The organism is Kitasatospora sp. NPDC002522, from assembly GCF_053595195.1.
Window position 1 is genome coordinate 57,324 of the sequence record NZ_JBSFXE010000028.1, and the last position, 48,859, is coordinate 106,182.

Annotated in this window: 36 protein-coding genes and 2 pseudogenes (1 of these 38 running past the window's edge); 21 read left to right on the plus strand and 17 right to left on the minus strand. The window is 72.6% G+C overall.

Features of this window, described 5'->3' with window-relative positions:
• From ACWD4U_RS23110 to ACWD4U_RS23130, 5 genes and pseudogenes are all read right to left on the minus strand, one after another.
• A protein-coding gene (locus tag ACWD4U_RS23110; protein ID WP_363455743.1) for a zf-HC2 domain-containing protein crosses the window boundary here: on the minus strand, window positions 1-398 show its 5' end (the start). 520 nt of this gene lie to the left of the window's left edge; only the first 398 of its 918 coding nucleotides appear in the window; the start codon lies at window positions 396-398; its stop codon lies beyond the left edge, outside the window.
• Window positions 399-619: 221 nt separating this feature from the next.
• Window positions 620-1,258: pseudogene (gene sigM / locus ACWD4U_RS23115) on the minus strand (RNA polymerase sigma factor SigM); the annotation flags it as partial.
• A gap of 124 nt (window positions 1,259-1,382) precedes the next feature.
• Complete coding sequence (locus ACWD4U_RS23120) at window positions 1,383-3,491, minus strand: serine/threonine protein kinase (protein ID WP_363455741.1); 2,109 nt, start codon at window positions 3,489-3,491, stop codon at window positions 1,383-1,385.
• A 241-nt stretch (window positions 3,492-3,732) separates the two neighbouring features.
• A complete protein-coding gene (murJ, locus tag ACWD4U_RS23125; RefSeq protein ID WP_363455738.1) occupies window positions 3,733-5,997 on the minus strand; it encodes a murein biosynthesis integral membrane protein MurJ in 2,265 nt (754 codons plus the stop codon).
• Window positions 5,998-6,044: 47 nt separating this feature from the next.
• Window positions 6,045-8,390 (minus strand): DUF6049 family protein, encoded by a 2,346-nt coding sequence (locus tag ACWD4U_RS23130; protein ID WP_363455734.1) that lies wholly within the window; start codon window positions 8,388-8,390, stop codon window positions 6,045-6,047.
• A 252-nt stretch (window positions 8,391-8,642) separates the two neighbouring features.
• Between ACWD4U_RS23130 and ACWD4U_RS23135 the strand changes: the two genes are divergently transcribed.
• On the plus strand, window positions 8,643-10,079 hold the full coding sequence (locus tag ACWD4U_RS23135) for a CCA tRNA nucleotidyltransferase (RefSeq protein ID WP_449787285.1): 1,437 nt from the start codon (window positions 8,643-8,645) through the stop codon (window positions 10,077-10,079).
• A gap of 24 nt (window positions 10,080-10,103) precedes the next feature.
• On the opposite strand, the gene ACWD4U_RS23140 is transcribed toward ACWD4U_RS23135, so the two are convergent.
• Complete coding sequence (locus ACWD4U_RS23140) at window positions 10,104-10,475, minus strand: LppU/SCO3897 family protein (protein ID WP_363455732.1); 372 nt, start codon at window positions 10,473-10,475, stop codon at window positions 10,104-10,106.
• 98 nt (window positions 10,476-10,573) lie between these two features.
• Window positions 10,574-11,866: an MFS transporter gene (locus ACWD4U_RS23145; RefSeq protein WP_363455730.1), complete on the minus strand. Its 1,293-nt coding sequence runs from the start codon at window positions 11,864-11,866 to the stop codon at window positions 10,574-10,576.
• Between the two features lie 165 nt (window positions 11,867-12,031).
• Here ACWD4U_RS23145 and ACWD4U_RS23150 point away from each other — a divergent pair, with 165 nt between their 5' ends.
• Window positions 12,032-13,654 (plus strand): peptidoglycan-binding domain-containing protein, encoded by a 1,623-nt coding sequence (locus ACWD4U_RS23150; RefSeq protein ID WP_363455727.1) that lies wholly within the window; start codon window positions 12,032-12,034, stop codon window positions 13,652-13,654.
• Between the two features lie 85 nt (window positions 13,655-13,739).
• On the opposite strand, the gene ACWD4U_RS23155 is transcribed toward ACWD4U_RS23150, so the two are convergent.
• Both ACWD4U_RS23155 and ACWD4U_RS23160 read right to left on the minus strand, forming a co-directional pair.
• Window positions 13,740-14,822, minus strand: a complete 1,083-nt coding sequence (locus ACWD4U_RS23155; protein ID WP_363455725.1) for an inositol-3-phosphate synthase — start codon at window positions 14,820-14,822, stop codon at window positions 13,740-13,742.
• 143 nt (window positions 14,823-14,965) lie between these two features.
• The gene (locus tag ACWD4U_RS23160) at window positions 14,966-15,628 is read right to left on the minus strand and encodes a PadR family transcriptional regulator (protein ID WP_363455723.1); all 663 of its coding nucleotides are present in this window, start codon (window positions 15,626-15,628) and stop codon (window positions 14,966-14,968) included.
• 487 nt (window positions 15,629-16,115) lie between these two features.
• Between ACWD4U_RS23160 and ACWD4U_RS23165 the strand changes: the two genes are divergently transcribed.
• Entirely contained in the window at window positions 16,116-18,512 is a 2,397-nt protein-coding gene (locus tag ACWD4U_RS23165; RefSeq protein ID WP_449787281.1) for a transglycosylase domain-containing protein, read from the plus strand.
• Between the two features lie 93 nt (window positions 18,513-18,605).
• Window positions 18,606-20,189, plus strand: a complete 1,584-nt coding sequence (locus ACWD4U_RS23170) for a glycosyltransferase family 87 protein (RefSeq protein ID WP_363455717.1) — start codon at window positions 18,606-18,608, stop codon at window positions 20,187-20,189.
• A gap of 1 nt (window position 20,190) precedes the next feature.
• Here the strand turns inward: ACWD4U_RS23170 and ACWD4U_RS23175 are convergent, their stop codons facing one another.
• The 3 genes from ACWD4U_RS23175 to ACWD4U_RS23185 all read right to left on the minus strand — a co-directional run bounded on the left by ACWD4U_RS23175 (window position 20,191) and on the right by ACWD4U_RS23185 (window position 22,875).
• Window positions 20,191-21,222: an alanine racemase gene (locus tag ACWD4U_RS23175; RefSeq protein WP_363455714.1), complete on the minus strand. Its 1,032-nt coding sequence runs from the start codon at window positions 21,220-21,222 to the stop codon at window positions 20,191-20,193.
• 32 nt (window positions 21,223-21,254) lie between these two features.
• On the minus strand, window positions 21,255-22,373 hold the full coding sequence (locus ACWD4U_RS23180) for a lipid II:glycine glycyltransferase FemX (protein WP_363455712.1): 1,119 nt from the start codon (window positions 22,371-22,373) through the stop codon (window positions 21,255-21,257).
• Window positions 22,374-22,569: 196 nt separating this feature from the next.
• A complete protein-coding gene (locus tag ACWD4U_RS23185; RefSeq protein WP_363455709.1) occupies window positions 22,570-22,875 on the minus strand; it encodes a hypothetical protein in 306 nt (101 codons plus the stop codon).
• A 235-nt stretch (window positions 22,876-23,110) separates the two neighbouring features.
• Here ACWD4U_RS23185 and rpsF point away from each other — a divergent pair, with 235 nt between their 5' ends.
• From rpsF to rplI, 4 genes are all read left to right on the plus strand, one after another.
• Window positions 23,111-23,401 carry a 30S ribosomal protein S6 gene (rpsF, locus tag ACWD4U_RS23190; protein WP_363455706.1) on the plus strand — a complete coding sequence of 97 codons (291 nt, stop codon included), beginning with the start codon at window positions 23,111-23,113 and terminating at the stop codon, window positions 23,399-23,401.
• A 100-nt stretch (window positions 23,402-23,501) separates the two neighbouring features.
• Window positions 23,502-24,092, plus strand: a complete 591-nt coding sequence (locus ACWD4U_RS23195; protein ID WP_363455704.1) for a single-stranded DNA-binding protein — start codon at window positions 23,502-23,504, stop codon at window positions 24,090-24,092.
• 69 nt (window positions 24,093-24,161) lie between these two features.
• Window positions 24,162-24,398, plus strand: coding sequence for a 30S ribosomal protein S18 (gene rpsR / locus ACWD4U_RS23200; RefSeq protein WP_030270170.1), 237 nt, complete (start codon window positions 24,162-24,164; stop codon window positions 24,396-24,398).
• A gap of 17 nt (window positions 24,399-24,415) precedes the next feature.
• Window positions 24,416-24,862 carry a 50S ribosomal protein L9 gene (gene rplI / locus ACWD4U_RS23205; protein ID WP_363455701.1) on the plus strand — a complete coding sequence of 149 codons (447 nt, stop codon included), beginning with the start codon at window positions 24,416-24,418 and terminating at the stop codon, window positions 24,860-24,862.
• A gap of 96 nt (window positions 24,863-24,958) precedes the next feature.
• Here rplI and ACWD4U_RS23210 read toward each other — a convergent pair whose 3' ends face one another.
• The gene (locus ACWD4U_RS23210; protein WP_363455698.1) at window positions 24,959-26,296 is read right to left on the minus strand and encodes an MATE family efflux transporter; all 1,338 of its coding nucleotides are present in this window, start codon (window positions 26,294-26,296) and stop codon (window positions 24,959-24,961) included.
• A 460-nt stretch (window positions 26,297-26,756) separates the two neighbouring features.
• Here ACWD4U_RS23210 and dnaB point away from each other — a divergent pair, with 460 nt between their 5' ends.
• The 3 genes from dnaB to ACWD4U_RS23225 all read left to right on the plus strand — a co-directional run bounded on the left by dnaB (window position 26,757) and on the right by ACWD4U_RS23225 (window position 32,057).
• Window positions 26,757-29,597: a replicative DNA helicase gene (gene dnaB, locus ACWD4U_RS23215; RefSeq protein ID WP_363455696.1), complete on the plus strand. Its 2,841-nt coding sequence runs from the start codon at window positions 26,757-26,759 to the stop codon at window positions 29,595-29,597.
• A gap of 129 nt (window positions 29,598-29,726) precedes the next feature.
• A complete protein-coding gene (locus tag ACWD4U_RS23220) occupies window positions 29,727-31,409 on the plus strand; it encodes a hypothetical protein (protein WP_363455693.1) in 1,683 nt (560 codons plus the stop codon).
• An 84-nt stretch (window positions 31,410-31,493) separates the two neighbouring features.
• Complete coding sequence (locus tag ACWD4U_RS23225) at window positions 31,494-32,057, plus strand: HD domain-containing protein (protein WP_363455690.1); 564 nt, start codon at window positions 31,494-31,496, stop codon at window positions 32,055-32,057.
• 7 nt (window positions 32,058-32,064) lie between these two features.
• Here the strand turns inward: ACWD4U_RS23225 and manA are convergent, their stop codons facing one another.
• Entirely contained in the window at window positions 32,065-33,258 is a 1,194-nt protein-coding gene (gene manA / locus ACWD4U_RS23230; RefSeq protein ID WP_363455687.1) for a mannose-6-phosphate isomerase, class I, read from the minus strand.
• A 222-nt stretch (window positions 33,259-33,480) separates the two neighbouring features.
• On the opposite strand from manA, the gene ACWD4U_RS23235 reads away from it, so the two are divergent.
• The 3 genes and pseudogenes from ACWD4U_RS23235 (at window position 33,481) to ACWD4U_RS23245 (ending at window position 36,735) form a co-directional block, all read left to right on the plus strand.
• Window positions 33,481-34,413 (plus strand): MBL fold metallo-hydrolase, encoded by a 933-nt coding sequence (locus tag ACWD4U_RS23235; RefSeq protein WP_363455684.1) that lies wholly within the window; start codon window positions 33,481-33,483, stop codon window positions 34,411-34,413.
• Between the two features lie 38 nt (window positions 34,414-34,451).
• Window positions 34,452-35,426: pseudogene (locus ACWD4U_RS23240) on the plus strand (NTP transferase domain-containing protein).
• A 109-nt stretch (window positions 35,427-35,535) separates the two neighbouring features.
• On the plus strand, window positions 35,536-36,735 hold the full coding sequence (locus ACWD4U_RS23245) for a molybdopterin molybdotransferase MoeA (RefSeq protein ID WP_363455866.1): 1,200 nt from the start codon (window positions 35,536-35,538) through the stop codon (window positions 36,733-36,735).
• 605 nt (window positions 36,736-37,340) lie between these two features.
• Here the strand turns inward: ACWD4U_RS23245 and ACWD4U_RS23250 are convergent.
• On the minus strand, window positions 37,341-38,426 hold the full coding sequence (locus tag ACWD4U_RS23250; RefSeq protein ID WP_363455678.1) for a potassium channel family protein: 1,086 nt from the start codon (window positions 38,424-38,426) through the stop codon (window positions 37,341-37,343).
• A 170-nt stretch (window positions 38,427-38,596) separates the two neighbouring features.
• Between ACWD4U_RS23250 and ACWD4U_RS23255 the strand changes: the two genes are divergently transcribed.
• The 5 genes from ACWD4U_RS23255 (at window position 38,597) to ACWD4U_RS23275 (ending at window position 44,701) form a co-directional block, all read left to right on the plus strand.
• Window positions 38,597-39,565, plus strand: a complete 969-nt coding sequence (locus ACWD4U_RS23255) for an NAD(P)H-quinone oxidoreductase (RefSeq protein WP_363455675.1) — start codon at window positions 38,597-38,599, stop codon at window positions 39,563-39,565.
• Between the two features lie 113 nt (window positions 39,566-39,678).
• Complete coding sequence (locus tag ACWD4U_RS23260; protein ID WP_363455673.1) at window positions 39,679-40,650, plus strand: hypothetical protein; 972 nt, start codon at window positions 39,679-39,681, stop codon at window positions 40,648-40,650.
• A gap of 79 nt (window positions 40,651-40,729) precedes the next feature.
• Window positions 40,730-41,341 carry a bacterial proteasome activator family protein gene (locus tag ACWD4U_RS23265; protein ID WP_449787282.1) on the plus strand — a complete coding sequence of 204 codons (612 nt, stop codon included), beginning with the start codon at window positions 40,730-40,732 and terminating at the stop codon, window positions 41,339-41,341.
• 157 nt (window positions 41,342-41,498) lie between these two features.
• On the plus strand, window positions 41,499-42,929 hold the full coding sequence (locus ACWD4U_RS23270) for a protein kinase domain-containing protein (RefSeq protein WP_363455670.1): 1,431 nt from the start codon (window positions 41,499-41,501) through the stop codon (window positions 42,927-42,929).
• A 110-nt stretch (window positions 42,930-43,039) separates the two neighbouring features.
• Window positions 43,040-44,701 carry a protein kinase domain-containing protein gene (locus ACWD4U_RS23275; protein WP_363455667.1) on the plus strand — a complete coding sequence of 554 codons (1,662 nt, stop codon included), beginning with the start codon at window positions 43,040-43,042 and terminating at the stop codon, window positions 44,699-44,701.
• Between the two features lie 61 nt (window positions 44,702-44,762).
• On the opposite strand, the gene ACWD4U_RS23280 is transcribed toward ACWD4U_RS23275, so the two are convergent.
• A complete protein-coding gene (locus ACWD4U_RS23280; protein WP_363455664.1) occupies window positions 44,763-45,848 on the minus strand; it encodes a phosphotransferase enzyme family protein in 1,086 nt (361 codons plus the stop codon).
• Between the two features lie 58 nt (window positions 45,849-45,906).
• Window positions 45,907-46,566 (minus strand): response regulator transcription factor, encoded by a 660-nt coding sequence (locus ACWD4U_RS23285; RefSeq protein ID WP_363455661.1) that lies wholly within the window; start codon window positions 46,564-46,566, stop codon window positions 45,907-45,909.
• A gap of 311 nt (window positions 46,567-46,877) precedes the next feature.
• Between ACWD4U_RS23285 and pdhA the strand changes: the two genes are divergently transcribed.
• Complete coding sequence (gene pdhA / locus ACWD4U_RS23290) at window positions 46,878-48,029, plus strand: pyruvate dehydrogenase (acetyl-transferring) E1 component subunit alpha (RefSeq protein ID WP_449787283.1); 1,152 nt, start codon at window positions 46,878-46,880, stop codon at window positions 48,027-48,029.
• Window positions 48,029-48,859: alpha-ketoacid dehydrogenase subunit beta (locus ACWD4U_RS23295; RefSeq protein ID WP_449787284.1), on the plus strand; the 831-nt coding region annotated here is incomplete at its 3' end. The genes pdhA and ACWD4U_RS23295, both read left to right, overlap by 1 nt.

A 48,859-nucleotide genomic window follows, 5' to 3' on the forward strand; every position in this document is an offset into this window, starting at 1 on the left:
GTGGTGCGGCGACGACGGCGGGGTGGGCGGCCCGGGCCGGTGGCGGCGGGGGCGGTGCCCGCAGGGCGGCCGGCGGTCTGCGGGCCACCGGACGGGCCACCGGATGGGGCTGCGGTCGGGACTGCGGTCGGGACTGCGGGTCGGGTCTCGCGGCGGGCGGCCGACTCGGCGGCGAGGGCGGCGTTGAGGCGGTCCGCGACGTCCTCCGGCATCGGGGGAGCCGGGGCCGCGGCGAGCAGCTCGGGCAGCCCGCAGAGGGCGGCGTAGTCGTCCGCGCAGGAGGGGCAGCTGGCGAGGTGGCGGTGGAGCTGCTCGGCCTGCTCGGGCGGGAGCAGGTCCTCGGCGAGGTCGGCGAGGGCATCCAGGCCGGGGTGGTCGGAAGGCGGCTGCGGCGTCATCGCGGGGTCGCATCTCCTTCCAGCGCGGGTGCGGGATCCGTGGGTGGGACGGGGGAGGGCCGGTTCGGGTTCCCGTCGCCCGATGTTTCACGTGAAACGGGGGCACCGGGCGACGCGGTTTCCTGTGCGACGGGCGCGGCGGTCGGGTTGGAGCGTGGCGATGTTTCACGTGAAACATCGCCCGGGACACCCGGGGCATCGGTTTCACGTGAAACAACGGAGGGTCTGGAGCCGGCAGGAGCGGCGGCGGTGGTTTCACGTGAAACGGTGACCGGTCCGGAGGTGGCGGTGCGGGCCGCCGGGCCGAGGTGGCGCAGCAGGGGCAGCAGCCGGGCTCGGCCGCGGGCGCAGCGGCTCTTCACGGTGCCGACCGGGACACCGAGGAGCTCGGCCGCCTCGGCGACCGAGTAGCCCTGCATGTCGACGAGGACCAGCGCGGCCCGCTGCTCGGTGGGGAGGGCGGCCAGCGCGTCGGCCACCTCGCGGCGGGTCTCGGCGCGGACCGCGTGGTGCTCGGCCCCCTCGGCGGTGCCGAGCGCGCCGTCCAGCGGGCGGGGGTCCTGGTCGAGCGAGTCGGCGCGGCGGACGGCGCTCTTGCGGGCCCGGTCCAGGCAGGCGTTGACCACGATCCGGTGCAGCCAGGTGGTGACCGCCGAGCGGCCCTGGAAGCCACCGGCTGCGCGGAAGGCGGAGACCAGGGCGTCCTGGAGCGCGTCGGCGGCCTCCTCGCGGTCGCCGAGGGTGCGCATCGCGACGGCCCAGAGCCGGTCGCGGTGCCGGTGCACCAGCCGTCCGAAGGCGTCCGGGTCGCCCGCCGTGTGTCGGGCGAGCAGTTCGGCGTCGCTGGGCTCCTCGGCCATCCGCCCCCTCCTCGCGGTCCGGCCGTCCGCTCCGGGGGCCGTGGTTCACATCGTTGGGGATGCGGCGGAACGGATCAAGAGGCGGACGGGGATCCGGCCCGGTCCGACCGGATCCCCGTCCGCGTCAGCCGTTGACCTGGATCTCGGCGACCTTGCCGCGGTAGCCGCCGCCGGTGTCGTCGGCGGGGATGCTGGTGATCCACAGCAGGAGGTACCGGGTGGTGACCGCGGCGTCCGGCTTGAGGGTGACCTTGTTGCCGGAGCCGCTGGCCACCGCGTTGCCGAAGGTGCGCAGGCCGTTCTCGTCCGCGCCGGGTGCGGTGGTCGTGCCGGTCGGGGCGGCCTTCAGTTCGACCTTGTGGTCTCCGATGAACTGGACGTCGACCGAGCCGACCTGGCGGGCCGAGCCGAGGTCGATCAGCACACCGGTGCCGGCCCGGAAGGCGCCGAACGGGTCGTTGTAGCGCTGCGTGGTCCACGCGGTGGTGGGATTGCCGTCGAGCGTCCCGGGGAGCTCGCTGGCGTGCTCGTCCTTGTTGTCGCCGAGGGCGTTGAACGGGGCGAGCGCGGAGATGGTGAGCTTGCCGCCGGTCGGGGTGGCGGAGGGGGTCGGGGTGGGCGCGGGGGCGGTGTGCCCGCTGGTGGGCTGGCCGGTGCGGTTGACGTACTCCACCAGCTGCCAGGAGCCGACCATCACGGCGCCGAGCGCGACCAGCGAGGCGGTCCACCGGGCGACCCGGCGCAGGCCGCGGCCGCGCAGCGTGGGGCGGGCGGCGGGCGGGGCCGGGGCGGGCTCGACCCGCGGGAGCACCTGGGTCGGCGTGCTGGTGGCGTAGCGCGGCCGGGCGGCGGCGGGCAGCGCGCGCAGCGGGGCGGGGGCGGACTGCTCCGGCGGCCGGATCTTCGGCAGCTCCGCGATCGCCTCGGCCAGCTCGGCCGGGCTGGTGATCGGCTCCCGGTGGTGCGGCGGCTGGTCGCACAGGATCCGCGCGGCGAGCTCGGAGAGGCCCTTGTGGACGCCCGCCCGGACCTGGTCCGGCGGGACGCAGCCGAGCCCCTTCGGCAGCCCCTGGAGGTCGTAGCGGTCCTCCGGGTAGGGCCAGCGGTGGGTGAGCGCGGCGAACAGCAGCGCCCCGATCGCCCGCACGTCGGTCAGCGCGGCGTCCTCGGTGGGCAGTCCGCGCAGCGCGGCGTCGACCGCGATGCCGTTGATCCGGTACTGGCCGCCGTCGGTGCGCAGCACGCACTTGGGGGTGAGCCGCAGGTGCGCCTGGCCGCGCTGGTGGGCGGCGGCGATCGCGTCGGTGACCTGACGCACCATCTGGTAGGCGTCGTACGGCTCCAGCGGTCCGGCCGCGAGCAGCTCGCCGAGGTCGGAGGCGCCGGGCAGCCACTCGCGGATCACGTAGACCAGCTCGCCCTCCTGCACCGCGTCCAGCACCTGGACGAAGCGCGGGTCGCCGAGCAGGGCGGCGCTGCGGGCGGCGGTGAGCACCGACTTGGCGCGCTGGTGGCCGGCCGAGAGCAGGTGGACGCCGACCGCGCGGCGGAGCTTCTCGTCGACCGCGCGCCAGCTGCTGAAGGTGTCCGACTGGGAGATGCACTCCTCCAGCCGGTAGCGGCCGGCGATCTTGTCGCCGCTGTGCCGCGCCGGGGCGGGCAGTACCGCGGGCAGGGTGCCGGTGTCGGCGTCCAGGGTCGCGGTGCTGGTCGGCGGGGCGGGCTCGGACGGCTCGACCGGCGGCAGCGGGCGGCGGACGCCACGGCTCTTGCGAGCCGCGGTCTCGGCACGGCCGCCCTTGGCGACGAGTTCGGCGGCGATCTCCTGCGCGGAGAGCGGGGCGGTGGCCTCGGCGGGCCGTTCGGCGACCGGCGGAGCCGCGGGCTGCTCGGGCTCCGCCGACTGCTCCTCCGCGTCCTCAGCCGCGTCCTCGGCCGCGTCCTCGGCCGCGTCCGCGTCCGCGCTCGGCTGCGGGTCGTCCCCGAGGGGGTGCTCGTCGTCCTCGGCCGACGTATCGTCCTCGGCCGACGTATCGTCCTCGGCCGTCGCGTCGTCGTCAGCCGTCACGTCGTCCTCCGCCGGTTCGTCCGCGTCGGCTCCCGGGGTGGCGGGGCGTCGAGCTTCGGGGGCGGGCTCCGGGGCGGATACGTCCGGGAGTTCGCCCAGTGCCATGGCCAACGCCGCTTCGTCCGCCTGGGACGTGTCGACGATCGCCTTGGTGCCGTCAGCCACCGTGCTCCTGCCTCCCCTTGTGTCGACCGATCCCGTCGGGGACGGTCGACGATCCGTTGCCGGAGTGGTCAACCCGTGCCAGGTCAATTGTGCCCACTCTTGGTCCCCAGGTACGACCTATGAGAGCGCTCGGGGGTTGCCTGATTACCCACTTCCGGTGGAACGTCAGACGAAAGGGCCGGAATCGGGGGCTTCAACCCCGACTCCGGCCCCTCGAAACAGGGCTGAGTGAGCGTCTGGTTCAGCGGCCGAGACGACGGCGCACCATGCCGGTGAGCGCGTTCAGCTCCTCGATCCGCATCCGGCGGGCCAGCAGCAGGAAGACCGCGAGCTGCGCGCTGCCGGCCACCAGCAGGGTCAGCACGCTGCCGATCCAGCCGTCCAGCGCCTGCAGCGCGACCAGTTCGACGGCCAGGCCGACCGCGGCGGCGGGCAGCGAGGCGATCGCCAGCCGGACGTAGGTCTTGGCGATCCGCCCGGTGTCCAGGTCGCCGACCTTCGCCTTCAACTTGGGCACCGCCACGAACACCCCGACGGCGTACGACAGGCCGTAGCCGAGCGCCATGCCGGTCACCGCCCACTGGGCGGGCAGCACCAGCCAGCAGAGCACCGCCGTGACGGCCTGGGTGAGCGCCACCCAGACGGTGTTGGAGAACGGGGTGCGGGTGTCCTCGTAGGCGTAGAAGCCGCGCAGCAGCACGTACTGCACCGAGTACGGGATCAGGCCGAGGGCGAAGGCGGAGAGCATGAAGCCGACCGCGGTGGTGCCGTGGGCGACCGCGCCGCCGTTGCCGAGGCCGTAGATCGAGGAGCCGATCACCGGGCCGAGCGCGAGGAACAGGAAGGCGGCCGGGACGATCGCCACCGCGGAGGTGCGCAGGCCGTAGGAGAGGTCGTCGCGCACCGCGCCGGCGTCGTGGTCGGCGGCCGCCCGGGAGAGCCGGGGGAGCACCGCGCTCATCACCGAGACGGTGACCACGGCCATCGGCAGCTGCCAGATCAGCAGCGCGTTGGAGTACGCGGCGAGGCCGACGCCGAGGTGGCCGTCGGCTTCGGCGGCCTTCCCGGAGGCGGTGGCGAGCTGAGTGACCACCAGGAAGCCGGCCTGGTTGGCGAGGACGAACAGGAAGGTCCACTTGGCCAGCCGGGCGGCCTTGCCGAGGCCGTGGCCGCGCCAGTCGAAGCGCGGGCGGAACCGGAAGCCGGAGGCCCGCAGGTACGGGATCATCGACAGCGCCTGCACCGCGAGGCCCAGCAGGGTGCCGACGCCGAGCAGCCGGACGCCCTCGGGGGAGATGGTCTCCGGGGTGACCTCGGTGTGCTGGAAGGTCCCGTACACGCCGATGTACATCGCGAAGGTGAAGATCACCACGAGGTTGTTGAGGACCGGCGTCCACATCATCGCTCCGAACCGGCCGCGGGCGTTGAGGATCTGACCCATCACCACGTGCACGCCCATGAAGAAGATGGTCGGCAGGCAGTACCGGGCCAGCGCCACCGTGGTGTCGGCGCTCGCCTGATCGCGCATCAGCGCGTGCGAGATCAGCTGCACCAGCACCGGTGCGGCCAGCACCGCCACGAAGACCACGCCCGCCAGACCGGTCACCACCAGGGTGAGCAGCCGGTTGGCGTAGGCGGTGCCGCCGTCCTCGTCGTTCTTCATGCTGCGCACCAGCTGCGGCACGAAGACCGCGTTCAGCGCGCCGCCGCCGATCAGGATGTACAGCAGGGTGGGCAGGGTGTTGGCGGCGTTGTACGAGTCGCCCATCGAGGCCACGCCGATCGCCGCGGCGATCACCATGGTGCGCAGGAAGCCGGTGCCGCGGGAGACCAGGGTGCCGGCCGCCATCACGGCGCTGGAGTTCAGCAGGCCGGCGACCCGGCCACCACCGCCCTGCGCCGCGGCGGCCGCGGGGGCGGCGGAGGGCGGGGGCGCGGCGGCGGCGTCGGCCTCCAGCACCGCGGCGTTGGCCTGGATCACCGCCTCCTCCTCGGACAGCGGCGGGTCGAACTCGATCGGCGGCACGTACGGGTGCGGCTCGTCTTCCGCGGCCGGCGGCTCGGGCTGCGGCTCGTCGGCCGCGGCGTCGCCGGACAGCAGCGCGTCGACGCCGACGTACTCGGTGGTCTCGGTGTCCCGGGGCGATCCGGGCTGCGCCGCCGCGGGCTCGGCGGGCTGCGCGGGCTCGGCCGTCCCGGCGTCCGCGGCGACCTCGGCGGCGAGCGTCGCCCAGCGCGGGGCCGGCGCGGTCAGCTGCTTGGCACCCTCCGGCTCGCGCTGCGGCTGGCCGGGCACCGCGGCCGCGCCCTCGGGCTCGGCCGGCGCGCCGTACGGGTCCGGGCCGCCGCCGTACGTCTCGGCGGCGTACGGGTCACGGGCGTAGGTGTCGGCGACGTACCAGTCGGCGGCGGGTTCGGCGGGGGCGGCGGCGGAGCGTGGACCGCTCGCGCGGTCCTGGGGCCGGCCTCCCTGGTCCTGTGCTGCTCGCTCGCTCCGCTCGTTCATGCCACCAATCCACAGTCAGAGGGGTGGGCGCCCGGGGGTGGGACGGCCTAGTGCCCCACCTTCTCATCACCCGGGACCCGATCGTCGGCACCGGCGTCCGAGGACGGCTCCGCGTCGGCGTCCGGCCCCTCGGGGGCCTCCCCGTCGCCCTCCAGCGGGCGGTCCGGGTCCTCGTCGGCCTCGCCGGCCGCCTTGCGCTTCTTGCGCTGCAGGTAGAACCGGACCCCGGCGAGCGCCATCAGCACGGTGCCGCAGACGATCACGTAGGTCACGCCGCTGGCCACCGAGGTGACCTCGACGGTGAAGGTCACCGGCTCGCCGTAGCGCTGCGCGTCCGGGCCGGTGGTCCACAGCTCGGCGGTGACCTGGACCGGGCCGTTGACCTGCGCCTCGGCGGGGAAGCGGAAGGTGCGGGCGGTGGTGGCGTCCAGCACCACGGGCTGCGGTGCGCCGACGTTCAGGCGGTTGGGCTGGGTGGAGACCAGCCGCAGCTCCAGGTTGCCGACCGCCTGGGTCAGGTCGTTCTTCACGCTGATCAGCAGCGTCGCGTTGTCACCCGGCAGGGTCACCACGCTCTTGGTGGGCACCCGGACCGCGGCCTTCAGGTTGTCCAGGTACTGCCGCACGCCGGTGCGGTAGTCGGTGCCGACCTTCGGCTGGTCGCGCCACTCGGTGGACAGCGAGCGCACCATCGCCGCGCTGAACGGCCCGCGGACCCGCTGCGGCTGGGTGAGGATCATCATCAGCTGATCCACGCCGTTCTGCAGCTGCATGGTCGCGGCGAGCTCGTCGGAGGACAGCTCGGAGGCCGCCAGCTCCCGCGGGTAGCCGTCCGGGACGGCGCCGTTGGCGCTCGCGTCGGGCTGCGTGCCGACCACCCTGTCGAGCACCGCGGCACCCGCCCAGCCGCCCGCAACGGCCTGCGCCATCGAGTCGCGCAGCGCGGTGGCGGTGCCGGTGGTCAGCGAGCGGGGCGGCAGCACCAGCACCGTGCGCGGCTGCTCGGGCGCCTGGTGGGCGATCGCCAGGGTCTCGGCGAGGAAGCGCTGCTCGGCCGCGGTACGGTCGCGCGGGGTGCCCAGGTCGCCCTGGAACAGCTCGGAGAGGGTGGCGTCGGCGACCACCGCGGTCTGCCCGTTGCCGATCGGCCGGGCCGCGTTCGGGGTGTAGGAGAGCTTCTCCGACTCGGGCATCGAAGCGCCGTTGACCAGCACCACCCGGCCGCCGGACGCGCCCGCCACCGCCGCGGTCTTCTGGTCCAGCCAGCCCTGGTACGGCCAGGCCACCTCCGAGTGGGCGTCCACCGACAGCCGCGCCTCGGTGGTCACCTGGCCCGCCGTCACCGCCTTGCGCAGCGCGGTGTCCATCCCGGACTGGTCGGTGCCGTGGTGCGCGATCGACGCCAGGTCCGGGTCGGCGTACGGAAGCGAGACCACCTCGGTCTCGGCCTTGCCGACCGCCTGCCGGAGCTTCGCCAGCCAGGCCACCGCCGCGTCGTGGCCGGTGCCGGGGACGGTGTTCTCCTCGCGCGCGGACTCGCCGGAGGTGCCGGGCTTCTGGACCCGGTACGGCTTGGTCATCGCGTACACGGTGTCCAGCAGGTCCGGGTCGATCGCCCAGGTGAGGCCGGTCATCGTGCCGCCGATGTCGACCAGCTGGTTGAGCCGGCCGTCGCCGGTCAGCTCACCGGCCAGGCTGTCGTCGCGCAGCACCGGCATCTGGTCGTTGTCCGGCATGGTCTGGGCGACCAGTACCGGGGCGTGGGTGAGCGGCCAGACCACCGAGATCTGCGAGGCCTTGGCGGTGGCCTTGCCCTGCACCGGCAGGAACGTGCGGGCGATGCCCAGCGGGTGCCCCTTCTCGCTGCCGGTGGTGCCCCAGACGTCGACCGCCAGCTCGTACGCGCCGGTGTCCTTGGCCTTCAGCGCGGAGACCGGCACCGACAGGGTGAAGTCGGCGCTCTTGCCGGGCGGGAGGTCGCCGACGTCCTGGACCGGGTTCTGCAGGTCGATGCCGTCCTGGCCGCTCGGCGTGGTCCGGGACGCCACCAGGCCGATCTCGCTGCGGGTGCCCAGCGGCTTGACCTGCATCGGCGCACGGACCGCGACGGTCGGCGACTTCAGCGTCGACGAACCGGTGTTGGCCACCTTGCCGGTGATCGTGACGGTGCTGGTGTCGGTGGCGACCTGCGGCGAGACGGTGGTGATCTCCACCGTCGCCGGGTACTCGGGGGCGGCGGCCAGCAGGGTGCCGCGCTCGGCGAGCGCCGGGGAGGCGGAGACGGCCGTGAGCAGCCCGCCTGCCAGCAGGGCGGCGGCACTCCTGGCCAGTCGACCCGTCCGCCGTCCGCGGGACGCGGTCCTCGCCGCGTCTCGCCCGGTCCGCTCGTCCACGCGCGCCCTCGCCGTTCCCGATCGTCTCGTTCACTCCACGCACCGCCGCGGCCGCCCGGCGGTCGCCGACCCCCGAAGGAGCGTTCCCCGCATGGTAACGACGCCGACCGGGCCGCAGTGTTGCGGGCCGGTAGCTGTCCGGTGGTGCAAAAGGGGAAAGCGGTGGGGGAGGGCGGGCACGTACCCTTGTGAGCCGTGTCCACTGCCAACGCGTCCAGCGCCAATCATTCCAGCTCCGCCGACCCGACCGCCCTGCCGGGGCTGACCGAGGCGCAGACCTGCGGCCTGCAGGAGCTGCTGCGGGTCTCCCCGGTCGCCGACGAGATCGCCCGCCGCTTCGAGGCGCAGGGCCACCGCCTGGCCCTGGTCGGCGGCTCGGTCCGGGACGCCCTGCTCGGCCGGCTCGGCAACGACCTGGACTTCACCACCGACGCCCGCCCGCAGGAGATCCTCAAGCTGGTCAAGGGCTGGGCCGACGCGGTGTGGGACGTGGGCATCGCCTTCGGCACCGTCGGCGCGCGCAAGGACACCGCCGACGGCTCGTTCCTGATCGAGATCACCACCTACCGCAGCGAGGCGTACGACCGCTCCTCGCGCAAGCCCGAGGTCAGCTACGGCGACTCGATCGAGCAGGACCTGGTCCGCCGCGACTTCACGGTCAACGCGATGGCCGTCGACCTGCCCGGCCGCGGCTTCGTCGACCCGCACCACGGCCTGGACGACCTGGAGGCCCGGGTGCTGCGCACCCCCGCCACCCCCGAGGAGTCCTTCTCCGACGACCCGCTGCGGATGATGCGGGCCGCCCGGTTCGCGGCCCAGCTGGACTTCGAGCCGGCGCCCGAGGTGGTCGCCGCGATGACCGCGATGGCCGAGCGGATCACCATCGTCTCCGCCGAGCGGATCCAGGCCGAGCTGAACAAGCTGCTGCTCGCCGCCCACCCGGTCAAGGGCCTGCGGCTGCTGGTGGAGACCGGCCTGGCCGACCACGTGCTGCCCGAGCTGCCCGCGCTGCGGCTGGAGAGCGACGAACACCACCGGCACAAGGACGTCTACGAGCACTCGCTGACCGTCCTGGAGCAAGCCATCGCGCTGGAGACCGAGGGCCCCGACCTGGTGCTGCGGCTCGCCGCGCTGCTGCACGACATCGGCAAGCCGCGCACCCGCAGGTTCGAGGCGGACGGCCGGGTCTCGTTCCACCACCACGAGGTGGTCGGCGCGAAGATGACCCGCAAGCGGATGCGCGAGCTGAAGTACTCCAAGGAGCTCACCGAGGAGGTCTCGCAGCTGGTCGAGCTGCACCTGCGCTTCCACGGCTACGGCGGCGGCGAGTGGACCGACTCCGCGGTGCGCCGCTACGTCGCCGACGCCGGCCCGCTGCTGGAGCGGCTGCACAAGCTGACCCGCTCCGACTGCACCACCCGCAACAAGCGCAAGGCCGCCGCGCTGGCCCGCACCTACGACTCGCTCGAGGAGCGGATCGCCAGCCTGAAGGCCCAGGAGGAGCTGGACGCGATCCGGCCCGCGCTGGACGGCAACGAGATCATGCGGCTGCTCGACCTGCGCCCCGGCCCGGCGGTCGGCCGCGCCTACCGGCACCTGCTCGAACTGCGCCTGGAGCACGGCCCGATGCCGCACGAGGACGCGGTGGCCGAGCTCCGCAAGTGGTGGGCGCAGCAGCCGCAGGACTGAGCGCGGCCGGCGGGTGACCCGCCGTCAGTGCTTGGCGACCGGCGCGAGGCAGAGCACGTACCGGTAGCTGCGGAAGTGCTTGCGGTACTTGCCGCGGTAGGTCCGGGTGGTGCCCTTGGGGCAGCTGTACGACAGCAGCGTGTCGTTGTTGGCGCGCTGCGTCACCCGGTACTCGGCCGTGGCGGAGGAGCAGGCGGTGAGCTTCGGGGGCGTGCCGCCGGTCGTGCAGTCGCCGGGGACGGCGATCCGCGGGCTGTGGAGGTACGACCACAGCCCGAGCGGGACGGCCAGCACCAGCAGCGCCACGGCGATCCGGAACATCCAGTTGCCCTTGCGCCGGGCCTGCTCGGTGATCACGGGCTGCTGGTAGCCGTACGGCGGCTGCGGTGTGCTCATCTGGTCCCCCCGGGGCGTCGGTCGCGGTGCCGTGCGCCCACGTACCCTAGCGGGCGGGGTTCCGCCGGCCCCCGGCGGTCGAGGGCCCCGACGCTCCGTCAGTCGCGGCGGGCGGCGCGGTAGTAGAGCGCGGCGCCGAGCGCGTAGAGCACGGCGAGGCCGACCACCACCGGGACCGAGCGGCCGTTCAGCGGCAGCACCAGGGCGGTGACCGCGGCGGCGGCCACGAAGCCGACGTTCACCAGCACGTCGTAGATGGCGAAGACCCGGCCGCGGTAGTCGTCCTCCACCGACTCCTGGACGAGGGTGTCCGCGCAGATCTTGGTGCCCTGGGTGACCAGGCCGAGCAGCAGTGCCGCGATCATCGCCGGGATCTCGCGGAACGGCAGCCCGAGTGCGGGGACGAAGACCGCGGCGGCGGCCAGGCAGGTGGCCATCCAGCCGGGCAGGCCCAGCCGGCGGGTGCACCAGGGGCTGACCAGCGCGGCCAGGAAGAAGCCCGCCGCGGACATCCCGACCGCCAGGCCGAGGCTGGCCAGTCCGGCCTTGCTGTCGTCCGCGCTGTTGAAGGTGTACCGGGAGAGCATCAGCACCACCACGATCAGCACCCCGTAGCAGAACCGCGCCAGGGTGACCGCGGCCAGCGCGTGCACCGCCGGACGGCAGTCCCGCACCAGGTGCTGGACGCCCGCCCGCAGGTCCGCCCAGGCCGCGCTCAACGCGACGCCCAGGGAGGGGAGTTCACCACTCTGCTCGGGGCCGAGCTGGTCCGGGGCGATCCGCTGGGCGGCCAGCGCAGCGGACAGGTAGAGCAGCGCGGCCACGGTCACCAGCAGCGCGTCGGCGTGCCGGCCGGGCGGCAGCAACTGGTGCACCAGGAAGCCCACCAGGCCGCCGCTGGCCGCGGCGACCGTGCCGAGGGTGGGGGAGAGCGCGTTGGCGGTGACCAGGTCCGCGGAGGCCACCACCCGGGGCAGCGCGGCGGACAGGCCCGCCAGGATGAAGCGGTTGAGCGCGGTCACCAGCAGCGCCGCCGCGAAGAACAGCCACTCCGGGGCCCGGCCGAGCAGCAGCGCCGCCGTCACCAGGCCCAGCCCGAACCGCGCCAGGTTGCCCACCAGCAGCACCCGCTGCCGCCGCCAACGGTCCAGCAGCACGCCGGCGAACGGCCCGACCGCGGAGAACGGCAGCAGCATCACCGCCAGCACCGCGGCGATGTCCGCGGGGGAGGACTGACGCTCCGGCGAGAAGATCACGTACGCCGCCAGCGAGACCTGGAAGACGCCGTCGGACAGCTGCGAGAGCAGACGGACCGTCAGCAGCTTCCGGAAGCCGGAGCCGCTCAGCAGCCCGAGGAGGCTGGCCTCCTGTGGGGGCCGTTCGGTGATCACCCGCCAAGGGTGCCATGAGGGGCAGTGATGTTTCACGTGAAACATCTGCCAACGCCGAGCGACCAAATGCCCCCCGCGCGCCCCCTGTCGCCGATGTCCTCCCCGCCGTACGGTCGTTGACCCATCCCGGGAGGAACCATCGCACCCTCGCAACGGGAGGCTCCCATGAGAGACGAGTTCACCGCCCTGCTGCTCGGCCAGGTCGGCGTCCACGAAGGCCGCGACCCCGACGGCACCTGGAACAACCACCAGCGCTACTCCACCGAAACCCCCGGTCTGGAATGGTCCGACGGCCAGCCCTGGTGCGCCGTCTTCGAAGCCTGGGCCGCCCACCGCACCGGCATGGACACCCTCTGGCCGATGACGGCCTCCTGCCTCACCGCCGTCGCCTGGTGGCGCAACCACGGCCGCTGGACCGACTACCCCGTCCTCGGCGGCCCCTTCTACCTGGGCCCCGACGGCGGCACCCACACCGGCATCGTGGTCGCCTACGACGCCGACACCATCCACACCGTCGAGGGCAACGCCCTCCCGCTGCACGCGGGCGTCCTCACCCCCGGCGGCTTCCGGCGGATGGGCGACCTGCGGGTCGGTGACCCGCTGATCGATCCCGCGGGGCAGCTTTCCCACGTCACCGGCGTGCACCCCAAGGGCGTCCGGCCGGTCCACCGGATCACGCTCCAGGACGGCTCGTCGGCCGAGGCCTGCAACGAACACCTGTGGCAGGTCGAGACCGAAGGCGATGCCCAGCCCCGGGTGGTCACCACCCTCGAGTTGGCCGACCTGGTCGCCCGCCCTCACCACCCGGTTCGCGTCCCCCTGTTGGAACCCGTCGAGTACCAGCAGACCGGCGAGCCCCTGCCGGTGGACCCCTACCTGCTGGGCCGTCTCCTCGGGGGCGGCGCAACGAGCGAGGGCGGTGCGCCGGTCACCGACACCGCCCTGGACGCGCTCGGCCTCCGCGGTGCCACCGCGGAGCGGACGTTCCTCCCGGAGCGCTACCGGAAGGCCGGGATCAAGGAGCGCCTGGCCCTGCTCCAGGGGCTGATGGACGCCGCCGGCCGGATCGACGAGCAGGGACGGATCGACTTCGCCGCAGACTCCCGCCAACTCGCCCTGGACGTCCAGGAGATCGTCCGGTCGCTCGGCGGCCGGGCCGTGCTGGACGAGGACGCCTCGCGGGTCCGGAACGTCGACATGCCGCGCCTCAACCCGTTCCGCCTGCCCGACAAGGCCGCGTGCTTCGTCCCGCGGGACGCGGCCTGGGCGCGCACGGTGGTCTCGGTCGAGTACCTGCGCGACGAGGAGGTGCAGTGCATCGCCGTCTCCGCACCCTCCCACCTGTTCGTCACCGACGACTTCATCCCCACCCACAACACCAATGACAACGGAACGGCCGAGGGCGACGGGGTCTACCTGAAGTCCCGGCCGCGGCGCGGTCCCGGGTCGCCGTACGGGTACGGGGTCCCGGCGTACCCCGAGGGGACGGTGTCGGCGGACCCGGCGCTGGGCGGGGTGCCGGCGGCGCGGACGTCGGGCCAGGCGACGACACCGGTGCCCGGCGTGCCGACCTGGCCCTGGCGGTACCTGCGGGTGCAGTCGCCGATGCTGCACGGCGACGACGTGCGGATGTGGCAGCAGAAGATGTCGATGCGCGGCTGGGCGATCGACGTGGACGGCTGGTACGGGCCCGCCTCGGCGGGCGTGTGCCGGGCGTTCCAGCAGCGCCACGGCCTGGCGGTGGACGGCGTCGTCGGACCGATCACCTGGCGCGCCACCTGGTCGTAGCGAGAGAAACGGCAGGAGGGCCGTCCCCGTGGCGCACCACGGAAACGGCCCTCCTGACGAGCGATCAGCCTGTCAGCTGCTCAGCTCAGCGCTCGACCTCGCCACGGATGAACTTCTCGACGTTCTCCTTGGCCTCGTCGTCGAAGTACTGCACCGGCGGGGACTTCATGAAGTACGAGGACGCGGAGAGGATCGGGCCGCCGATGCCGCGGTCCTTGGCGATCTTCGCGGCGCGCACGGCGTCGATGATGACACCGGCCGAGTTCGGGGAGTCCCAGACCTCGAGCTTGTACTCGAGGTTCAGCGGGACGTCGCCGAACGCGCGGCCCTCGAGGCGGACGTACGCCCACTTGCGGTCGTCGAGCCACGCCACGTAGTCGGACGGGCCGATGTGGACGTTCTTGGCGCCCAGCTCGCGGTCGCGGATCTGCGAGGTGACGGCCTGGGTCTTGGAGATCTTCTTGGACTCCAGGCGCTCGCGCTCGAGCATGTTCTTGAAGTCCATGTTGCCGCCGACGTTCAGCTGCATGGTGCGCTCGAGGATGACACCGCGGTCCTCGAACAGCTTGGCCATCACGCGGTGGGTGATGGTCGCGCCGACCTGGGACTTGATGTCGTCGCCGACGATCGGGACACCGGCCTCGGTGAACTTGTCGGCCCACTCCTTGGTGCCGGCGATGAACACCGGGAGGGCGTTCACGAAGGCGACCTTGGCGTCGATGGCGCACTGGGCGTAGAACTTGGCGGCGGCCTCGGAGCCCACCGGCAGGTAGCAGACCAGGACGTCGACCTGGCGGTCCTTCAGGACCTGGACCATGTCGACCGGGGCCTCGTCGGACTCCTCGATGGTCTCCCGGTAGTACTTGCCGAGGCCGTCGAGGGTGTGGCCGCGCTGCACGGTGACGCCGGTCGGCGGCACGTCGCAGATCTTGATGGTGTTGTTCTCGCTGTTGCCGATGGCGTCGGCCAGGTCGAAGCCGACCTTCTTGGCGTCGACGTCGAACGCGGCGACGAACTCGACGTCGCGGACGTGGTAGTCGCCGAACTGCACGTGCATCAGGCCCGGGACCTTACCGGCCGGGTCGGCGTCCTTGTAGTACTCGACACCCTGCACCAGCGAGGCGGCGCAGTTGCCCACGCCGACGATGGCTACGCGAACCGAACCCATTCCGGTTGCTCCCTGAATCTCATGAGATCCGCCGTGCTGTGGCGGCACCTCGGTTCCACATCTGTTCTGACTGTCTGTCGGGCGCACGGAGCGCCCTCACCTCTCGCGGACGGCCCGGGGCCGACGCGGAGCGCAGCGCTCCGTCAGGAGCGCCCCGGGCGGTCGTGCGGTGGCCCCGGCGGGTCCGAGGACCCGGCGGCCTGGCCACGGCCGTCCGAAGTTTGGGGGGACGCGGGTGCGCGTCCGGTTCTGGTGGCCCGCTCGGTCTCGATCAGCTCGTTGAGCCAGCGGACCTCGCGCTCCACCGATTCGAGGCCGTGCCGCTGGAGTTCGAGGGTGTAGTCGTCGAACCGCTCGCGGGTGCGGGTGATCGAGCTGCGCATCCGCTCCAGGCGCTCCTCCAGCCGGCTGCGCCGGCCTTCCAGCACCCGCATCCGCACGGCCCGGTCGGTCTGGCCGAAGAAGGCGAAGCGGACGCCGAAGTGCTCGTCCTCCCACGCCTCCGGGCCGGTGTCGGCGAGCAGTTCCTCGAAGCGCTCCTTGCCCTCCGGGGAGAGCCGGTAGACGATCTTCGACCGCTTGCCGTTGAGCGCGGTGGCCGGGACGTACTCGACGTCCGGGTTGTCCTCGACCAGGAAGCCCTGGGCGACCAGGTTCTTCAGGCACGGGTAGAGCGTGCCGTAGGAGAAGGCCCGGAAGGAGCCCAGCAGCACGTTCAGCCGCTTGCGCAGCTCGTAGCCGTGCATCGGCGCGTCGTGCAGCAGGCCGAGGACGGCGAACTCGAGCACGCCGGAGCGTCGACTCATGCCGCCTTCTCCTTCCGATGGGAGTGTCCCGGATCGATGCATCGCGCCGATGTATCGGCTCGATATATCGGCAACAGTAACCCTGGGTCACGGAAGGGGCAAGGGGGGCACGCGTAACCACGATCACAAGCGCTTTGAGCAACGGGCGTGTAATGATCTGCGGTCGTTTCGTCCTGATTGGTCATCAATGCCCGATTGACCACCTTTCAGATCGCCGTACTCTTTCGGCTGTGCACCCTGACCGAGGAGCTGCTGAGAGATGAGCGAACACCGGCGTAGGTCGGCCAATCCCGGGGGCGGACAGCAGCCGCCGCCCCGGCGAGCCGACAGCGGGCGTCCGTATGCCTACGGCAGCCCGGTCGAGGGCGCACCCGACTACGCACCCGGGGCCGCGCCCGGCACGGGCCGCGACGAGCTCGCCTCGGGCGGCGGAGGTCGGCGCACGACGCGGGCGACCGCGCAGCAGCCCCGGCTGACCCGCGCCGAGATGCGCAAGCAGGGCCGCAAGGGCGGTGCCGGCGGCGCCGGTGGCAGCGGCCCCGGCGGCCCCGGCGGCTCGGGCGGTCCGTCGGACGGCAGGTCCGGTGGGCGCGGCGGCAAGCCGGGCAAGAAGCGCTTCATCGACTACCCGCGGTTCGGCCGGGAGGGCTGGAAGCGCTGGGTGCCCTCCTGGAAGCTGGTGCTGAGCCTCTTCCTGGTGTTCTTCGGCGGCGGCGTGGCCGCGGTCGGCACCGCGTACGCGCTGGTCACGGTGCCGAACGCGAAGGACGCGATCCACGACCAGAACAACATCTACTACTGGGCCGACGGCACCGAGATGGCCCGCAAGGGCGACACCAACCGGCAGTTGGTGGAGCTCTCCGGGATAAGCCGCGAGGCCCAGGACGCGGTGATCGCCGCGGAGAACGAGACCTTCCGCACCGACAGCGGCATCGACCCCAAGGGCATCGCCCGCGCCGTGTACAACATGGCCACCGGCGGTGAGACCCAGGGTGGTTCGACCATCACCCAGCAGTACGTGAAGAACGTCTACCTGTCCCAGGACCAGACCCTGACGCGAAAGCTGAAGGAGTTCTTCATCACCCTGAAGATCAACGGGTCGCAGAGCAAGGACGACATCCTCAAGGGCTACCTGAACACCAGCTGGTTCGGCCGCGGCTCGACCGGTATCCAGGCCGCCGCCCAGGCGTACTACGGCGTGGACGCCAAGGACGTGAACGCCTGTCAGGGCGCCATGCTGGCCGGCCTGTTGAAGGGCGCGGGCCTCTACGACCCGACCCTGAACCAGGCCAACCACGACCGCATGGTGGCCCGCTGGAAGTGGATCCTGGACCGGATGGTGATCACCAAGGCGCTCACCCCGGAGCAGCGCGCCAAGTGCACCGACTTCCCGGAGCCGATCAAGCCGAAGGCCCCGGCCAGCATGAACGGCGAGGTCTCCTACCTGGTGGACACCGTCAACCAGTTCATCATGACCAAGGACCCGACGATCACCGACGCGAAGCTCGGCCGCGGCGGCTACCAGATCTACACCACCTTCCAGAAGGACAAGGTGGACGCGCTGAAGGCCGCGGTGGACCAGGTCAAGACCGAGTCGCTGCACCCGGACAAGCGCCCGGCCGACACCAACGTCCAGGTCGGCGCCGCCTCGGTGGTGCCCGGTGACGGCGCGATCGTCGCGATCTACGGCGGCGACGGCATCGAGAACGGCCACTACAGCAACAACGCGGACTCCAAGGTCCCGGTCGGCTCGACCTTCAAGCCCTTCGTGCTGGCCACCGCGATGCAGAACGGCGTGCTGACCAAGAGCGGCCCCGACGGCAAGCCGACCCAGATCAACCCCGAGTCGCTGTACCTGGCGAACAACCTGTCGCCGATCTACTCGAAGAACGGCACCCCGCTCACCGGCGACGACGGCAAGCCCTACAAGCAGCGCAACGACAGCCCGGGCACGCCCGGCTACGTCTCGCTGAAGAAGGCCATGCAGTGGTCGTACAACGTGCCGTTCGTCCAGCTCGGCCAGGACGTGGGCGGTGCCAACGTCGAGAAGATGGTGCTCAGCCTCGGCCTGAAGAAGGAGAGCCTGGAGCCCTCCTCGACCATCACCTACCCGCTCGGCACCTCGCACCCGAGCGCGATCCGGATGGCCTCGGCCTACTCGGTGTTCGCCGCCCGCGGGCAGCAGAACGACCCGTACTCGGTGGCCAAGCTGGTCTACAACGGCGCGGAGCAGCCGGCGTTCACCAAGTCCGCGCCGAAGCAGCCGCTGGACCAGGCGGTCGCCGACAACATCACCGACGTGCTGGAGAACGTGGCCAAGAACGGCACCGGTAACAAGACCAACGCGCTGGGCCGCCCGGTGGCCGGCAAGACCGGTACCACCGACGCCGGTACCTCGGCCTGGTGGGTGGGCTACACCCCGCAGCTGGCCACCTCGGTCGGTATGTGGCGCGAGGAGGCGGGCAAGCCCGGTCTGCTCTCGCTGAACGGCACCGCGGGCCACGAGTCCGTGCACGGTGGTGACTTCCCGACCGACATCTTCACCCGCTACATGAAGGTGGCGCTGAAGGACCAGCCGGTGAAGGACTTCCCGGCCCCCGAGCCGTGGGGCCAGCAGGTCGACTCCTCCGGTGCTCCGGCCAGCGCGTCCGCCTCGGCCTCCGCGTCGGCCTCCACCGGCCCGACCGACCAGCCGACCGCGACCGTGGGCCCGTCGCCGACGCTCACCGCCGAGCCGAGCAGCAGCCCGAGCCCGAGCAGCAGCCAGAGCTGCTTCCTCGGCCCGCTCTGCCCGAACCCGAGCCCGAGCAAGTCCGGCAAGCCCAGCAAGTCGCCGACGAGCAGTCCGAGCGACAGCGCCAGCGGCCTGCCCCCGGCCGGCTGACGGAGGCCGTAAGGGGACGATCCCGACAGAGGGGCACCGGACTGCGAGAGCAATCCCGTGCCCCTCTTCGGTTGTGGCGGACGGTGCGGCAGTATGTGCGCCATGACGTCCAGCCTGCGTGACGAGACCTCCGCGGCCGGCCCGGCCCCGGCCGAGGGCCCGCTGCCCGATACCGTGGTCGTCCCCGCGGACGAGGACCCGGTCTCGGCGGCCGGCAGCGAGCTGTTCGGCGGCCCGCCGGGGCGCCGGGCGCTGCTCGGGGTGTCCTGGTGGACGCCGGCCAAGTTCCTGGCGCTGGCCGTCATCGCCACCTACCTGCTGGGCCTGTTCCAGAAGGCGCCGTGCTACACCGACGGCTGGTTCCACGGCGCCACCACCCAGTACACGCACGCCTGTTACAGCGACATCCCGCACCTGTTCTCGGGGCGCGGCTTCGCCGACGGCCGGCACCCGTACCTGGACCCGATCCCGCAGGGCTCGCCGGACATGAAGTACCTGGAGTACCCGGTGCTGACCGGCCTGTTCATGCAGGTCGCGGCGTGGTTGACCACGCCGAACGGCGAGATGATGGGCCGTGAGCAGTGGTTCTGGCTGGTCAACGCCGGAATGCTGATGATCTGTGCGGTGGTCGCGGTGGTCGCCGTCTCGCGCACCCAGCGCCGCCGCCCGTGGGACGCGCTGCTGTTCGCCCTGGCACCCTGCCTGGCGCTGAACGCGACCATCAACTGGGACCTGCTGGCGGTCGCGCTGGCCGCGGTGGCGATGGCCTTCTGGTCGGGCTCCAAGCCGCTCTGGGCGGGCGTCTTCATCGGCCTGGCCACCGCCGCCAAGCTGTACCCGGTGCTGCTGCTCGGGCCGCTGCTGATCCTGTGCTGGCGCTCGGGCAGGTGGAAGGAGTTCGGCCTGGCCTTCGGCGGCGCGGCCGGCGCCTGGCTGCTGGTCGACCTGCCGATCATGATCGCCAACTGGCAGGGCTGGGCGACCTTCTACACCTTCAGCCAGACCCGCAAGGAGGACTTCGGCTCGTTCTGGCTGATCCTCATGCAGGTCCGCAACGCCCAGCTGTCCACCCTGAACACCTGGATCGCCGGCCTGCTGGTGCTCAGCTGCCTGGCGATCGGCTGGCTGGCGCTCAGCGCCCCGCGCCGCCCGCGCTTCGCCCAGCTGGCCTTCCTGGTGGTCGCGGCCTTCGTGCTCACCAACAAGGTCTACTCGCCGCAGTACGTGCTCTGGCTGATCCCGCTCGCCGCCCTGGCCCGCCCCCGCTGGCGGGACTTCCTGATCTGGCAGGCCTGCGAGGTGCTGTACTTCCTCGGCGTCTGGTCCTACCTGGCCTACTCCGGCGACTCCAAGCAGCACGGCATCGACCAGGAGTGGTACCACTTCGCGATCGCCCTGCACCTGATCGGCACTCTGTACATCTGCTACCTGGTGGTCCGCGACATCCTCTTCCCGGACCGCGACCCGGTGCGCTGGGACGGAAGTGACGACCCGTCGGGCGGCGTGCTGGACGGCGCCCCGGACACCTTCGTGATCGGCACCGCCCGCCGGCTGCGTGAGGAGGAGAGCTACGCCGCCTACGCCCCGCACGGCGAGGTGGACTGGCTGGGCCCCGACCTCGGCCCGGACCCCGACACCGACGCGAGCCCCGACGCGGACCCGCTGGCGAAGCGCTAGCTCAGCGCTCGGCCACCCGGTCGAAGTGCGTGGTGGTGTGACGGACGTTCAGCGGCAGTTCGTCACCCATCGCGGGCGGCTTCAGCTCGCCCGGCAGGAACAGGATCGACGCCTGCATGTGCGGCGGCTCGGCGAACCACAGCTGCTTGCCCCGCCAGGAGTACGGCGAGAGCGTCCGGTTGACGGTGGCCAGCCCGGCCCGGGCCAGGCCCTTGGCCCGGGGCAGCATCCCGTGCACGTACTTGGGCGCCTCCAGGCCGACGCCGTGCGCGGTGCCGCCGGTGACCACCAGCAGGTGGCCGTCGGAGGGGGCCTTGTGCTGCCGGTAGCCGTAGCGTTCGCCGCGGGCGACCGGGGTGACGTCCAGCACGGTGGCCCGCGAGGAGAGCGCCTCGACCTCGCCGAGCCACAGCCGGGTGCCGATCCGGGAGCGGAAGACCGTCCGCGGGTGGCGCTCGGCGAGCCGGGTGACGTCCTTGGCGGCCAGGTGGCTGAGGTAGACGGCCCCGGTGGGCAGGCCGGCCGCCTCGATCGCCCGCACCCACCCGGTGACCTCCTCCACCGGGTCGGAGCCGTCGGGGCGGTCCAGCGGCAGGTGCAGCGCGAAGCCCTCGACCCGCACCTCGCCGACCGGCAGCCGGGCCAGGTCCGCGACGGCGATGCCGTGCCGGCGCATCGTGGTCATGCACTCCACCACCACCCGGCTGCCGGACGGCAGCGCGGCCAGCGCCTCGGCGTGCGCCACGGTCCGCACCACCCGCTCCGGCGGCAGCTCCCGCGGCTCCTCACCGACCCGGTACGGGGTGAGTACCAGCAGGTCCCCGGGGAAGTCCTCGGCGACCTCGGCGGCCTCGTCCGCCGTGCCCACCGCCAGCATCGGCGTCCCCAGCCGGGCCGCCTCGGCCGCCAGCCGGCGGTTGCCGAAGCCGTAGCCGTTGCCCTTGGCGACCGGTACCAGCCCGGGGAACTCCGCCAGCAGCCCGCGCTGGTGCGCCCGCCAACGGCCGGTGTCCACGTACATCGTCAAGGTCATGCGTCGTTCTCCCCGAATGGTGTGACGGTGCGTCAGCGGCGCGACATGTAGAGGTCGAGCGCCTTGTGCAGCAGCTTGTTCAGCGGGTAGTCCCACTCGCCGAGGTACTCGGCGGCCTGCCCACCGGTGCCGAGCTTGAACTGGATCAGCCCGTACAGCGGGTCGTCCTCGTCCAGGGTGTCGCTGATCCCGCGCAGGTCGTAGAGGCTCGCGCCGAGCGCGTAGGAGTCCCGGATCATCCGCCACTGGATCGCGTTGGACGGCTTCACCTCGCGCTTGTGGTTGGCCGAGGCGCCGTAGGAGTACCAGACGTGCTCGCCGACCGTGAGCATCGTGGTGGCCGCCAGCGGCTCGCCCTCGTGGTAGGCGAGGTAGAGCCGCATGCGGTTGGGGTCCTCGGCGGTCAGCGCCTGCCACATGCGCTGGAAGTAGGCCAGGGGGCGGGGGGTGAAGTGGTCGCGCTCGGCGGTGACCACGTACAGCTTGTGGAAGACCGCGAGGTCCTCGTAGCCGCCCTGGACCACCTCGACGCCGCTCTTCTCGGCCTTCTTGATGTTGCGGCGCCACAGCTGGTTGAAGCCGCGCTGCACGTCGTCCAGCGAGCGGCCGCCGAGCGGCACCTGGAAGACGTACCGGGGCTGCACGTCGCCGAAGCCGGCCCCGCCGTCCTCGCCCTGCAGCCAGCCGGCCTTGCGCAGCCGGTCGGAGACCTCGAAGGCGCGCGGCTCGTACCAGTCCGGCTCGACGTCGCGCAGCCGCTTGGCCTCCTTGGAGGCGATCGCCTCCTTGATGGTGGCGGCCTCCCAGCGGCGGACCACCACCGGCGGGCCCATCTTCACCGAGAACGCGCCCTGCGACTTCAGGTGCGCCAGCATCGGCTGCAGCCAACCGTCCAGGTCCCTGTCGAACCAGTCGATCACCGGGCCCTCCGGCAGGTAGGCCAGGTAGCGCTTCAGCTTGGGCAGTTGGCGGTAGAGCACCAGCCCGGCGCCGACGATCTCACCGGAGGGGTCGAACCAGCCCAGGCTCTCCGCGCGCCACTCCGCCTTCACGTCCGCCCAGGAGGGCACCTGCATGTGGCTCGCCGAGGCGCGGCTCTGGACGAAGGCCAGGTGTTCCTCACGCGTGATCGTCCGCAGACGCAGGCTCATGCTGGGTGCTCCTCCTCGTCAGTCCTTGTCAAGGCCTGACCCTATCGCCCGAATGGTCCGATTCGGCCGCGAATCGGCGGAGGGCCGGGAAGCGCCGGCGCCCTCCCCGCCCGTACCTGCCGCACAGGTATTACGCGGGAAGGGCACCAAGGGTTGCTCGGTGGCCCGGAGGTCTACCGGTGGCCGCGCGCGGGGCTCACCACACGCCCCCGAACAGCCCGCCGTGCGCCACTCCGAGGTAGAGGCCGAACGCGGACGCGCCCAGCCCGATCACCACCACGAACCGCTCGGCGGTGGTCACCGAGTAGAACAGGCCGACAAGTCCGGCGATGACGCCGAACAGGCCGGTCCACGAGGTCAGCAGATGCAGGTTGTGGAAGAACGAGGTGACGAAGGCGACCAGGCCGAGCAACGCGGTGACGCCGACCAGGGCGTTCTCCCGTGGATGTGCGTGCCCGTCGGTGTTCAGCGTCAGCGGCGGCCGGTGGACTGTCTGCGCCATGGGACCCACCTCCAGTGGAGGGAAGCTTGCCGTTCTGTCCAGATTGCGACCGATTCGCTCCGGGTGGCAACCCCTGGACCGAAGTGTTTTGTCCGCCGGTCGGGTCACCCGGTAGGCTGGCACCTCTGTACTGGTGTAGAGGCGTGCCCGCATGCCCTGGCACCGGTGCCGACGCGCACAACCCTCCTGCCACGGAGAGACCGTGGCCGTTGAGTCCAAAGGAGGTGGGTTACACATGCGTCACTACGAGGTGATGGTCATCCTCGACCCCTCGGTCGAAGAGCGAGCTGTCTCCCCCCTGATCGAGAGCTTCCTCAACGTCGTCCGCACCGGCGGCGGCAAGGTTGAGAAGATCGACACCTGGGGCCGTCGTCGCCTGGCGTACGAGATCAACAAGCAGTCCGAGGGCATCTACTCGGTCATCGACCTCAAGGCCACGCCCGAGGTCGTCAAGGAGCTCGACCGCCAGCTCAGCCTGAGCGAGTCGGTTCTGCGGACCAAGGTCCTGCGCCCGGACACCCACTGAGCCCACTCCGGCGTCCGCGCCGGAGCGCTCACGTCGCATGTTTCACGTGAAACATCGCTGACGAGCACCGCAGAACTCCTTTCCGAGAGGTCATCACCACATGGCAGGCGAGACCGTCATCACCCTCGTCGGCAACCTCGTCGACGACCCCGAGCTGCGCTTCACCCCGTCGGGTGCGGCGGTCGCGAAGTTCCGTATCGCGTCCACCCCGCGCACCTTCGACCGCCAGACCAACGAGTGGAAGGACGGCGAGAGCCTCTTCCTCACGTGCAACGTCTGGCGTCAGCCGGCGGAGAACGTGGCCGAGTCGCTGCAGCGCGGCATGCGCGTCATCGTGCAGGGCCGACTGCGCCAGCGGTCTTACGAGACCAAGGAAGGCGAGAAGCGGACGGTCTTCGAGGTCGAGGTCGATGAGGTCGGCCCCAGCCTGCGCTCGGCGACCGCCAAGGTCACCCGCGCCAACCGGACCGGTGGTCCGGGCGGTGGCGGCGGCTTCGGCGGTGGCGGCGGCCAGCAGGGCGGCGGTTACGGCGGCGGCCAGGGCGGCGGCAACTGGGGTGGAAACTCCGGTGGCGGCCAGTCCGGTCCGTCCGACGACCCGTGGGCGTCCAGCGCCCCGTCCGGCGGCCAGCAGGGCGGCGGCTGGGGTGCCCCGTCCGGTGGCGGCTTCTCGGAGGAACCCCCGTTCTAAAGCGGTGCGGGCCGGGTTTCACGAAGACCCGGCAACGCTGACAGATTTCGTACCTAAACGGAGCACACGATGGCGAAGCCGCCTGCTCGCAAGCCGAAGAAGAAGGTTTGCGTCTTCTGCAAGGACAAGGTCAACTACGTTGACTACAAGGACACGAACCTGCTGCGGAAGTTCATTTCCGACCGCGGCAAGATCCGTGCCCGCCGGGTCACCGGCAACTGCACCCAGCACCAGCGTGACGTCGCCACGGCCGTGAAGAACAGCCGTGAGATGGCGCTGCTGCCCTACACCTCCACCACGCGCTAAGAGAGGGTGACCGAAGAATGAAGATCATCCTCACTCACGAGGTCCCCGGCCTCGGCAGCGCCGGCGAGGTCGTCGAGGTCAAGGACGGCTACGCCCGCAACTACCTGGTCCCGCGTGGCTTCGCCATCCGCTGGACCAAGGGCGGTCAGAAGGACGTCGACGCCATCCGTCGCGCCCGGAAGATCCACGCCATCCAGACCCTCGAGGCCGCCAACGAGATCAAGGCGAAGCTCGAGGGCCTCCAGGTCAAGCTGGCCGTCCGCTCCGGCGACGCCGGCCGCCTGTTCGGCTCGGTGACCCAGGCCGACGTCGTCGACGCCATCAAGGCCGCCGACGGCCCGGTCGTGGACAAGCGCGCGGTCGCGATCGCCTCGCCGATCAAGACCGTGGGCACCCACAAGGTGTCGGTCAAGCTGCACGGTGACGTCCAGGCCAACCTCGACGTCAACGTCGTCGCCGCCTGAGCGAAGCAGTAGCCAGTACGAAGGGGTCGGACTCCGCAGGGAGTCCGGCCCCTTCGTCGTGCCGGTGGTTCGTCGTGCCCGTGGCGAGGCCCGTGCTCAGGCGCGCACCGCGCCGGTCACCATCCAGTGGCCGGTGCGCACCCGGCCGGTCAGGAAGGCGGCGCGGGCCAGCATGAACAGGTTCATCGCCCACCACAGGCCGGCCAGGCCCAGGCCGAGCGCGGGCACCGCCAGCGCGGCCGGGGTGAAGACCAGCAGGGTGGCGAGCATCGCCCAGGCCAGGTAGCCGCCGTCGCCGGCGCCCATCAGCACGCCGTCCAGCACGAAGACCAGTCCGCCGACCGGCTGGGTCAGCGCGGCCAGCAGCAGCACCGTGGCGAGCTGGCTCCGGACGGCCGGGTCGGCGGTGAACAGCGGGATGTACAGCGGCCGCGCCAGCACCATCAGCAGGCCGAACAGCACGCCCGCGCCGATGCCCCACTCGACCATCCGCCGGGTGGCCTCCCGGGTGCCCGGCAGGTCGCTCGCCCCCAGGTAGCGGCCGATGATGGCCTGCCCGGCGATCGCGATGGCGTCCAGCGCGAAGGCGACGAACGACCAGATGGTCATGGTGATCTGATGGGCCGCCACCTCGGCGTCGCCGAGGTTCGCGGCCACCGCGGTGGCGATCAGCAGCGCCGCGCGCAGGCTGATGGTGCGCACCACCAGCGGGCCGCCGGCCCGGGCGGAGGCCTTGATCCCGGTGCGGTCCGGCCGCAGGCTCGCGCCCTCCCGGCGGGCGCCGCGGACCACCACCGCGACGTACGCCGCGGCCATCCCGGTCTGCGCGATCACGGTGCCCCAGGCGGAGCCGGCCACTCCCAGGCCGGCGCCGTAGACCAGGCCCAGGTTGAGCAGCAGGTTGGCGCTGAAGCCGCCGATCGCCACCAGCAGCGGGGTGCGGGTGTCCTGCAGCCCGCGCAGCACGCCGGTGGCGGCCAGCACCAGCAGCATCGCCGGCACCCCGAGCGCGCTGATCCGCAGGTAGGTGACGGCGTACGGGGCGGCGGTGGGGGAGGCGCCGAGCAGGTGGGCGGCCTGCGGGGCGAGCGCCAGGGTGAGGGCGACCACGCCGACCGAGAGCAGCAGGGCCAGCCAGATGCCGTCGATGCCCTGCTGGATGGCGGCCCGCCGGTCGCCGGCGCCGATCCGGCGGGCGACCGCGGCGGTGGTGGCGTAGGCGAGGAAGACGAACACCCCGGCGGCGGTGGTGAGCGCGGCGGAGGCGATGCCGAGGCCGGCCAGCTGGGCGGTGCCGAGGTGTCCGACGATGGCGGAGTCGGCCATCAGGAAGAGCGGTTCGGCGACCAGGGCGCCGAAGGCCGGGACGGCGAGGGCGAGGATCTCCCGGTCGTGGCGGCGGCGTTCGGGTGCTGCTGTGGATCTCCAGGGCATGGGGTCAGCCTACTCATCCACAGGTAATAGGCACTAGCCCCATCGATCTATTACCGATCCTGTGGATGAGCGCCCGTTCGAACGGCCGATCGAACACCTGAACGGCTCCGCTCACGGGTGTGTGAAGAATTTCTCATGCACAGCCCGTCGAAGAAGTACTCGCAGGTCAGCGAGTTGACACCGGAGCGATCGTGTGGTTATCCACAACGGTGTCCACAGGGTTGTGCACAGCTTTCCGGGGGTTCTCCACAGCCTTCGGACACTTATCCACATGGCCTGTGGATAACCGCCTTGGAGGAACCCGCCCGACCCCCGTACCGTGGCCCCGGACCAGACCACGGTGCCCGCGCGACACCGCCCCGCACACGGCCGGAACTGTCGGCTCGGTGGCGTAAGAAAGAGGGTGCGCCACCGGACAGGCCCGCACCAACTCGCACCACTCGCTGATCGGGGAAGACGCGTGACCGGCCCCCAGTACGACGACCACGACGCCCCGCCGCCGGAGGATGACTGGCAGCCGTCCGACGACGCCTTCCCGCTGGACTCGTTCCCGGACGGCCCCGGAGACCGCCTGCCGGTCACCCGCCGCTCGAATGGCCAGGGCGGCCAGGGCGGTGGGCAAGGCGGCGGCCAGGGCGGCTCCGGCGGCTTCCAGCGGCGGGACGGCAAGGGCGGCGACCGCTTCCCGGCCAAGGGTGAGCGGGCGGGCCGAGACGGCGACCGCGACCGCGAGGGCGGCTTCGGCGGCGAGGGCTTCGAGCGGGTCCCCCCGCAGGACCTGGCGGCCGAGCAGTCGGTCCTCGGCGGCATGCTGCTCTCCAAGGACGCCATCGCCGACGTGGTCGAGGTGCTCAAGCCCGCCGACTACTACCGCCCCGCGCACGAGCTGATCCACGGCGCGATCCTCGACCTCTACGCGCGCGGCGAGCCCGCCGACCCGATCACCGTGGCCGGCGAGCTCACCAAGCGCGGCGAACTCGTCCGCGTCGGCGGCGCCTCCTACCTGCACACCCTGGTCAACTCGGTCCCCACCGCGGCCAACGCCGAGTACTACGCCGAGATCGTCCACGAACGCGCGGTCCTGCGCCGCCTGGTCGAGGCCGGCACCCGGATCGCCGGCATGGGCTACGCCGCCGAGGGCGACGTCGACGACATCGTCAACGCCGCCCAGGCCGAGATCTACGCCGTCACCGAGCAGCGCACCAACGAGGACTACGCCCCGCTCGCCGACATCATGGAGGGCGCCCTCGACGAGATCGAGGCGATCGGCTCCCGCTCCGGCCAGATGTCCGGCGTCCCCACCGGCTTCGCCGACTTCGACGCCCTCACCAACGGCCTCCACCCCGGCCAGATGATCGTCATCGCCGCCCGCCCGGCCATGGGTAAGGCCCTCGCCCTCGACACCCCGCTGCCGACGCCGGACGGCTGGACCACCATGGGCGCGGTACGCGCGGGAGACCTGCTGCTCGACGCCCAGGGCCGACCGACCCGGGTGGTGGCCGCCACCGAGGTGATGACCGGGCGGCCCTGCTTCGAGGTGGTGTTCGACGACGGCACCTCGGTGGTCGCCGATGCGGACCACCAGTGGCTCACCGAGACCCGCGCCGCACGCCGCTCGGGCGGCGTCGGCCGGATCCGGACCACCAAGGAGATCGCCGCGACGCTGCGCTGCGCCTCGGCGGACGGCCGCAGCAACCACTCGGTACGCAACACTGCCGCGCTCGAACTGCCCCGGCGCGAGCTCCCCGTTCCGCCGTACACCCTCGGGGCCTGGCTGGGCGACGGTCACACCGACGCGGCCCGGATCACCACGACCGACCCCGAGGTGGTTCAGCGGATCGCGCGGGACGGCTTCGACCTGAAGCCCGTCGGCGACGGCTCCCCGACGTACGCGGTCCGGTACGCGGTGGAGCCGCCGAGCACCTTCGAGCGGTCCTGCGTGGTCTGCGGCGCCGTCTTCACGCCCAAGCTCGCCCACGTGCGCACCTGCGGTCGCTCGTGCGGCGGCCGGGCGCGGCTGGTCTCGGAGCCCGTCCAGCCCACCGTCTGCGTGGACTGCGGCCGTGCGTGCGCCTCGCCGTTCGCCGAGCCGCGCTGTGACGCGTGCACCCGGCGGCACGGCAGCCTACTGACCGTTCTGCGGGATCTCGGGGTGCTCGGGAGCAAGCACATCCCCGCGGCGTACCTGCGCGGCTCGGTCGAGCAGCGCAGGGCGCTGCTGGCCGGGCTGCTGGATTCCGACGGCACGGTGACCAAGACCGGCTCGGTGCAGTTCGCGGTGACCGACCGCCGGTTGGCTGAGGACTTCCGCGAGCTGGTGGTCGGCCTCGGCTACCGCTGCGGGATGGCGACGAGGCCGGTCGCCGGACGCTCTGCCGAGACCTCGACCCTGTACCGGATCACCTTCACGCCCACCACCGAGGTGTTCGAGCTCGATCGCAAGCGTGCGGCGCACGCGGAGCGACGGCGGCCGGCCACTCCGAAGTCGGCGCAGCGCTACATCGTGGACGTCCGTGAGATCGAGAGCGTGCCGGTCCGCTGCGTGGAGGTCGACAACCCGGACCACCTCTACCTGGCGACCCGTTCGATGGTCCCGACCCACAACTCCACGCTGGCGCTGGACTTCGCGCGGGCGTGTTCGATCCACAACAACCTGCCGAGCGTGATCTTCTCGCTCGAGATGGGGCGCAACGAGATCGCGATGCGCTTGCTGTCGGCGGAGGCGCGGGTGGCGCTGCACCACATGCGGTCGGGGAACATGACGGACGACGACTGGACCCGGGTGGCGCGGCGGATGCCGGAGGTGACGGCGGCTCCGCTGTACATCGACGACTCGCCGAACCTGTCGATGATGGAGATCCGGGCGAAGTGCCGGCGGCTGAAGCAGCGCAACGACCTGCGGCTGGTGGTCATCGACTACCTGCAGCTGATGCAGTCGGGCGGCTCGCGGCGGGCGGAGAGCCGCCAGCAGGAGGTGTCGGACATGTCCCGGAACCTGAAGCTGCTGGCGAAGGAGCTGGAGGTCCCGGTGATCGCGCTGTCCCAGCTGAACCGTGGTCCCGAGCAGCGCACCGACAAGAAGCCGATGGTCTCCGACCTGCGTGAGTCGGGCTCGATCGAGCAGGACGCGGACATGGTCATCCTGCTGCACCGTGAGGACGCCTACGAGAAGGAGTCGCCGCGGGCAGGCGAAGCGGACCTCATCGTCGCAAAGCACCGAAACGGTCCCACCGCGACAATTACCGTCGCTTTCCAGGGCCACTATTCACGCTTTGTCGACATGACCCGCGATGTGACCTGACGGACCGTCGGAGATTTTGTCGGCGTTCGGCCAAGCGTCATACGGCGCTCGGAAAAAGGCGATTGTTCGAGCAAGGCGGAATCTGTACGCTAAGCGAGCCTCTCATCGGATCATCACTTTATTCACGAGGTGTCGGTGTCTTATCGCCGTTTTCTCGCGGGAGCCGCTGCCGTTGCTGCCGGTCTCGCGTTCATCCCGAGCCAGGCCGTAGCGGCCGACTCGCACTCAACTCCCTCCTCCGCCAAGGCCGCCGGCGCGCACGCTGCGGTCCAGGCCCCGAAGCCCGAGTTCCAGACCTTCAGCGGGTCGGTCTCGGCGCAGCAGTCCGTCAAGCCGAACGCGCAGCCGCAGGCCGGCGCGCTGTCGGTGGGCAACGCCACGCTGGGTGCCTCGCTGCACGCCGTGCAGGCGACCGCCCGCAGCATCGAGCTGAGCATCTCGGCCACCAGCGACACCTGGCCGATCACCGCCACCATCAACTGGGGTGACGGCAGCCCGACCACTCCGGTGACGATCTACTCGACCGCCGAGGTCAAGCAGACGCACACCTACGCCCACCTGGGCAGCTACGCGATCTCCGTCAGCCTGGCCGACGGCGCCGCCAACACCGTCAACGGCGGCCTCAACGTGGTGACCGCGGGCAACGCGTACACCGCGTACGGCCCGACCCGTCTGCTGGACACCCGTAACGGCACCGGCGCCCCCGCGGCCAAGGTCGGGGCCTACGGCACCTCGCGGATCAAGATCGCGGGCAACGGCGGCATCCCGGCCGGGGTCACCGCGGTCGCGCTGAACGTCACCGTCACCAACCCGGAGACTCCGGGCCACGTGACCGTCTACGGCGAGGGCGACGCCCGTCCGACCACGTCGAACCTCAACTACGCGCCGGGCCAGACGGTTCCGAACCTGGTGATCGCGCCGGTCGGGGCGAACGGCTACGTCGACCTGTACAACGGCGGCTGGGGCAACGTCGACCTGATCGCCGACGTGACCGGGTACTTCACCCAGTCGCAGGCCTCCGGCTACACCCCGGTCAACCCGCAGCGCCTGCTGGACACCCGTGACGGCACCGGCGCCCCGCGCGGCCAGGTCGCCGCGTACGGCACCGTTCCGGTGACCATCCCGACCAACGCGCAGGTGCCGGACAGCAAGTTCACCGCGGTGGCGCTGAACGTGACCGTCACCAACCCGGGCAGCGACGGCCACCTGACGGTGTACCCGAGCGGGCAGTCCCTGCCCACCGCCTCGAACGTCAACTTCACCGTCGGCCAGACCGTGGCCAACTCGGTGATCGTGCCGGTCGGCGCGGACGGCCGCATCCAGATCCAGAACGGCGCCTGGAAGGCGTCGGACGTGATCGTCGACGTGGTCGGCTACTACACGCAGAACAGCCAGAGCGCCTACATCCCGGTCAACCCGGACCGCCTGGTCGACACCCGGGACCCGAGCTGGGGCCACCCGCTGTACGCGTACGACGCCAACTACGGCGGCTTCGACTACGTGCCGCTGGACCTCGGCTCCTGGGACTCGAACATCACCGGCTGGGCGCTGAACGCGACCGTCACCAACACCGCGGGCGACGGTCACCTCTCCGTCGCGCCGGACCCGAACACCAAGGCGGCCTACCAGGGCAACTACGCCACCATGCCGCCGGTGCCGAACGTGTCCTCGCTGAACTGGAAGCGCGGGGACACCGTCCCCAACCTGGTGCAGGCGAACACCGGCACCACCGGCCTGGTCGACTTCTGGAACGTCAGCTTCGGCGAGACCGACCTGATCGTCGACATGTTCGGCTTCTACGACAAGAGCTGATCCGCGATCAGTTCGGGAGCCCCCGCGGACCTCGGTCCGCGGGGGCTCCGTCGCATCCTGTGACCGAGAGACGGGAGTTCGACCGTGGACGAGTCGACGGAACCGGCGCTGCGCCCGCTGCCCGAGCGGGCCGCCGCGCTGCTGGCCGAGGCGGCTGCGCCGCCGCGGCTGGTGGCGCACCTGCGGCTGGTGCACGACGTGGCGGCGCAGCTGGTGGCGTGGGTGCAACGGCGCTGTCCGGAGCTGGAGTTCGAGCCGGCGGCGGTGCTGTTCGGGGCGGCGACGCACGACATCGGGAAGGCGGTGCACCGGGCGGAGCTCTCCGGCCCGGAGTCGGCGCACGAGCCGGCCGGCCGTGACCTGCTGCTGGCCGCCGGGGTACCGCCGGAGCTGGCCCGGTTCGCGGCGGGGCACGCCTCGTGGGACGCCCCGGGTACGCGGGTCGAGGACCTGCTGGTGAGCCTGGCCGACAAGGTGTGGAAGAACAAGCGGGTGCCGGAGCTGGAGGACCTGGTGGTGGCCGTGCTGGTGCAGGCCGGCGGGCGGGAGCGCTGGGAGGAGTTCCTGGCGCTGGACGAGGTGCTGACCGCGATCGGCGACGGTGCGGAGGGCCGACTGGCGTACCAGGCGGCCCGTCCGGTGGTCTGAAGGCGGGTCAGTCCAGGGTGACGGTGGCGCGGAAGACGGTGCCCGGGCCGGTCGCGGTGGTGGCGACGCCGTTGCCCGCAAGGTAGGCGGACTGGCCGGGGGAGAGGGTCAACTCCTGTGTTCCGTCGGCGAGGTGGACGGTGCCGGCGGTGCAGAGCAGGATCTGCGGGGCGTCGCCGGGCAGGTGCACCGGGCGGTCGGCGGTGAGGTCGTACCGGGAGATCCGGAACTCGTCGATCGGGACGGGGTAGTGGCGTTCGCCGTCGGCTGCGGGCTCGGGGCGCAGGACCTCGGGCCGGGTGGCGTGGAAGTCGACCACCTTGAGCAGTTCGGGGACGTCGACGTGCTTGGGGGTGAGTCCGCAGCGCAGCACGTTGTCGGAGTTGGCCATGATCTCGACGCCGGTGCCGCGCAGGTAGGCGTGCGGGACGCCGGCGCCGAGGTAGAGCGCCTCGCCGGGCTGCAGCACGATGTGGTTGAGCAGCAGGGCGGCGAGCAGCCCGGTGTCGCCGGGGTGTTCGGCGGCGGCGAAGGCGTAGCCGGCCAGCGCGCCGGTCGGGTCGGCGGGGGCGGCGACGGTGACGGCGCGGGCGACCTCGGCGACGGTCCGCTCGGCCTGCTCGCCGGTCATCGAGAGGATCTCGGCGAGCGCGCCGGCCAGTGCCTCCGACTCGGGCTTGCTGCGCAGCAGGTCGATCAGCGGGTCGAGCGCGGGCACCGCCAGGGACGCCATCAGGGCGGCCGCGTCGGCGGGCTCGCGGAAGCCGCACAGCCCCTCGAACTCGCTCAGCGCGCAGATCAGCTCGGGCTTGTGGTTGGCGTCCTTGTAGTTGCGCTGCGGCGCGTCCAGCGGCACGCCGCTGGCCTCCTCCGCGGCGAATCCGGCGCGGGCCTGGGCGAGCGTCGGGTGGGCCTGCATGGAGAGCGGGACGGCGGCGGCGAGCACCTTGAACAGGAACGGCAGGGTCGGCCCGAACTTCTCCACCGCGGCGGCGCCGAGCTCGCCGACCGGGTCGGCGGCGATCACCCGGTCCAGCGGCTGCGGCCCGTCGCCCCGGTCGACCAGTGACGGCGATCCGGGGTGGGCGCCCATCCACAGCTCGGCCTGCGGCTCACCGGTCGGCTCCTGCCCGAGCAGCTCGGGGATGGCCGTCACCGAGCCCCAGGCATACGGGCGAACGGTGGTGCGGAGCCGGTCCATCAGGAACTCCCAGGTGTGTGCGCGTCAGGTCTGCCGTGGTCCGAGGGACCACCGACAATAGCCGACGTCGATGGCCGCCCCACCGGGTGCCGAGGGCGTTCGGCGGGCGCCGGAGTGATCACCCTCCTGGGCGCGCCTACCCGGCGTCGCCGGGGTGTTGCGGACAGGCTGGTGGGGATCGGGCCGGTCCGGCCCGCCGCCGCAACCGACCAGGGAGCCGCCGTGACCGCGTCACCGCCCGACGAGACCGCCCAGGGCGGCGGAGCGCATCTCGGCGCGGGCGGCGCGCCGGCCGTCCGCCCGCTGGAGGTGGACGTCTTCACCGGTCCGGAGACCGCGTTCTTCGCCACCTCCAGCCTGATCATGGGCGAGCGCACGGCGATCCTGGTGGACGCCCAGCTGACCCGTTCGGCGGGCCGCGAGCTGGCCGAGTGGATCGCCGGGAAGGGCCGCCAGCTGCTGGCGATCGTGATCACCCATCAGCACCCGGACCACTACTTCGGCGCCGAGGAGGTGCTGCGGCTGTTCCCCGCCGCGCAGCTGCTCGCCGCGCCGTCCGTGGTGCAGGGGATCGGCCAGACCGCCGCCGCGAAGGTCGCGCAGTGGAAGCCGGTGTACGGCGACGACATCCCCGACCAGCCGCTGCTGCCCGCCCCGCTGCTGCCGCAGCCGCTGATGATCGACCGTCAGCTGATCCGGGTGCTGCAGCTCGGCCAGGGCGACGCGGCGGGCTCCACGGTGGCGCACATCCCGAGCATCCGCACCGTGGTGGCCGGGGACTTCGTCTACAACGGCACGCACGTGTGGACCGCCGACACCGACCCCGCCGCCCGCGACCAGTGGTCGCACAACCTGGGCCGGATCGCCGACCTCGGCGTGGACCGGGTGATCGCCGGCCACCGCGCCCCCGGCATGGACGACGCCGCGCACCGGGTGCTCGGCTTCACCGCCGATTACCTGCGCGACTTCGACGAGGCGCTGGCCGACCACCCCGACGACCCGGAGGCCCTCGCCGACGCGGTCAACGAGCGCTACGGCGGCCTGACCCTGCCGGTGATCCTGGAACTCGGCGCCGCCGCCAACGTCCAACGCGTGGAGGTCCCGCACGAGGACAACGGGGTGGTCGACGCGGAGATCGTCGAGGACGAGGAGTAGCCGCCCGCCGGGTTCCGGGCGCGGCGGATACTGGCCGGGTGACGGAGTACGACGCGGTGGTGCTGGCCGGCGGGGCCGGGCGACGGCTGGGCGGGGCGGACAAGCCCGCGCTGGAGGTCGGCGGACGGACGCTACTGGACCGGGTGCTGGACGCCTGCGCCGGGGCGGGTGCGGTCCTGGTCGTCGGCCCGCCGCGGCCGACCGGGCCCGCCGGGGTGCGCCTGCTGCGCGAGGACCCGCCCGGTGGCGGGCCGGTGGCGGCGCTCGCCGCGGCGCTGCCGTACGCCGCCGCGCCCGCGGTGCTGCTGCTCGCCGCCGACCTGCCGTTCCTGGACCGCGCGACCGTCGACCGGCTGGTGGCCGCGCTGGACGGGCCGGTCCCGCCGGACGGGGCGGCGGACGGGGCGCTGCTGGTGGACGCCGACGGGCGGGAGCAGCCGCTGGCCGCGGTGTACCGGACGGCGGCGCTGCGGTCGGCGGTGGCGGCGCTGGGCGACCCGGCGGGTGCGCCGCTGCGGCGGGTGACCTTGGGGCTGCGGCTGGTCCGGGTGCCCGATCCGGCGGGGGCCGCGCAGGACTGCGACACCTGGGAGCAGGTCGCGGCGGCCCGGGAGCGGGCGGCCCGCGAGGGGTGATCCTCACCGGCCGCGGCGGCGCCCGTGAGCGAAACGACTCGGGACGCTCACCCCGGAAGCGGCCCCGCGGTGCGCGGATCGGGCAGCATGGGCGTCATGGAGCGCACGTTGGATGAGTGGATGGCCGCGGCCGGTGCCGAACTCGGCCTCGACCTGGCGGTGGACGTCCGGGCCCTGCTGGACATGACCCGGGTGGTCGCCCACGGTGTGGAGCGCCCGGCCGCGCCGTTGACGGCCTTCCTGGTGGGCTACGCGGCCGCCCTCGACGGCGGTGGCCCGGCAGCCGTCGCCGACGCGACGGCCAAGGCCACGGCGCTCGCCGAGCGGTGGGCGGCGGAGTCGGACGGTGCGGCCGGGACGGACGCGGCCGAGCGATGAGCGGGTCGGTGGCGGTGGCTCGGGTCCGGCGGGGCGGTTGTGCCCGGCTCGGCGCCGGCCCGTGCGGTCGGGCGGTCGGGCGATGATCGACGGGGCGTTGAGCGGCGGGATGGTGGACCCGGACGTACGGCTGGAGCGTGGCGAGGCCACCCTGCGCGGATGCCCGTGGCCGGACGCCCGGGCGGCCGCACGGGCGGCGGCCGGGCCGCTGCCGGTGGAACACGTCGCGCTGGCGGACGCGGCCGGTCGCACCCTGGCCCGTCCGCTGGCCGCCCGTACCGACCTGCCCGCGTTCGACACCTCCGCGATGGACGGCTGGGCGGTGGCCGGACCCGGCCCGTGGCGGCTGACCGGACGGCTGCTGGCCGGCGACTTCGGCCACCCGCTGCCCGACGGCACCGCGGTGGAGATCGCCACCGGCGCCCAGCTCCCGCCGGGCGCCACCGGGGTGCTCCGCCGCGAACACGGCCGGGTCGACGAACACCCCGGTGACGTCCGGCAGTTGCACGGCCGGGTGGACCCGGGGCAAGACATCCGTCCGCGCGGGCAGGAGTGCACGAGCGGCGAGGAACTGCTGCCCGCCGGGACGATGGTCACCCCCGCGGTGCTAGGCCTGGCCGCCGCGGCCGGCCACGACACGCTCGCCGTGCACCGCCGCCCCACCGTCGAACTGCTCGTCCTCGGCGACGAGTTGCTGGACTCCGGGCTCCCCGGGCCCGGGCGGGTGCGGGACGCGCTCGGACCGCTGCTGCCGCCGTGGCTGGCCGCGGCCGGGGCCGAACTGATCGGCCGACGGTACGTGCGGGACGACTTCGGGCTGCTGCGGGACGCCATCCGGCACTCGCCCGCCGACCTGGTCCTCACCACCGGCGGGACCGCCGCCGGGCCGGTCGACTTCCTGCACGACGCACTCGAGGCTACCGGCGGCCACCTGCGCGTCGACGGCGTGGCCGTCCGGCCGGGGCACCCGATGCTGCTGGCGGCGCTGCCCGGCGGCCGCCACCTGGTCGGGCTCCCCGGCAACCCGCTCGCCGCGGTGGCCGGCACCGTCACCCTCGCCCTCCCCCTCCTGCACGCCCGCTCCGGCCGCCCGGCCCCCGCCCCGCACACCGGTCACCTCGCCGCGCCCCTCCCCGGCCACCCCCGCGACACCCGCCTCCACCCCGTCCGCCACACCCCCACCGGCCTAGCCCTCCTCCCCCACGACGGCCCCGCCATGCTCCGAGGCCTAGCCCTCGCCGACGCCCTGGCCGTCATCCCCCCAGCCGGCCTCCCGGCCGGAGCCCAGACGGAGCTCCTGGCGCTGTAGCGGGAGTCGCCTGCGGTGCAAGGGGGATGAAGAGATGGTGCTGTGCCGGCCGCACGACGGTTCCGCCATGCTCCGAGGCCTAGCCCTCGCCGACGCCCTGGCCGTCTCCCCCCAGGGCAGTCCCTCCGGGCTGGAGTCAGGGCGGAGCTGCTGCCGCTCAAGCCTGCGGCGCAAGCGGGGTGAAGAGGTGGTGCTGTGCTGGCCGCACGACGGCCCCGCCGTGCTTCGAGGCCTCGCCCTCGCCGACGCCCTGGCCGTCTCCCCCCAGGGCAGTCCCTCCGGGCTGGAGTCAGGGCGGAGCTGCTGCCGCTCAAGCCTGCGGCGCAAGCGGGGTGAAGAGGTGGTGCTGTGCTGGCCGCACGACGGCCCCGCCATGTTTCGAGGCCTCGCTCTCGCTGACGCCCTGGCCGTCATCCCCCGGGCGGTCTCCCGGCTGGAGCTGCCGTTGCTGTAGCGGGAGTCGCTTGCGGTGAAGAGATGGCTGACGCCGTGCCAGCGGAGCTGCTGCCGCTCAAGCCTGCGGCGCACCGGGGGTGAGGAGGCGGCTTGTGCCGGGGCTGAGGTGCTGGCGCTGGGGGCGGCAGCGTTGCTTCCGGGTGGCTGCGTCAGGTGGCGACTGGGGTGGCTGGTTTGATGACGATGAGGCGGTCGGTGAGGTGGAGGGTCGCGGCTTCGGGTTCGGTGTAGTTGAGGATGCGGCGGCCGCGGACGACTGCGACGACGAGGTCGGCGCAGTCGCGGGGGCTGCGGCCGGCTTCGGCCTTGGTGACGGGGCGTTCGGCGACGTCGAGGCCGTTGCCGTAGGTGAGGAGGTCCTCCATCACGGAGCCGGCGTTCGGGCTGAGCATCGACATGCCGAGCAGGCGGCCCGCCGAGCTGGAGGAGGTGACGACGACGTCGGCGCCGCTCTGGCGGAGCAGCGGGGCGTTCTCGTCCTCGCGGACCGCGGCGACCACGGTCGCACCCTTGTTGAGCTGACGGGCGGTCAGCATGATCAGCGCGGCGGTGTCGTCGCGTTCGGGCGCGACCACCACCTGCGCGGCGCGCGGGAGTTCGGCGCGCAGCAGGGTCGCGGCGCGGGTCGCGTCGCCGAGGACGCCGACGAGTCCGTCGTGGGTGGCCTGGTCGATCGCCCTGGCCTGCGGGTCGACCACCACGATGGAGTCCTTCGGGACGCCCTGGCCCAGCAGGGTGTCGACGGCGCTGCGCCCCTTGGTGCCGTAGCCGATCACGACGGTGTGCTCGCGCACGGTGTGCCTCCAGCGTTCGATCCGCCACTGCAGGCGGGTGCGTTCGGTGAGCACTTCGAGGGTGGTGCCGACCAGGATGATCAGGAAGACCACGCGCAGCGGGGTGATCACGAAGATGTTGACCAGTCGCGCGCCGTCGCTGACCGGGGTGATGTCGCCGTAGCCGGTGGTGGAGAGGGTGACGGTGGCGTAGTAGGCCGCGTCCAGGAAGCTGACCGTGTCGTCCGCGTTGTCGTGGTAGCCGGCGTGGTCGGCGTAGACCAGGAAGGTGGTGAGCACCAGCACCCCGAGCGCGAGGGCCAGCCGCTTGCCGACCTGGCGCAGCGGTGGGCGGGTCGGCCGGGCGGGCAGGGTGATCCGGCGGGCGGGGTCGGCGGTGTCGGCGCCGGGGTCCCGGTACGGCTTGCGCGTGGGCCGGGTCGGCGGGGTGGAGTTCGGCACAGGGAAAAGGATGCGGGGTGGGACGGTCGGCGCGGGGCCCCGGGGCCGGAGTGTCGCCGGCCCGTCGGAGCCGCCGAACTGATCGCACGTCGGCTGACGAACCGCCAGGCGGGGGCGGGCAGCGGCGGGTGGCCGGGGAGTTCGGGGGCGGGACAAGTAGCGTGGCGGGCATGCGAGCCATCACGATTCCCGAGCCCGGCGGACCGGAGCAGCTGGTCTGGGCCGAGGTACCCGAACCCACTCCGGCGGCCGGCGAGGTGCTGGTCGAGGTCGCGGCCACCGCGGTCAACCGGGCCGATCTGCTGCAGCGCATGGGCTTCTACGACCCGCCGCCCGGCAGCTCACCGTATCCGGGCCTGGAGTGCGCCGGGCGGATCGTCGCGCTCGGCCCCGGCGTGGCGGGCTGGGCGGTCGGCGACCAGGTGTGCGCCCTGCTGTCGGGCGGCGGCTATGCGGAGCAAGTCGTCGTGCCGGCCGGTCAACTGCTGCCGGTGCCCGCGGGGTTGACGCCGGTGCAGGCGGCGGCGCTGCCCGAGGTGGCGTGCACGGTGTGGTCCAACGTGTTCCAGGTCGCGCACCTGCGCCCCGGCGAGACGGTGCTGCTGCACGGCGGCGCGAGCGGCATCGGCACCATGGCGATCCAGCTGGCCAAGGCGGTCGGCGCGCGCGTCGTGGTGACCGCGGGCAGCCCGGAGAAGCTGGCCCGCTGCGCCGAGCTCGGCGCCGACGTGCTGATCGACTACCGCCGGCAGGACTTCGTCGCCGAGGTGGCGGCGCTCGGCGGGGCGGACGTGATCCTGGACATCATGGGCGCCAAGTACCTGCAGCGGAACGTCGACGCCCTCGCCGTGAACGGCCGGCTGGTGGTGATCGGCCTGCAGGGCGGCGTCACGGCCGAGCTCAACCTCTCCACCCTGCTGGCCAAGCGCGCGGCACTGGTGGCCACCAACCTGCGCGGCCGTCCGCTCGGGGAGAAGGCCGCGATCGTGGCCGCCGTCCGGGAGCACGTGTGGCCGCTGGTCGAGGCGGGTGTGGTGGCACCGGTGATCGACCGCGTGCTGCCGATCACGGAGGCCCCCGCCGCCCACCGGGTGGTCGAGGCGGGCGAGCAGGTCGGCAAGGTGGTCCTGGAGCTCTGACCTCGGCCGCAGGACCGACATGCCCGAATTGTCCGAATGTGTGAGGCTGGCCACAAGCTGTTCCGCCTCCGCCCGCACTCAGGTGCGGGCGGCCGTCGGAAGGACCGCCGTCCATGCCTGCTCGTCGCCGCTCCGCGTCCTCGGTTCCGCACCGTTCCGCCGCTGCCCGTTCGGCGCCGATCCGGCGGTGGGCGGTGCTGACCGGGGCGGGGCTGGCGTTGCCGCTGCTGCTCGCCGCTCCCGCCGCGGCGACCGGGCCGGGCGGCGGTGCGGTGGCAGGCGTGGTGGACGGGATCCGGGAGCAGACCGTCGCGCAGGTGGAGGCGGCCCGCGTGCAGGCCGAGGCACAGCTGGACGCGGCGCGCGAGCAGGCGGGCCGGCTGCCGGCCGGCGGGCCCGCGGCGGCGTCGCCCGGCAGCGCGATACCCGGCCTGCCGGACGAGACGGCGAGCACGTCCGCGAGCCCCGTCGCGGCGTCGCCGAGCGCCACCGAGACCCGGACCGCGACGATGCCCGCCACCGCACCGGCGTCGCCGTCGCCGGAACCGTCACCGAGCGGTTCGCCCTCCGCCGAGCCGTCCGGGACGCCGTCGCCGTCGCCGTCCTCCTCGGCGTCCGCGTCGCCCTCGGCCTCGTCGGCGGCGGGCACGGGTGCCTCGCCGCAGCCGACTCCGTCGGGGACGGCGGGGCCGCAGCACCAGAGCCACCAGCACGCGGTGGTCCCGGCCCTCCCGGCGGAGCCGATGCTGCCGGAGGTGCCGGAGGTGCCGGAGGTGCCCCCGCCGTCGGTGCAGGAGGTGGAGCCGGAGCAGCAGCAGAGCGGCGGCGGGGAGCTGGCCGTGCCCGAGCTGGACGTCCCGGGGGCGGTGGGCGGGCAGTCGGACGGGGATGCGGCGCAGCCCGAGCCGGGCGCGGGTGCGGAAACGCCGGGGGCGTCGCCCGAGGCGGTGGCGGCGGGCCCGGTCGACCCGGCCTTCCCGCTGCACTGGACCGACCCGTCGGCGTTGCAACTGCCGCTGGGCACGGGCCTGGCGCTGATCGGGTTCGGGCTGGGGCTGGTGGGCCTGCGGATGCGCCGCCGCTAGCGGGCTCCGCGGCGGGGCCGGGACGATCGATGGCCCGGGTTCGTTGACCATCGTGGTGGACGAAGCATATGAAGGAGCTATGACCAACCCGATGAACGAGCGGTCGCGGCAGGAGCCATACCAAGTGTCGAGCGGGAAATCCGATGACAGTCCGAAGGTGCTGATCGTCGGGCCCGACGGGATGGCGGTGGGCACCGCGCCGGCCGGGGCACTGGGGCGGAGCGACGACGGCGGGGAGCCGCGGGAACTGCCGGTGACCGAGATGGTCGAGCAGCCGGCCAAGGTGATGCGGATCGGCAGCATGATCAAGCAGCTGCTGGAAGAGGTCCGCGCGGCGCCCCTCGACGAGGCCAGCCGGGCGCGGCTGAAGGACATCCACGCCAGCTCGATCAAGGAGCTGGAGCTGGGTCTGGCGCCTGAGCTGGTCGAGGAGTTGGAGCGGCTGTCGCTGCCCTTCGCCGAGGAGACCATCCCCACCGAGGCCGAACTGCGGATCGCCCAGGCCCAGTTGGTGGGCTGGCTGGAGGGCCTGTTCCACGGCATCCAGACCGCGCTGTTCGCCCAGCAGATGGCCGCCCGGGCCCAGTTGGAGCAGATGCGCCGGGCGCTGCCGCCGGGCATGCACGGCGCGGAGGGCGAGCTGGACGAACCGGCTCCCGGCCGCGGCATCCGCTCCGGCCCCTACCTGTGACCGGTACCCGGTGACTGTCGCCCCGCCAGTCACGGCAGTGCACAACTGAAAATTCCTCATCATCCACCACTCGGCAGGGGTCGCGCGGCAGCGCGGCCCCGAGCCGCTACCCTGACCCCTGTCCGGAAGTACCGCGCGCCGAGGGGGAGCTGGGACCATGACTGAGGGCACCACCGGGGGCCGCTCGCTCGGCAACGGCCGCTACGTGCTGCAGCGGCTGCTCGGGCAGGGCGGCATGGCGTCGGTCCACCTGGCGTACGACTCGGTGCTGGACCGTCAGGTCGCGGTGAAGACGCTCAACACCGAACTGGGCCGGGAGGCCTCGTTCAAGGAGCGGTTCCGGCGTGAGGCGCAGGCCGTGGCGCGGCTGCAGCACACCAACATCGTCTCGGTCTTCGACTCCGGCGAGGACATCGCGCCGGACGGGACGCCCACCCCGTTCATCGTCATGGAGTACGTCGAGGGCAGCTCCCTGAAGGACGTGCTGGACGAGCACGTGCGCACCCGGGGCGCGATGCCGGCCGGGCAGGCGCTGAAGATCACCGCGGCGGTGCTGTCGGCGCTGGAGGCCTCGCACGACCAGGGGCTGGTGCACCGGGACATCAAGCCGGCGAACGTCATGGTGAACTCCAAGGGCGTCGTCAAGGTGATGGACTTCGGCATCGCCCGCGCGCTGCAGTCCGGAGTCACGTCGATGACGCAGACCGGCATGGTGGTCGGCACCCCGCAGTACCTGTCGCCGGAGCAGGCGCTCGGCAAGAGCGTGGACGCCCGCTCCGACCTGTACTCGGTGGGCTGCATGCTGTTCGAACTGCTCAGCGGGCAGCTGCCGTTCGACGGGGACTCGGCGTTCTCGATCGCGTACAAGCACGTGCAGGAGACCCCGCCGGCGCCGTCGACGCTGAACCCGGCGGTCACTCCCGCGGTGGACGCGCTGGTGGCGCGGGCGCTGCGGAAGGACGCGGCGCACCGGTTCCCGACCGCGGAGGCGATGCGCGAGGAGGTCGAGCGGGTCGCGGCGGGGGAGCAGCAGGGCAACACGCCGTTGCAGGCGTCCACCCCGCTGGTGATCGGAGAGGGCCCGCGCTCGGTGCACGCCGCGCCCTCGCTGACCAACTTCCCGCAGGTGACCGGCGATCTGCGCACCCCGGCGCCGCAGGTGCAGCAGCCGTACCAGCCGTTCCCGCAGGCGCCGCAGACCCCGCAGCCGCAGCCGTTCGCGAAGGCACCGCAGACGCCGCAGCCGTTCCCGCAGGCACCGCAGACTCCCCAGCCGTTCCCGCAGGCGCCGCAGACCCCTCAGCCGTTCCCGCAGCCGGGGTACCCGCAGACGCCGCAGCCGTTCCCGCAGCAGACCGGGCCGATCGGTCCGCCGGTCACGGTGCCGTACGCGCCGCCGAGCAACAACAGCGGCTGCTCGACCGCGCTGATCGTGGTGGGCGTGATCGTGGGTGTGATCGTGCTGGCGATCGTCATCGTGATGATCGCCGCGGCCGGGTCGAACTCGGGCTCGTCGACCTACGGCGCGCCGACCCTGCGCACGGTGCTGGACCTGGGCTCCGCGGCGGGCGGAGCGGGCGCGCTCTGAGGCCGATCCGCGCCGCCGTGTGACACGACGGACGGCGCGAGACGGTAGCGTGCTGAGGAAGGAACCGACAGGGCCACCGCGCGCCGAGCGAGTGCCCGGGGCGAGGAGCGATGGGTCAGAGCGAACGACCGGACGACGGCGAGGCGGAGCAGCGGGACGTCCCGGGTGCGGACGCCGCAGACCGGACCGCGGCTGAGGACCAGGGCCCCGCGGCGGCCGCGACGCCGCCTGCCGGGACGGGAACTCCCGGACGCGGCACCGCCGTTCCGCTCGCCACGGTCGGCGAGGGCCGGTACCGGCTGACCCGGCGGCTGGGCCGCGGCGGGATGGCGGAGGTGTTCGCCGCCCAGGACATCCGGCTGGGCCGCACCGTGGCGGTCAAGCTGCTGCGCTCGGAACTCGCCGAGGACGACACCGCCCGGCTGCGCTTCACCCGTGAGGCGCACTCGGTCGCCGCGCTCAACCATCACTCGATCGTCGCGGTCTACGACACCGGCGAGGAGCAGCACGACGGGGAGTCCACCCCGTACATCGTGATGGAGCTGGTCGAGGGCCGCACCGTGCGCGAGCTGCTGGTGGACGAGGCGGCGCCGCCGGTCGACCAGGCGCTGATCATCACCGCCGGGGTGCTGGAGGCGCTGGCCTACAGCCACCGGCACGGCATCGTGCACCGGGACATCAAACCGGCCAACGTCATCATCACCACCGGCGGCGCGGTGAAGGTGATGGACTTCGGCATCGCCCGGGCGCTGACCGGCGCCGCCTCCACCATGACGCAGACCGGCATGGTGATGGGCACGCCGCAGTACCTGTCGCCGGAGCAGGCGCTCGGCAAGGCCGTGGACCACCGCTCGGACCTGTACGCGGCCGGCTGCATGCTGTACGAACTGCTCACCCTGCGGCCGCCGTTCACCGGCGAGACGCCGCTGGCCGTGGTGTACCAGCACGTCCAGGACGCCCCGGTGCCGCCGTCCCGGGCCAACGACCGGGTGCCGCCGCAGCTGGACGCGCTGGTGCTGCGGGCGCTGGAGAAGAACCCGGACGACCGGTTCCAGAGCGCCGACGAGTTCCGGGCGCACGTGCAGCACGCGCTGCGGCAGATGCACGGCGCGGCCGGCGCGGGGTTCCCGTCGGGTGCGGCCGGGCTGGCCGCAGCCGCGGCCGCGGGCGGCTGGGACACCACCCCGCCGAGCGGCTCCGACTCGCTGACCGAGCCGATGGGCGCGGTCGGCGCGCCCGGGACCGGACCGACCGAGCTGCTGCCCTACCAGGTGACCTCGCCGTACCAGACGCCCGCGCAGCCCTACCCGGCGGCGAGCGGTGGTGGTGGCGGCGAGGACGACGAGGGCCGGCGCAAGGGTCGCAACCCGTGGGGCTGGGTGCTGGCGCTGGTCGCGCTGGTACTGGCGGCCACCATCGGGGTGGCGCTGGCGCTGACGGCCAATCGGGACAAGAACGAGACGCCGCTCCAGCCGACCCAGAGCAGCAGCGCCCCGGTCTCCCCGACCCCGACGGAGCGGCCGAGCACCACGCTCCCGACCCGCAGTCAGACCGCCAGCCGGCAAACGGAGTCGCCCTCCGCCTCGCCGTCGCCGAGCCCCTCGCACTCCGCGTCGCCGTCCGCCTCGCCCTCGCCGAGCCCCTCGCACTCGGCCTCGCCGTCCGCGTCCGGGAGCCCGAGCGCCGGCGGGACGCCGACCACCGGCACCAGCCCGGCCGCCCCGCCGAGCAGCACGAAGGCGAGCCCCACGTCGGCGGCCCAGCCGGAGTGACCCGCCGCCGACCGGACGTCACGTCAATCCGGTCGGCGGAGGCCTCGGTTGAGGCCGGAGGTCAGTTGGTGAAGGCGTCGAGGACCTGCTCGTACTCGGCGCACCACCAGGTCAACTGCCCGGCGGAGCCCGGGAACAGCGGGTCGGCGCGGTGGTCGCGGCGCTGGTAGCGCCACTGCAGCATCCACAGGTCGTTCAGCCGTTCCCACCACACCCGGTGGGTGGCGGCGGCGAGTTGCTCGGCGGTGGCGGCTCCGCTGGCGCGGTAGGCGCGGGCGTAGTGCCGGACCCGGCCGAGGTCGAGGACGCCGGTGGCGCGGTCGTTGAACAGCAGCGTGGCGGCGCGGACCGCCTCCTCGGCGACCGGGTGCGGCGCGAGCTTGTCCCAGTCCAGCACCGCGGTGACGGTGTCGCCGCGGTAGAGGATGTTCAGGCCGTGGAAGTCGCCGTGGGTCCAGCCGGTCGGCGGGGCGTCGGCGGGGCCGGGTCGGCGGTGCCGGTGCGCGGCGAGCAGGTCGAGCCGCTCGGTGAGCCGCTGCTCGGCGAGCCGGTCGAACGGGCCGTACGGCCGGTGCGCGCGGGCCAGGGCGAGCAGCTCGCCGACGATCCGCTCGGTCTCCTCCGGTTCGGCGCCGAGCACCCCGTCGGGCTGCTGCAGCGGGGCGCAGACCCGGGCCAGCGCGAGGTGCAACCCGCCCAGCAGGGAGCCGAGTTCGGTGCAGCGCAGGGGGTCGAGCTCGGTGCCGTGCCGGTGCCCGCCGGCCACCCACGGGTAGAGCGCGAACAGCCGCCCGCCGTGCGCCGTCACGGTGCGGCCGTCCTCGGCGGCCAGCGGCGGGGTGACCGGCAGACCGAGCCCGGCCAGCGCGGTGGTGGCGCGGTGCTGGGCGGTGATCGCGGGCCGGCCGGCGGTGGCCCGGTCGACGTAGCACTTGAGGAAGTAGTCGCCGTCGGCGGTGGACACCCGGTACCCCCGGTTCAGCAGGCCCTCGGCGACCGGGGCCACCGCGCTGGGCGGTCCGGTGCGGTAGGCGCGCAGCACTCCGGCCACGGCGGCGTGCGCGACCGGGGGGCTGAGGGTGCCGACGGGGGGAGCGGTGGCGTCCGGGCGGGCCGGCGCGAGGGAGATGGTCTGACCGTCCGTCACGCAGCAGAGCGTATTACTCGGCGTGATGGTGACTTGACACAGCGTATGCGATCTGGTCTCAGTGCTGCTGATCGGCCTGCAGGCGGGCCACGTAGGCGGCGGCCTGGGTGCGGCGCTCCATGCCCATCTTGGCCAGCAGGCTGCTGACGTAGTTTTTTACGGTTTTCTCGGCCAGGTGCAGCTCGTTGCCGATCTGCCGGTTGGTCATCCCCTCGCCGATCAGATCGAGGATCCGGCGCTCCTGCTTCGTCAACTGCGCGAGCTTCTCGTCCTCCTTCTCGCCGCCCTCGCGCAGCCGGGCCAGCACCCGGCTGGTGGCGATCGGGTCGAGCAGCGACTTGCCCGCCGCCACGTCGCGCACCGCGGAGAGCAGGTCGGTGCCGCGGATCGCTTTCAGGACATATCCGGAGGCCCCCGCCATGATCGAGTCGAACAGCGCCTCGTCGTCGGAGAACGAGGTGAGCATCAGGCACTTCACCGAGGGGTCCTGGGAGCGGATCTCGCGGCACACCTCGACGCCGTTCCCGTCCGGCAGCCGGACGTCCAGCACCGCCACGTCCGGGTGGACCGCGGGGATCCGGTTCAGCGCCTCGGCGGCCGTCCCGGCCTCGCCGACCACCTCGATGTCGTCCTCGACGGACAGCAGATCGTGCACCCCGCGCCGCACCACTTCGTGATCATCGAGGAGAAAAACCCGGATATGTCCGTTATCAGTCATTTGCAAAGCCTCGCACAAATCGATGCCTGTTACCCCCTTACGCAGCGGCCGCTGCCCGGATACCGTGCGCTGGTGTCCTGATGGCATCGAGTAAGCCGCGTCACACCGGCGGTTTCTCGACCGAGAACAAGTAGGACGTCCTAGCGCAAAGGCGCTGAAGGGCCCCGCTGGGTAACGTTCTCGTGAGGGACGCCGTCGGAATGGGAACACCACCTACCCGCACTCGGAGCGCACACCCACGCGCCCGGGCGAGGAGGTGACCGGACCGGCCACCGGCGACCCCGGGCGGCCGGACAGACCGAGGAGTGAACGTGACCGTCAAAAGCACGGCGAGGGCGCGCAAGAAGGCCGCCCCCGGCGTCCCTGACCACCCCCGGACCGGGCAGGCCGCCGAGCCGGAGCTCGTCCAGCTGCTCACGCCGGAAGGCGACCGGGTCGAGAACCCGGAATTCCCCCTGACCATCACGCCGGAGGAGCTGCGTTCGCTCTACCGCGACCTGGTGCTGGTGCGGCGTTTCGACGCCGAGGCCACCTCGCTCCAGCGGCAGGGTGAACTGGGCCTGTGGGCTTCGTTGTTGGGTCAGGAGGCGGCGCAGGTCGGTTCCGGCCGGGCGCTGCGGCCGGGCGACTACGCCTTCCCGACCTACCGTGAGCACGGCGTGGCGTGGTGTCGCGACGTGGACCCGCTGAACCTGCTCGGCATGTTCCGCGGCGTGAACCACGGCGGCTGGGACCCGAACGAGAAGAACTTCCACCTCTACACGATCGTGATCGGCGCGCAGACCCTGCACGCGACCGGCTACGCGATGGGCATCACCAAGGACGGCTCGGACGACGCGGTGATCGCCTACTTCGGCGACGGCGCGTCCAGCCAGGGCGACGTGAACGAGGCGTTCACCTTCGCCTCGGTGTACAACTCCCCGGTCGTGTTCTTCTGCCAGAACAACCAGTGGGCGATCTCCGAGCCCACCACGGTGCAGACCCGGATCCCGCTGTACCGCCGGGCGTCCGGCTTCGGCTTCCCGGGTGTCCGGGTCGACGGCAACGACGTGCTGGCCTGCCTGGCGGTCACCCGCTGGGCGCTGGACCACGCCCGCACCGGCCAGGGCCCGGTCCTGGTCGAGGCGTTCACCTACCGGATGGGTGCCCACACCACCTCCGACGACCCGACCCGCTACCGGGAGTCCGAGGAGACCGAGGCCTGGAAGGCCAAGGACCCGATCCTCCGCCTGAAGGCGTACCTCGACAAGGAGGGCCTCGCCGACGAGGCGTTCTTCGCCGAGGTCGAGGCCGAGAGCGAGAAGCTCGGCCTGCGCGTGCGGGAGGGCGTCCGCTCGATGCCGGATCCGGACCCGACGTTGATCTTCGACCACGTGTACAGCGAGCCGCACCCCCTGGTGGACGAGGAACGCGCCGAGTACGAGGCGTACGCCGCCTCCTTCGAGGGTGGGGAGTACCACTGATGGCCGGGCAGTTGAGCATTGCGAAGGCGTTGAACGACGCGCTGCGCAAGTCGTTGGAGAGCGACCCGAAGACCGTCCTGATGGGCGAGGACATCGGCAAGCTGGGCGGCGTCTTCCGGATCACCGACGGTCTGCAGAAGGACTTCGGCGACGACCGGGTCATCGACACGCCGTTGGCGGAGTCGGGGATCGTGGGGACCGCGATCGGTCTGGCGCTGCGCGGTTACCGGCCGGTGGTGGAGATCCAGTTCGACGGGTTCGTGTATCCGGCGTTCGACCAGATCGTCTCGCAGCTGGCGAAGATGCACGCGCGGGCGCTGGGGCACGTGAAGATGCCGATCACGGTGCGGATCCCGTTCGGTGGCGGTATCGGGGCGGTGGAGCACCACAGTGAGTCGCACGAGGCGTACTTCGCGCACACGGCGGGTCTGCGGGTGGTGAGCCCGTCGAACGCGCACGACGCGCACTGGATGCTGCGGCAGGCGATCGAGTCGGACGATCCGGTGGTGTTCCTGGAGCCGAAGCGGCGGTACTGGGACAAGGGCGAGGTCGGTGAGGACGCGATGCTGCCGCTGCACGCGGCGCGGGTCGTGCGTCCGGGTGCGGATGCGACGCTGATCGCGTACGGGCCGATGGTGAAGGTGTGCCAGGAGGCGGCGCAGGCGGCGCTGGAGGACGGCCGCCGGCTGGAGGTGGTCGACCTGCGGTCGCTGTCGCCGATCGACTTCGCGACGGTGGAGGAGTCGGTGAAGCGGACCGGGCGCGCGATCGTGGTGCACGAGGCGCCGGTGTTCCTGGGTCTGGGTGCGGAGTTGGCGGCGCGGTTGACG

Excerpts from the sequence above, each read along its gene's own strand:
- ACWD4U_RS23180 (WP_363455712.1), bottom strand. The coding sequence starts at position 22,373 with ATGAGCCTGCGTCTGCGGACGATCACGCGTGAGGAACACCTGGCCTTC.
- ACWD4U_RS23165 (WP_449787281.1), top strand. The coding sequence starts at position 16,116 with ATGCGCAAGCAGGGCCGCAAGGGCGGTGCCGGCGGCGCCGGTGGCAGC.
- ACWD4U_RS23285 (WP_363455661.1), bottom strand. The coding sequence starts at position 46,566 with ATGACTGATAACGGACATATCCGGGTTTTTCTCCTCGATGATCACGAA.
- ACWD4U_RS23245 (WP_363455866.1), top strand. The coding sequence starts at position 35,536 with ATGGTGGACCCGGACGTACGGCTGGAGCGTGGCGAGGCCACCCTGCGC.
- ACWD4U_RS23175 (WP_363455714.1), bottom strand. The coding sequence starts at position 21,222 with ATGACCTTGACGATGTACGTGGACACCGGCCGTTGGCGGGCGCACCAG.
- ACWD4U_RS23195 (WP_363455704.1), top strand. The coding sequence starts at position 23,502 with ATGGCAGGCGAGACCGTCATCACCCTCGTCGGCAACCTCGTCGACGAC.
- ACWD4U_RS23170 (WP_363455717.1), top strand. The coding sequence starts at position 18,606 with ATGTGCGCCATGACGTCCAGCCTGCGTGACGAGACCTCCGCGGCCGGC.
- ACWD4U_RS23160 (WP_363455723.1), bottom strand. The coding sequence starts at position 15,628 with ATGAGTCGACGCTCCGGCGTGCTCGAGTTCGCCGTCCTCGGCCTGCTG.
- ACWD4U_RS23155 (WP_363455725.1), bottom strand. The coding sequence starts at position 14,822 with ATGGGTTCGGTTCGCGTAGCCATCGTCGGCGTGGGCAACTGCGCCGCC.
- manA (WP_363455687.1), bottom strand. The coding sequence starts at position 33,258 with ATGGACCGGCTCCGCACCACCGTTCGCCCGTATGCCTGGGGCTCGGTG.
- rpsF (WP_363455706.1), top strand. The coding sequence starts at position 23,111 with ATGCGTCACTACGAGGTGATGGTCATCCTCGACCCCTCGGTCGAAGAG.
- ACWD4U_RS23140 (WP_363455732.1), bottom strand. The coding sequence starts at position 10,475 with ATGAGCACACCGCAGCCGCCGTACGGCTACCAGCAGCCCGTGATCACC.
- rpsR (WP_030270170.1), top strand. The coding sequence starts at position 24,162 with ATGGCGAAGCCGCCTGCTCGCAAGCCGAAGAAGAAGGTTTGCGTCTTC.
- rplI (WP_363455701.1), top strand. The coding sequence starts at position 24,416 with ATGAAGATCATCCTCACTCACGAGGTCCCCGGCCTCGGCAGCGCCGGC.
- ACWD4U_RS23185 (WP_363455709.1), bottom strand. The coding sequence starts at position 22,875 with ATGGCGCAGACAGTCCACCGGCCGCCGCTGACGCTGAACACCGACGGG.
- ACWD4U_RS23265 (WP_449787282.1), top strand. The coding sequence starts at position 40,730 with ATGACCAACCCGATGAACGAGCGGTCGCGGCAGGAGCCATACCAAGTG.
- ACWD4U_RS23210 (WP_363455698.1), bottom strand. The coding sequence starts at position 26,296 with ATGCCCTGGAGATCCACAGCAGCACCCGAACGCCGCCGCCACGACCGG.
- ACWD4U_RS23255 (WP_363455675.1), top strand. The coding sequence starts at position 38,597 with ATGCGAGCCATCACGATTCCCGAGCCCGGCGGACCGGAGCAGCTGGTC.
- ACWD4U_RS23260 (WP_363455673.1), top strand. The coding sequence starts at position 39,679 with ATGCCTGCTCGTCGCCGCTCCGCGTCCTCGGTTCCGCACCGTTCCGCC.
- ACWD4U_RS23270 (WP_363455670.1), top strand. The coding sequence starts at position 41,499 with ATGACTGAGGGCACCACCGGGGGCCGCTCGCTCGGCAACGGCCGCTAC.
- ACWD4U_RS23275 (WP_363455667.1), top strand. The coding sequence starts at position 43,040 with ATGGGTCAGAGCGAACGACCGGACGACGGCGAGGCGGAGCAGCGGGAC.
- ACWD4U_RS23150 (WP_363455727.1), top strand. The coding sequence starts at position 12,032 with ATGAGAGACGAGTTCACCGCCCTGCTGCTCGGCCAGGTCGGCGTCCAC.
- murJ (WP_363455738.1), bottom strand. The coding sequence starts at position 5,997 with ATGAACGAGCGGAGCGAGCGAGCAGCACAGGACCAGGGAGGCCGGCCC.